General features: G+C 41.7%; 55 protein-coding genes and 1 pseudogene (1 of these 56 running past the window's edge). 28 read left to right on the top strand and 28 right to left on the bottom strand.

Features of this window, described 5'->3' with window-relative positions; all coding sequences use genetic code 11:
• Positions 1 to 64: the 3' portion of a transcriptional activator NhaR gene (gene nhaR / locus AAEZ00_RS14795; protein ID WP_124013891.1), read on the top strand. 845 nt of this gene lie to the left of the window's left edge; 64 of the gene's 909 nt are visible here — the last part of the coding sequence; the start codon falls outside the window, past its left edge; its stop codon occupies positions 62 to 64.
• Between the two features lie 813 nt (positions 65 to 877).
• Here nhaR and AAEZ00_RS14790 read toward each other — a convergent pair.
• Positions 878 to 2,131, bottom strand: coding sequence for an acyltransferase family protein (locus AAEZ00_RS14790; RefSeq protein ID WP_124013892.1), 1,254 nt, complete (start codon positions 2,129 to 2,131; stop codon positions 878 to 880).
• Between the two features lie 137 nt (positions 2,132 to 2,268).
• On the opposite strand from AAEZ00_RS14790, the gene AAEZ00_RS14785 reads away from it, so the two are divergent.
• Both AAEZ00_RS14785 and AAEZ00_RS14780 read left to right on the top strand, forming a co-directional pair.
• Positions 2,269 to 3,147, top strand: coding sequence for a LytTR family DNA-binding domain-containing protein (locus tag AAEZ00_RS14785; protein WP_124013893.1), 879 nt, complete (start codon positions 2,269 to 2,271; stop codon positions 3,145 to 3,147).
• A 423-nt stretch (positions 3,148 to 3,570) separates the two neighbouring features.
• Positions 3,571 to 3,975 (top strand): NUDIX hydrolase, encoded by a 405-nt coding sequence (locus tag AAEZ00_RS14780; protein WP_124013894.1) that lies wholly within the window; start codon positions 3,571 to 3,573, stop codon positions 3,973 to 3,975.
• Here the strand turns inward: AAEZ00_RS14780 and AAEZ00_RS14775 are convergent.
• A complete protein-coding gene (locus tag AAEZ00_RS14775; protein WP_351074469.1) occupies positions 3,937 to 4,959 on the bottom strand; it encodes a Gfo/Idh/MocA family protein in 1,023 nt (340 codons plus the stop codon). The genes AAEZ00_RS14780 and AAEZ00_RS14775 overlap by 39 nt on opposite strands.
• A 3-nt stretch (positions 4,960 to 4,962) precedes the next feature.
• A complete protein-coding gene (locus AAEZ00_RS14770) occupies positions 4,963 to 5,277 on the bottom strand; it encodes a putative quinol monooxygenase (protein ID WP_351074471.1) in 315 nt (104 codons plus the stop codon).
• Positions 5,278 to 5,406: 129 nt separating this feature from the next.
• On the opposite strand from AAEZ00_RS14770, the gene AAEZ00_RS14765 reads away from it, so the two are divergent.
• Entirely contained in the window at positions 5,407 to 6,276 is an 870-nt protein-coding gene (locus AAEZ00_RS14765) for a LysR family transcriptional regulator (RefSeq protein ID WP_351074473.1), read from the top strand.
• Between the two features lie 29 nt (positions 6,277 to 6,305).
• Here the strand turns inward: AAEZ00_RS14765 and AAEZ00_RS14760 are convergent, their stop codons facing one another.
• Genes AAEZ00_RS14760 through AAEZ00_RS14745 form a run of 4 tightly spaced genes read right to left on the bottom strand, consistent with a single transcriptional unit; the run spans position 6,306 to position 8,596 of the window.
• Positions 6,306 to 6,710, bottom strand: a complete 405-nt coding sequence (locus tag AAEZ00_RS14760) for a CBS domain-containing protein (RefSeq protein WP_335688912.1) — start codon at positions 6,708 to 6,710, stop codon at positions 6,306 to 6,308.
• Entirely contained in the window at positions 6,707 to 7,057 is a 351-nt protein-coding gene (locus AAEZ00_RS14755; protein ID WP_101030943.1) for a P-II family nitrogen regulator, read from the bottom strand. The genes AAEZ00_RS14760 and AAEZ00_RS14755 overlap by 4 nt, the downstream gene beginning before the upstream one ends.
• Positions 7,058 to 7,060: 3 nt before the next feature.
• On the bottom strand, positions 7,061 to 7,813 hold the full coding sequence (locus AAEZ00_RS14750; protein WP_101034653.1) for a DUF1538 domain-containing protein: 753 nt from the start codon (positions 7,811 to 7,813) through the stop codon (positions 7,061 to 7,063).
• 45 nt (positions 7,814 to 7,858) lie between these two features.
• Positions 7,859 to 8,596, bottom strand: a complete 738-nt coding sequence (locus AAEZ00_RS14745; RefSeq protein ID WP_124013897.1) for a DUF1538 domain-containing protein — start codon at positions 8,594 to 8,596, stop codon at positions 7,859 to 7,861.
• Between the two features lie 243 nt (positions 8,597 to 8,839).
• On the opposite strand from AAEZ00_RS14745, the gene AAEZ00_RS14740 reads away from it, so the two are divergent.
• A complete protein-coding gene (locus tag AAEZ00_RS14740) occupies positions 8,840 to 9,946 on the top strand; it encodes an energy transducer TonB (RefSeq protein WP_351088933.1) in 1,107 nt (368 codons plus the stop codon).
• Between the two features lie 21 nt (positions 9,947 to 9,967).
• Here AAEZ00_RS14740 and AAEZ00_RS14735 read toward each other — a convergent pair whose 3' ends face one another.
• The 5 genes from AAEZ00_RS14735 to AAEZ00_RS14715 all read right to left on the bottom strand — a co-directional run bounded on the left by AAEZ00_RS14735 (position 9,968) and on the right by AAEZ00_RS14715 (position 15,161).
• Entirely contained in the window at positions 9,968 to 10,312 is a 345-nt protein-coding gene (locus tag AAEZ00_RS14735) for a hypothetical protein (RefSeq protein ID WP_124013898.1), read from the bottom strand.
• Between the two features lie 363 nt (positions 10,313 to 10,675).
• Positions 10,676 to 11,134, bottom strand: a complete 459-nt coding sequence (locus tag AAEZ00_RS14730) for a CBS domain-containing protein (protein ID WP_335688908.1) — start codon at positions 11,132 to 11,134, stop codon at positions 10,676 to 10,678.
• A gap of 106 nt (positions 11,135 to 11,240) precedes the next feature.
• On the bottom strand, positions 11,241 to 12,980 hold the full coding sequence (gene olsF, locus AAEZ00_RS14725) for a bifunctional ornithine lipid synthase OlsF (RefSeq protein ID WP_124013900.1): 1,740 nt from the start codon (positions 12,978 to 12,980) through the stop codon (positions 11,241 to 11,243).
• 13 nt (positions 12,981 to 12,993) lie between these two features.
• Positions 12,994 to 13,896, bottom strand: coding sequence for a UDP-2,3-diacylglucosamine diphosphatase (locus tag AAEZ00_RS14720; RefSeq protein WP_351088931.1), 903 nt, complete (start codon positions 13,894 to 13,896; stop codon positions 12,994 to 12,996).
• Between the two features lie 233 nt (positions 13,897 to 14,129).
• Positions 14,130 to 15,161: a Glu/Leu/Phe/Val dehydrogenase dimerization domain-containing protein gene (locus AAEZ00_RS14715; RefSeq protein ID WP_101030955.1), complete on the bottom strand. Its 1,032-nt coding sequence runs from the start codon at positions 15,159 to 15,161 to the stop codon at positions 14,130 to 14,132.
• Between the two features lie 296 nt (positions 15,162 to 15,457).
• Between AAEZ00_RS14715 and AAEZ00_RS14710 the strand changes: the two genes are divergently transcribed.
• Complete coding sequence (locus tag AAEZ00_RS14710) at positions 15,458 to 15,898, top strand: DUF4826 family protein (RefSeq protein WP_124013902.1); 441 nt, start codon at positions 15,458 to 15,460, stop codon at positions 15,896 to 15,898.
• Between the two features lie 117 nt (positions 15,899 to 16,015).
• Here AAEZ00_RS14710 and AAEZ00_RS14705 read toward each other — a convergent pair whose 3' ends face one another.
• The 6 genes from AAEZ00_RS14705 to AAEZ00_RS14680 form a co-directional block, all read right to left on the bottom strand.
• Positions 16,016 to 17,158, bottom strand: coding sequence for a ribosomal protein uL16 3-hydroxylase (locus tag AAEZ00_RS14705; protein ID WP_351088940.1), 1,143 nt, complete (start codon positions 17,156 to 17,158; stop codon positions 16,016 to 16,018).
• 92 nt (positions 17,159 to 17,250) lie between these two features.
• Positions 17,251 to 18,621 carry an adenylosuccinate lyase gene (gene purB, locus AAEZ00_RS14700; protein ID WP_124013903.1) on the bottom strand — a complete coding sequence of 457 codons (1,371 nt, stop codon included), beginning with the start codon at positions 18,619 to 18,621 and terminating at the stop codon, positions 17,251 to 17,253.
• A 39-nt stretch (positions 18,622 to 18,660) separates the two neighbouring features.
• Positions 18,661 to 19,293, bottom strand: a complete 633-nt coding sequence (hflD, locus tag AAEZ00_RS14695) for a high frequency lysogenization protein HflD (RefSeq protein ID WP_267898624.1) — start codon at positions 19,291 to 19,293, stop codon at positions 18,661 to 18,663.
• 3 nt (positions 19,294 to 19,296) lie between these two features.
• Positions 19,297 to 20,415 (bottom strand): tRNA 2-thiouridine(34) synthase MnmA, encoded by a 1,119-nt coding sequence (gene mnmA / locus AAEZ00_RS14690; RefSeq protein ID WP_124013904.1) that lies wholly within the window; start codon positions 20,413 to 20,415, stop codon positions 19,297 to 19,299.
• Positions 20,416 to 20,942: 527 nt separating this feature from the next.
• On the bottom strand, positions 20,943 to 21,416 hold the full coding sequence (locus AAEZ00_RS14685) for an NUDIX hydrolase (protein ID WP_124013905.1): 474 nt from the start codon (positions 21,414 to 21,416) through the stop codon (positions 20,943 to 20,945).
• Between the two features lie 34 nt (positions 21,417 to 21,450).
• Positions 21,451 to 22,167 (bottom strand): pseudouridine synthase, encoded by a 717-nt coding sequence (locus tag AAEZ00_RS14680; RefSeq protein ID WP_351088929.1) that lies wholly within the window; start codon positions 22,165 to 22,167, stop codon positions 21,451 to 21,453.
• Positions 22,168 to 22,549: 382 nt separating this feature from the next.
• Between AAEZ00_RS14680 and AAEZ00_RS14675 the strand changes: the two genes are divergently transcribed.
• Entirely contained in the window at positions 22,550 to 24,775 is a 2,226-nt protein-coding gene (locus AAEZ00_RS14675) for an NADP-dependent isocitrate dehydrogenase (RefSeq protein WP_124013907.1), read from the top strand.
• A 226-nt stretch (positions 24,776 to 25,001) separates the two neighbouring features.
• Here AAEZ00_RS14675 and cspD read toward each other — a convergent pair whose 3' ends face one another.
• On the bottom strand, positions 25,002 to 25,208 hold the full coding sequence (cspD, locus tag AAEZ00_RS14670) for a cold shock domain-containing protein CspD (RefSeq protein ID WP_101030973.1): 207 nt from the start codon (positions 25,206 to 25,208) through the stop codon (positions 25,002 to 25,004).
• Positions 25,209 to 25,404: 196 nt separating this feature from the next.
• On the opposite strand from cspD, the gene clpS reads away from it, so the two are divergent.
• Both clpS and clpA read left to right on the top strand, forming a co-directional pair.
• Positions 25,405 to 25,713: an ATP-dependent Clp protease adapter ClpS gene (gene clpS / locus AAEZ00_RS14665; RefSeq protein WP_124013908.1), complete on the top strand. Its 309-nt coding sequence runs from the start codon at positions 25,405 to 25,407 to the stop codon at positions 25,711 to 25,713.
• A gap of 42 nt (positions 25,714 to 25,755) precedes the next feature.
• Entirely contained in the window at positions 25,756 to 28,014 is a 2,259-nt protein-coding gene (gene clpA, locus AAEZ00_RS14660; RefSeq protein WP_124013909.1) for an ATP-dependent Clp protease ATP-binding subunit ClpA, read from the top strand.
• A gap of 384 nt (positions 28,015 to 28,398) precedes the next feature.
• Here the strand turns inward: clpA and infA are convergent, their stop codons facing one another.
• From infA to aat, 3 genes are all read right to left on the bottom strand, one after another.
• The gene (infA, locus tag AAEZ00_RS14655; protein WP_011496276.1) at positions 28,399 to 28,617 is read right to left on the bottom strand and encodes a translation initiation factor IF-1; all 219 of its coding nucleotides are present in this window, start codon (positions 28,615 to 28,617) and stop codon (positions 28,399 to 28,401) included.
• A 79-nt stretch (positions 28,618 to 28,696) separates the two neighbouring features.
• Positions 28,697 to 29,416, bottom strand: coding sequence for an arginyltransferase (locus AAEZ00_RS14650; RefSeq protein WP_124013910.1), 720 nt, complete (start codon positions 29,414 to 29,416; stop codon positions 28,697 to 28,699).
• Entirely contained in the window at positions 29,406 to 30,113 is a 708-nt protein-coding gene (aat, locus tag AAEZ00_RS14645; protein WP_124013911.1) for a leucyl/phenylalanyl-tRNA--protein transferase, read from the bottom strand. Before aat ends, AAEZ00_RS14650 begins: the two co-directional genes overlap by 11 nt.
• A 51-nt stretch (positions 30,114 to 30,164) precedes the next feature.
• Between aat and AAEZ00_RS14640 the strand changes: the two genes are divergently transcribed.
• A complete protein-coding gene (locus tag AAEZ00_RS14640) occupies positions 30,165 to 30,653 on the top strand; it encodes an outer membrane lipoprotein (protein ID WP_372491477.1) in 489 nt (162 codons plus the stop codon).
• A 101-nt stretch (positions 30,654 to 30,754) separates the two neighbouring features.
• On the opposite strand, the gene AAEZ00_RS14635 is transcribed toward AAEZ00_RS14640, so the two are convergent.
• The gene (locus tag AAEZ00_RS14635) at positions 30,755 to 31,123 is read right to left on the bottom strand and encodes a hypothetical protein (RefSeq protein ID WP_351088927.1); all 369 of its coding nucleotides are present in this window, start codon (positions 31,121 to 31,123) and stop codon (positions 30,755 to 30,757) included.
• A 432-nt stretch (positions 31,124 to 31,555) separates the two neighbouring features.
• On the opposite strand from AAEZ00_RS14635, the gene AAEZ00_RS14630 reads away from it, so the two are divergent.
• Positions 31,556 to 32,308, top strand: a complete 753-nt coding sequence (locus AAEZ00_RS14630; RefSeq protein WP_351088938.1) for a Nif3-like dinuclear metal center hexameric protein — start codon at positions 31,556 to 31,558, stop codon at positions 32,306 to 32,308.
• Positions 32,309 to 32,510: 202 nt separating this feature from the next.
• On the top strand, positions 32,511 to 34,433 hold the full coding sequence (locus AAEZ00_RS14625) for a monovalent cation:proton antiporter-2 (CPA2) family protein (protein WP_124013913.1): 1,923 nt from the start codon (positions 32,511 to 32,513) through the stop codon (positions 34,431 to 34,433).
• A gap of 61 nt (positions 34,434 to 34,494) precedes the next feature.
• On the opposite strand, the gene metG is transcribed toward AAEZ00_RS14625, so the two are convergent.
• Positions 34,495 to 36,546 (bottom strand): methionine--tRNA ligase, encoded by a 2,052-nt coding sequence (metG, locus tag AAEZ00_RS14620; protein WP_351088925.1) that lies wholly within the window; start codon positions 36,544 to 36,546, stop codon positions 34,495 to 34,497.
• A 156-nt stretch (positions 36,547 to 36,702) separates the two neighbouring features.
• Between metG and apbC the strand changes: the two genes are divergently transcribed.
• The 10 genes from apbC (at position 36,703) to AAEZ00_RS14570 (ending at position 45,566) form a co-directional block, all read left to right on the top strand.
• Entirely contained in the window at positions 36,703 to 37,818 is a 1,116-nt protein-coding gene (gene apbC, locus AAEZ00_RS14615) for an iron-sulfur cluster carrier protein ApbC (RefSeq protein ID WP_124013915.1), read from the top strand.
• Positions 37,819 to 37,826: 8 nt separating this feature from the next.
• Positions 37,827 to 38,465: a uridine kinase gene (gene udk, locus AAEZ00_RS14610; protein WP_101030991.1), complete on the top strand. Its 639-nt coding sequence runs from the start codon at positions 37,827 to 37,829 to the stop codon at positions 38,463 to 38,465.
• A 23-nt stretch (positions 38,466 to 38,488) separates the two neighbouring features.
• Positions 38,489 to 39,073 (top strand): dCTP deaminase, encoded by a 585-nt coding sequence (gene dcd / locus AAEZ00_RS14605; RefSeq protein WP_124013916.1) that lies wholly within the window; start codon positions 38,489 to 38,491, stop codon positions 39,071 to 39,073.
• A 5-nt stretch (positions 39,074 to 39,078) separates the two neighbouring features.
• Positions 39,079 to 39,906: an aminodeoxychorismate lyase gene (gene pabC, locus AAEZ00_RS14600; RefSeq protein WP_372491480.1), complete on the top strand. Its 828-nt coding sequence runs from the start codon at positions 39,079 to 39,081 to the stop codon at positions 39,904 to 39,906.
• Positions 39,903 to 40,916, top strand: coding sequence for an endolytic transglycosylase MltG (mltG, locus tag AAEZ00_RS14595; protein WP_124013918.1), 1,014 nt, complete (start codon positions 39,903 to 39,905; stop codon positions 40,914 to 40,916). The genes pabC and mltG overlap by 4 nt, the downstream gene beginning before the upstream one ends.
• Complete coding sequence (gene tmk / locus AAEZ00_RS14590) at positions 40,913 to 41,560, top strand: dTMP kinase (RefSeq protein WP_124013919.1); 648 nt, start codon at positions 40,913 to 40,915, stop codon at positions 41,558 to 41,560. The genes mltG and tmk overlap by 4 nt, the downstream gene beginning before the upstream one ends.
• A 28-nt stretch (positions 41,561 to 41,588) precedes the next feature.
• Positions 41,589 to 42,572, top strand: coding sequence for a DNA polymerase III subunit delta' (gene holB, locus AAEZ00_RS14585; protein ID WP_124013920.1), 984 nt, complete (start codon positions 41,589 to 41,591; stop codon positions 42,570 to 42,572).
• Positions 42,573 to 42,626: 54 nt separating this feature from the next.
• On the top strand, positions 42,627 to 42,953 hold the full coding sequence (locus AAEZ00_RS14580; RefSeq protein WP_101031003.1) for a PilZ domain-containing protein: 327 nt from the start codon (positions 42,627 to 42,629) through the stop codon (positions 42,951 to 42,953).
• Positions 42,954 to 42,996: 43 nt separating this feature from the next.
• Positions 42,997 to 43,785 (top strand): TatD family hydrolase, encoded by a 789-nt coding sequence (locus tag AAEZ00_RS14575; protein WP_101031005.1) that lies wholly within the window; start codon positions 42,997 to 42,999, stop codon positions 43,783 to 43,785.
• Between the two features lie 767 nt (positions 43,786 to 44,552).
• Positions 44,553 to 45,566: an IS110 family RNA-guided transposase gene (locus tag AAEZ00_RS14570; protein WP_124693490.1), complete on the top strand. Its 1,014-nt coding sequence runs from the start codon at positions 44,553 to 44,555 to the stop codon at positions 45,564 to 45,566.
• A gap of 258 nt (positions 45,567 to 45,824) precedes the next feature.
• Here the strand turns inward: AAEZ00_RS14570 and rsmF are convergent, their stop codons facing one another.
• Positions 45,825 to 47,279, bottom strand: coding sequence for a 16S rRNA (cytosine(1407)-C(5))-methyltransferase RsmF (gene rsmF / locus AAEZ00_RS14565; RefSeq protein WP_124013019.1), 1,455 nt, complete (start codon positions 47,277 to 47,279; stop codon positions 45,825 to 45,827).
• Positions 47,280 to 47,403: 124 nt separating this feature from the next.
• Here rsmF and AAEZ00_RS14560 point away from each other — a divergent pair, with 124 nt between their 5' ends.
• A complete protein-coding gene (locus AAEZ00_RS14560; protein WP_101031009.1) occupies positions 47,404 to 48,630 on the top strand; it encodes a spore maturation protein in 1,227 nt (408 codons plus the stop codon).
• Between the two features lie 141 nt (positions 48,631 to 48,771).
• Here the strand turns inward: AAEZ00_RS14560 and AAEZ00_RS14555 are convergent, their stop codons facing one another.
• From AAEZ00_RS14555 to AAEZ00_RS14545, 3 genes are all read right to left on the bottom strand, one after another.
• A complete protein-coding gene (locus AAEZ00_RS14555; protein WP_124013020.1) occupies positions 48,772 to 51,417 on the bottom strand; it encodes an MlaD family protein in 2,646 nt (881 codons plus the stop codon).
• Positions 51,404 to 52,000 (bottom strand): paraquat-inducible protein A, encoded by a 597-nt coding sequence (locus AAEZ00_RS14550; RefSeq protein ID WP_101034658.1) that lies wholly within the window; start codon positions 51,998 to 52,000, stop codon positions 51,404 to 51,406. Before AAEZ00_RS14550 ends, AAEZ00_RS14555 begins: the two co-directional genes overlap by 14 nt.
• A 109-nt stretch (positions 52,001 to 52,109) precedes the next feature.
• The gene (locus AAEZ00_RS14545; protein ID WP_101031014.1) at positions 52,110 to 52,736 is read right to left on the bottom strand and encodes a paraquat-inducible protein A; all 627 of its coding nucleotides are present in this window, start codon (positions 52,734 to 52,736) and stop codon (positions 52,110 to 52,112) included.
• A 212-nt stretch (positions 52,737 to 52,948) separates the two neighbouring features.
• Here AAEZ00_RS14545 and AAEZ00_RS14540 point away from each other — a divergent pair, with 212 nt between their 5' ends.
• From AAEZ00_RS14540 to pepN, 5 genes and pseudogenes are all read left to right on the top strand, one after another.
• Positions 52,949 to 53,242, top strand: coding sequence for a YebG family protein (locus AAEZ00_RS14540; RefSeq protein ID WP_101031017.1), 294 nt, complete (start codon positions 52,949 to 52,951; stop codon positions 53,240 to 53,242).
• Between the two features lie 49 nt (positions 53,243 to 53,291).
• Positions 53,292 to 53,750 carry a free L-methionine (R)-S-oxide reductase MsrC gene (gene msrC, locus AAEZ00_RS14535; protein WP_101031020.1) on the top strand — a complete coding sequence of 153 codons (459 nt, stop codon included), beginning with the start codon at positions 53,292 to 53,294 and terminating at the stop codon, positions 53,748 to 53,750.
• A gap of 277 nt (positions 53,751 to 54,027) precedes the next feature.
• Positions 54,028 to 54,639: an RNA chaperone ProQ gene (proQ, locus tag AAEZ00_RS14530; RefSeq protein ID WP_101031021.1), complete on the top strand. Its 612-nt coding sequence runs from the start codon at positions 54,028 to 54,030 to the stop codon at positions 54,637 to 54,639.
• A gap of 22 nt (positions 54,640 to 54,661) precedes the next feature.
• Positions 54,662 to 56,713, top strand: coding sequence for a carboxy terminal-processing peptidase (gene prc, locus AAEZ00_RS14525; protein ID WP_101031025.1), 2,052 nt, complete (start codon positions 54,662 to 54,664; stop codon positions 56,711 to 56,713).
• Positions 56,714 to 56,848: 135 nt separating this feature from the next.
• A pseudogene (gene pepN, locus AAEZ00_RS14520) lies at positions 56,849 to 57,610 on the top strand (aminopeptidase N); the annotation flags it as partial.
• Positions 57,611 to 57,671 lie beyond the last annotated feature (61 nt).

Here is a 57,671-nt window from a genome sequence, read left to right as displayed (position 1 = left end):
ACATCCCGCCGTTCAGCATTTATTAACTGAAGGAAAAAAACTGTTTAATCAGCCTATAGTTTAAGATCTTTAGTGAGAACCCTGACATCGTCGTTGCTACCGATTAAATTGGCTATAGGAAATATCGTTTTATTATCATTTCTTTTGTAATAATGATCGGCCAGTGGTTTCAATATGATTGAGAAACTTAGTCGCGAGCCAGGTTTACCGTTTTGATTTAGACTAAACAAACCAATAAGAATTCATCGACAATTATTTTATCGGTAAACGTACAAGCCAAGTTCTCCACCATACATCAAGGTATGTGCCGACAATATTGATACACCTAGCCTTGACATAACCAAGTGTTTAATCGCTTCATTTATTATTAGCTCAACTCGTTACAGGGGAAAAGTGTGTTTGAGGTATTGATTAATTCAGCTTACTTGGTATTGGTTTAGCTTGATTTATAACGTAGCTTCATTTGAACTTATTGCCTGCAGCAGGTGAGCTACAGTACGTAGTAAATGTCGCGATCACAGGGATGTGAAAGAGTGACCTTAGTGCAGATGATTAAGCGAGACGCCAGCTCTTGATTTTACAATCAGCATCCTTGTGGGCTTAACCAAAACATCCCTGTTTTGGATACTCGCTGACTCATCTACACCTGTAATTTAACTCTCTTCGATTTAGCCGCATAGTTGTCTATAGATGAAAGCTAAAGAGGAAAAGCTCAAATCTAATTAGCGGACTTACTTTTGTCGGATAGACGACAATTGTTGCCAAGTGCCGCCCTCCTATGAACCCAGCGTGCAACTTTCACTAATTGCAATACTATTTCGAATGATTAGTTGGATTCACTTAACTTAACATTGTAATATTCTATCCTCTGCTAAAATTAGTGAATAAGCTCTAATGCAAGCGGAATACAACATATCGTGATGATCGCTCGCCACAAGTATGATGTGTGATACAGACTTGTGGCTGCTGGTTTAACACCAAAACTCATTTTCAGTAAAGTCGAGCGTTTTACAATCAGCATCCCTAACCAACAAAGAGTAATTGTTAGTATTAATACAGCAACCCCCTCCAAAGCTATTGGTATTCGAAAACCTGATAACGTGTATGCCATTACAATAATGATGGTTTGATGAACGATGTAAACTGGAAATACCCATCGATTAAGTTCGCTAACAATGCGGGATTTTCGATTTAGATAACGACTAGCAATAGCGAGTATCGCAAGCACAGGCATTGTTTTCGCGCTAGCATAGACAATACCGAACATCATCGCTGCAACATCATCGTTTTCATAAAGTCCGGTTTGCCAAATATAACTGAACCCAAATTGAAGTGCCATAAGTGATATGAATGCGAATAGTGTTATTTCTATCCACGATGCGCTCAATTTACTCCAGAATGAACCAATACTTCCCAGACAAAAGCCCACTAAGAGTAATAGTAAACCGTACATTTCACGAACGGCATCCCCAGTTAGCAGAGTGTCGATTAACAATGTCGAAGCGATTAGCATAATTGAAAGCGCTAACAGTTTGTTACTGGCAAAAACTACAGCCTTTTGAACCCACTTTTTTATAAGTAATGGAGAATGTTTGCATAAAAGCGTGATCAGCAATAACGCCATACTGTTCTTCCACAACGAACGTAAAAACCAAAGATGGTTTACATCAACATGAGGCCAAATACCGCTTTGATAATCGTCAAAGTAATTGAGGGGGGCAACATAGAAGGCGTAAACGAACGGCCAGAAGTCTAAAGGCATTTTGCCAGCTTGTTTCATTTCAATATAAAGCTGTGGAGGTACAACAATCAGTACACCAATTAATAATGGGAAAAGCAGTTGAAGGCTTCTGCTCCACAGTAATTTTCCGCTGGTTTCTTTGAGTAGCATAAATCTCAATGCGACACCTGATATGAACCATAACAGCCCCATTCTCCACGGTGACAACGTAAGCATTAAATGCTGCAACAAAGTAGATTGCGATTCATGTTTGAAATGAAATCCCCATTCCGGCACATACACCATGCCAGTGTGGAATAGAACCAACAATCCGATGGCTATAACTCTCAACCAATCTAAATGATGCAATCTATTTGATTGATTTGACTCTTTTTCATTTAATAAATCCATAAGTAATCTCTTGTATATGGTCTAAACCTTCTGCACACTATATCTCTATTGGATGTATGGATTTACCGCTATTCCATTGAAAAGAAATGAATAAGTGATAAGCGGTGGAATCTAGGGATAAGAGGAAGCGCTTTAAGATGTTATTTACCAAGCTGCATTATCAAAATAATAAAATCAGTTATGAAGCATTCATTTTATCTGTGTATTTCTTTATTAATGCAGGAATAAATTCGACATCAGTCCTGATGGAATCCAAGCGCGATGGCATTGCAAACTTAGCTAATTGGGAACCGTTTGTTTGGGAGTATTCAAGCGCTTTATCATCGTTATTGCTATTGCCCCTTGTCGCTATTTTTATGACCAAGTATCCGTGGCAATGGAAGCAACCTAAATGGTCATCGTTGCAATATTTAACCGCTGCTGTTGTTTTCTCAATGGCTCATGTCGTTGTTATGCTCGTTTTGAGAGAGATAAGTTACCAATTTTCTTCGCTTGAATATGATTTTGCAAAATCAATATCTGAATTCAGTTACGAACTTATTTATGAGCTTCGAAAGGATGTTTGGAGTTTTTGTTCATTCGTCATTTTGATCTCTTTTTACCGACAAATCATTCAGCAATGGTTGGGTGATGCGAGCTGTATAGACATCACTACAAACGCCAGTAGCAAGCTGACAAAGCACTTACTGGTGAAAAAGTTAGGCAAAGAGTTCTTGATTAAAACTGAGCAAATCGAGTGGATGCAATCAGCGGGTAATTACGTCAATCTGCATATTGGTGATCAAGTCTATCCAACCAGAAGTACACTGGTTGAATTTGTGGCCAGTGATCCGACAAACTCGCTATGCCAAATACACAGATCATTAGCAATAAATTTAAACTTTGTACATTGTATTGAGCCGCTTGCTAGTGGCGACGCTGAAATCACCATGCAGTCTGGACAAACACTTCGTTTATCTCGGAGATATAAAAACTCATTTAAACAGCTAAAACAGTCGAATAATTTTGTAGAATAATTGAATATAGGGAAGCATAAACATCGGTAATTTTAGAGAATAAAAATTTTAATATTATTAGGTTTAGGAAGTATTTTTTCTAATAAAAACCGTCGGCGGCTAAACTTCACTCTAACTTGAAATTGTCCAGAAACGAGCTAGTCGTGATCTGCCTTTATCACTACGAGCAAACATTGATGTAGTTGAATTGACTTTGTCTGCCAAACATATCGATGAAAGGCTTATGCTTATTGTCTCTGAACAGAAAGCATTAATCATCGCAAGTGGTGCTAATCTATTTAAGCTACTATTGATTAAAACCACAGCCTGATCAAAATCACAGCCGGACTTAAACCACAGCAGGCTATAATAGTTAGTTTAAATGTTAGTATTATTTTTACTCAGTAGCGTTAGCTGTTCACTCTTTTTAGCAGGAACACCGTCATGGCATTTAATGATTTATTTAGGCTCAGTTCTCATGCGGTGATCACCAATGATGATGGGCAAGTTCTATTATTAAAAGCCAATTACGGCGATAAGCATTGGGGCTTACCGGGCGGTGGACTTGACCCTAATGAAACCATCCATCAAGCATTACAGCGGGAATGCCAAGAAGAATTGGGTTGTTCAGTTACGGTCAATTATCTGTCTGGGGTCTATTTTCACCGTGCGTATCAATCACAAGCATTTATTTTTCGCTGCGAGCTACCACAAGGATCGGAAATACACTTAAGTGATGAACACAGTGAGTACGCTTACGTTGCTGTTACTGAATTATCGACGATTCAGCAACAGCGAGTAAACCAATGTTTAGCGTTCAGTGGTGTGGTTTGCAGTGCGGCTTTCTAACGCGGCTTTATGCCATGTTGTTAGCATTTGCATAATATCAACAGAGTCGCTGAGCTGTACCAAAGGTCTAGGTACTGTGTATTGTTTAGTTTCTAATGCGTTAAGCACAGCTTCTACTTGATAGTAAAAGCCATTGCCTTTGGCTTCAACGTTTACTAGTTCAGCTTGTTGCTCATATAACCTAACGGTAAAGTGATTGTCTTGAGATTCTGGTAACCAAGGGTTTGAGGTGAACTCAATACTTCCTAAGCTGCCCAAGATAGTAAAGCCTGCGTGCAGACCATAGTCTTCAGCGGTGTGAAGATGACATTGCACCCCATTGCTGTAACTGACGATGGCAGTCGATTCGCAAATATTACCGTCTTGACCACGTCTTCCAGTCGCTTCAATGTGGTATTGCTGGCTCTGCTCTGTGCCAAATTGCTGTTGCATCACTAACTGTATTAATGATGCTGGGTAACAACCTAGGTTAAACAATGCACCAAGGCTAGCGGGGTTAACAAACTGGCTAATGGCAGCGCAATATTGGCCGCGGATACTTTTTACTTCACCTATCACACCAGTGGCTAATGTTTTGCTTAGCTGTTGCATAAATGGATGAGCTAAGTACATTAAGCCTTCAAGGAAAAACACTTTGTTTTGTTTTACAGCATCCAGACTTTTTGCAGTTTTTGTCATGTCTACTGACAATGATTTTTCACATAAAATCGCTTTGCCAGCATTAGCCGCTTTTACCACGTATTCATGATGTAAGTGATTTGGCAGGGCAATGTATATAACATCGACTTCAGGGTTGTTGATTAACGCATCAAAATCAGTAAATTGATGTGGAATTTGATACTGGGTCGCAAACTCTGCCAATGTTGTGGTGTTGCGTCCTGCCACGCCATAAATTGTACTTTGACCTTGTGCTTTAATCGCATCGGCCATTACCCCAGAGATAAAACTGGTGCCTAATATTGCCCACTTAATTGATTCAGACATTGATTATCCCTCAGTCGTTAATAGTTGATAGTCAAATGCTTGCTTTAAATCGGTTAACGCCGATTTGATAAATGCCTGAGTATGTTCAGCTGCAAAGTGGGCATCAAATGCTGCTTGGTCATCATAACGTTCCCAAAACACAAATTGCTTAGGGTTGGTTTTATTTTGCAGAGCCATTGCAAGTGAGCAGCCTGGTTCGTTGTTCATATCTGCACAAAATTGACGGACAGCTGCGATTCCTTGTGCCAATGGCACTTGGTCTTTAATGTGAATTTCGGCCGTGATAAACACGCCTTGTTGATCCAGTTTGTTATCCATATCGACCCCTTAATAATAATGGGGCATCGTAAACCAGTTCTGCGTAAGGCAAAATGGCTTGGTGGTGTTTACAGAAAACACTATAGGTTTATAATTAAGGCTGGTTTAATGAAGTATTAAGGACATTCGGTGGATAAATTAACCGCAATGCAGGTGTTTAGTCATGTGGCTGAGCAGGGCAACTATGGCACAGCTGCGCATAAATTTAATATCAGCCGGACTATGGTCAGTAAACACATTAATCAGTTAGAGGCCTACCTTGGGGTTAAGCTGATTAACCGTACTACTCGTCAACAAGAATTAACGGAATCGGGCCACGTTTATTACCAAGAATGCCAGACAATCTTGATGGCTATTGAGCAAGCTGAAAATACCCTGCAGTCGATGAATTCGACGCCCAAAGGCACCATTAGAATTAATGCGCCAGTTAGTTTTGGCAATATTGTGCTGGCACCGATAGTGAATCAATTTTTGCTGCAATATCCGCAAATTGATGTGGAGCTACGGCTTGATAATAATCTAATCGATCCCATGGTAGATCATGCTGATGTGGTGGTAAGGATTGGCACTCTTGATGACTCCGCGCTAATTGGCAGGCATATTATGAATTATGAAATGGTATTTTGTGCTTCACCTCACTACTTAGCTCAACACCCGCCAATAGCGTCAATTGACGATTTACCTCATCATGATTGTTTAGGCTTTAGCTATTCAAAAAGTGCTTCATTAGCGGGTGCCCATAGCCAGTTGTTTGGTAAACGCAGCTTTAGATTGTTGTCCAATAGTGGCTTGGTATTAATCCAAGCCGCGATAGATGGATTGGGTATTATTTTACAGCCACAGATAGTGGTGAAAGAGGCAATTCAAGCTGGATTGTTGACAAATGTCAGCGTATTAATACCTCCAGATGCGATGCCAATACACTTATTATATAAAGACAAAAATCTGCCGTTAAAAACCCGGACCTTAATTGAATTTATTATTCACCAACTCGAATGATGAGATTTGTGCATTATGGACATCGCGCATTATGACTCGGCAATCATGCCTTTTAAGACGATATTGTCATAAGTGACAAAACCTAAAATTTCACCCGCTTCAATCACAGGTGCTTTGTTAATATTAAAGCGTTCAAATAGCCGTGCGGTATAGCGAACATCCATGTCAGCAGACAATGACAGCACTGGCTTTATCATAATTTCGTAAATATTGGTGCGTGCAGGAGACTTGTCTTTGGCTAACACTTTTCGGGCAATATCGCTCATCAGTACCATGCCATATTCGTCATGTTCATTGCGTTTATTCACCACTAAAATATTGACCTTTTTACTGATGGCCACTTGTATTGCTTCTGCTACTGTGTGCATTCCGTCAATCATAGCGTAATGGTTATTCATCACATCGCGATTGCGAATAGGGAGTTTGTTGCTCATATTTGATCCTCAATATCTTTACTCAATTTTTCAACTTGATGGGCAACACCAACCGCATCTTCGACATCAATTTGAATCGCAATACCTTTGCCCGAATTGGTGTCAAATTCGCCGACTTGAGCAATCGTTTCTAAAATATGGCGGCTCATGTGTTCTTCTACCAGCCATAAAATAACATCACGTTGGACATCGAGTGTTAAGCCCATAAAGGTTTTCTTCTTTTCTAGACCTTCGCCGCGGGCATGATTAATGACAGTTGCACCTGTGGCTCCGGCAATACGCGCTGCATCGAGCACTTTGTCGGTGCAGTCGTCGTCGACAAAGGCAACAATTAATTTAAAGCGCATAGGTTACTCCTTAGTGGCTTTTCGTTTTGATAAATAATCAACCACTTGGGCGTAACCCATAACAGTGATCATTGGAAATAAGCTGGCAAAGGCAATTAAACCAAAACCATCAATTAATGGATTACGACCTTCGACATTGGTGGCGAGTCCAAGCCCTAACGCGGCCACAAGTGGTACCGTGACGGTAGAGGTGGTTACGCCTCCTGAGTCATAGGCCAATGGCACAATCATTTTAGGGGCGTAAAAGGTTTGGATCACCACCACCACGTAACCGGCCATAATGTAATAGTGGATGGGATCGCCTACCACAATACGAAAACAGCCTAAAGTAATACCGATAGACACCCCAAATGCCACCGACATTCGTAAGCCTTGAATTCCTATGGTGCCACCAGAGACTTGGTTGGCTTTGATTGCCACCGCAATTAATGACGGTTCTGCAATAGTGGTGCTAAAACCAATAGCTGCGGCAAATACATATACCCAAAAATAGTCTTGCCATATAAACGGTGCATTGCCGCCATCGGGATGCAAAAATTCGCTGGTGGTTAATTGATTTGCCATGCTTTCCCCAATGGGGAATAAAGCAAGTTGTAAACCAACTAAGAAAAAAGTAAGTCCAATAATGACATACACAAAACCGAGTAATACTTTACGCCATTGGCTAATAGGGCGTTTAAGCACGCCAAGTTGAAAGCCAAATAAAATCACCGCAATAGGGATGACATCACGGGCGGTCAGTAATAGGGTGGTCATCAATTCATTCAGCAAAAGAACTCCTTGTTCTATTAGCTATATCGATCACTGCAAAAACACCATGCCGTACAGCAACACAAAAATCATTGGACTCAGGCTTGCAAAAGCAATTAACCCAAAACCATCGATCATTGGGTTGCGGCCCTTGATGACACTGGCTAGACCCACACCTAGTGCGGTAACCAATGGCACGGTAATGGTTGATGTGGTGACGCCGCCAGAATCATAAGCTATGCCGATAATGTTGGCGGGCGCAAAGCTGGTGAGGATCATCACTAACACGTAACCACCAATAATAAGATAATGAATTGGCCATCCCTTAAGGATGCGGATCACGCCAAGCAGAATGGCCAAACCAACCGAAATGGCGACGGTTAATCGTAAGCCCATGGCATAAGAACTCATGGCTTGTTCATTTGACTCTATCGCGCCAGCGTTAGCGGCAACTTGTGCGGCTTCGTTTGCCACTGCCGTGAGGGCTGGCTCTGCTAATGTGGTGCCAAAACCTAAGGAGAAAGAGAATATGACTAACCAAAACACACTGCCTTTTCGCGCTAACGCTTGAGCTAGAGATTCGCCAATAGGAAATAAACCCATTTCTAAACCAAAGACAAAAAAAGTCAGTCCCAACACAATAAACACCACACCAACAAGAATAGAGCCCAGTTCTGCTGGCGCTTGATGCAGTACAAATATCTCAAAAAAACTGACGACTAAAATAATGGGAATAAGATCTTTAAAACTGCTGAGCATAGCATGGAGCAATTTTGCGATGGCTGACATCTTGTCTCCTGTATTGACCCTCACTGGGATAAAAGATAAATGAGTCATATATTCAGTTTGCCTAATGATAGATATTTCACAACGTATTGTTTACAATAATGTTCATTAAGTTGATGTGGGTCATAAAATTGATTCAGACTGGCTTGAAAATTGTTAAAATAGACTGAGACCAATGCGCTGCTTAGCGGTAAATGGTTAGAGAGAAAGACTTAGGGATAAAAAATAAAAAGGATTTAGATGACGATGAAGACAATTTTACGCTTATCAATTGCAGCGGCTTTTATGACCCATGTTGCCTACGCTGTACCAACCGATATCGATGGTTTTTCACAAGCTTATCAACAGTACAATCTGTCTGTTAACAGCAATAACAACCAAGATACGCTGAAATATGCACAACAAACCTATGCATTAGGCCAAGTTAAATTTGGCAAGGACAGCCTTGACAGTGGCAAGTTAGCCATTAATTGGGCCAATGCCCTAGTGAATGAGTCAAAGAGAAATCATAACGGTCGTATTATTGAAGATGCCGCGACGCTCCAGGCACAAAAGTTATTTGAGTCAGCGTTGAGGGTATATCGCAATAATGTTGCTGATAATGATATCGCTCTGATTGATCCGTTAGTGGGGTTAGCTCAAACGACTGCAAATGACAAATATGCTAAAGATCTTTTATTTGAAGCTATCAGCGCCGCTGAAAAAGCGGATAATTTATTAACGGTTGCTGAAGTTAAACTCATTGCGTTCCATCGCTTATCGGGTACCGAGTATTATACGCGTACCGTGAGAAGTTTTGTCATGGATGCCAATGATATCTATGTCAATAAACTACCTGAAAATGCGATTAAACGCGTCAATTCAACCTATCTAGTTGGGGCACTTTATGCGGCAATGAACCGCCCAAATGATGCAACGCCGCTTTTACTTGAAGTGATTAAACAATATCAAGCATTGCCTTATAGTCATCCATATGAACTTCATGCCCATGCATTGTTAGTGACACTTTACGAACAACAAGGCAAAAGCAATAAAGCCACTGAGCATTGTGTTGCCATTGGTAAAATGACCCCATGGGATGACCAACAAGAACAAACGCCGTTATTTAGAAAACCACCTAATTACCCTCGGTCATATGCCGAAAGAGGTAAAGATGGTTGGGTGCAAGTTGAGTTTACGGTTGATGAACATGGCTTTGTTAAATCGCCTGAAATTATTGACTCCAAAGGCGGGTACCAGTTTGAAAGAGAATCGATAGAAGCATTAACGCAATGGCGTTATGCGCCTAAGTTTGTTGATGGCAAACCTACATCCGCAAAGTCGAAGGTACAGCTTGAGTTTACCCTAGGTTAATCATTTATCAGTTTGTATTGGTTAACCTAACCAATACAAACTGAGCATGCCTATAAACACAATAACTAAGGTCGTCTCAATCAGTAACTGGCTTTGTTGTAGCTGTTTTTTACCCTGTTTTAAAATAGTCACCAACTGGTTTTGTTTATAGATCCGGCATGATACTAATTCTGTTTGTGGATCGACAACTAATTGAAAACGGCATTTCTTACCATTATTCAGCAAGACATCATGCATGCTTTGCAAACCAAAGTTGAACTTGCGTGACACCATCTTGCCATTAATAAATACCCGTTCTAGCCCGCACCAATTACTCGCTTGTAACTCAATATTGTCTTGATTGAGATGGTAAGTAAACTTAGTCATAATGCCGTCCTTATCGCATGATAGTTGCGAGCCCGGTGTGTAATCTAAGCAGAGCAATGTGACATTTTCCAGTATAGAAATATGAACAATTTACTAAATCAAGCTATCTAGTTGGCAAGCTTAATAATTTTTATTTTTTTAGGATTTGTTGCAAAAAAGGTTTCTGTCTACATTTCAACATTAGGTGTTTATGATAAATGATGCAGAGTATGGCAGAGTATACCGGCTAATATTTGGGCTAAAATGGCTAAAACTTGGGTGAAAATGGCTAAAAACACGGCCACATATACAGTCAAAAGTGTGACGTTAGCAGCCAGCGTATTTTTAGGTTAGATAAGGTTTAGCAGATAAAATCGTGATCACTTACCTAAGGCAATAGGCATTCAATAGATCTTTCCAAGTAATAATGCCCACAATGGTGTTGTTGTCTAATACGGGTAAACAACCGATATCGTGGTCTAAAATCAGTTTGCTGGCTTGGTGGATGTCGCAATGGGGGGCAATGGTGAATGGATTGTGGGTCATGACTTGATGAACCCTTTTTTGCAGGGTTTCTGTGTCTCGAATTAACTCGGCTGCGGTCCCTATATTGGGACTGAGTGCACGTAAAAAGTCTCGATAAGACAATATGCCACTCAGTTGCTTATTATCAACCACCAGTAAGTGATGGAAGCTAACATTATCAAAAATTTCTTTGGCAAGTGTCAGTCTGTCATCCATATCTATGGTAACCACTCGAGTGGTCATGATGTCCGCGATGCAGATATGTTTGGCCGCATTATTCGTTAATGTCTCTGTCGACATTTCGGTAGACGTTGTCATAAGCGATCCTCCACGTATTTATTCTTTTATATCAGACAAATATAAATTTAACAATCATTTAACGCCTAATGACAACCACTTATTCAGGTTCGCAGCTTGTATTTGGTCAAGATGCAATTTTGTTTTCGGGTAAATGCCCCGCTAAGTATTTTTGATATTTAATCGGCTTTAATTGATGAATATCGACTAAGACTAAACCATCGATACAGTCACCAAATTCAGCATCAATACCAAAGTCGAGAAATTGCACGCCGTGGTTGTTACATAGCTCGCCATATTGCTTAAATAACGTCGGTACTGATACACCCATATTCGATAGCGTCCGTTTGAGTATTTTAAAATTCTCAGCATAGTCATCGCCATTAAATAGCTGGTGTAATTGATGCTGACGTTCGGTGGTGAATTGATATGAATTAAATGAAGTCGCTAAAACGTGTTTAGTGGCGAAATGATGTTGGTAAAAAAATACCAGCATCTCTTTGGCCGGTACCGGCAAGCTATCGCTTAGGGATACAGGGCCAAAGAGGTAACGATACTGCGGATTTTTAATTAAAAACGCACCAATACCTTGCCACAAATATTCTAAGCTACGGCGGCCCCAATATTTAGGCTGGACAAAACTGCGTCCAAGTTCGAGTCCTTGGTCAAAATAGGGTGCAAACGCATCGTGGTATTCAAATAGTGATTGGCTATACAGGGCATTTTTACCAATGGTTTCATGGAGTATTTTGGCACTGGCAAAACGGTATGCCCCGACAATCTCTAATTGGTCTTTATCCCATAACACTATGTGAAAATAGTGATTATCATACTTGTCGGTATCACGACGTTTACCGGTACCTTCGCCAACGGCTCTGAATGCGATTTCACGAAGCCGACCAATCTCACGCATAACTGCACTGCTTTGAGTATGCTTATACAAATAGATTTGTTTGTTGTCTTGGGTTTTGCCTAATAGTTCGCATTGTTGTAAAGCTTGTTGTAATTCACAGCGTTTTTCTGGATGGGCAATGGCATTTTGGGTGATAAATAATGGACTGCGATTTTTACCTATGCGGTATAAATGATTTTTAAGCAAATTCACTTTGGTTTTAAGCGGAAAATCTTGAGTGCTGACCACTTCTTTAGCGATCAGTTGGCCAATTCGCACCGGCATCACATGATCCATTTGTTTGAACATTTCTTTAATCAGTAATAGCGTTGCCAATGGCTTGTAAATCATTGAGGCGCCATAAAACGTAGCAGAGTTTTTTGCGTCAACGAACATCGGTAAAAGGGGGGCATTACAGGCGCGAGCCATTTTTAAAAAGCCGCTGTGCCAATGTAAGTCAGTAACCCCTGTTGGGCGTAAACGTGACACTTCACCCGATGGGAAAATCAATATCGCGCCTTCATTTTTAAGATGATGATGGATTTCATTTAAATGTTGTTTAGGTGTACCGCCAGTCATGTTACGTACTGGCAATAAAATGGAATGTAACGGTTTAATAGCCATTAACAGCTCGTTGGCGACCACCTTAATATCCGGACGAACTTGGCTAATTAATTTAATCAATGCTAATGCATCAAGTGACCCAATAGGGTGGTTAGCGTAAATCACCACTCGACCTTCAATCGGAATATTTTCAACTTCGTTATTGGGAACGCTGTAACTGAAATTTAAGCACGCTAAAATTTGCTCAACAAAATCGACACCGGATAAATGCGCGTGTTCGTTAGCTATGTCATTACACTGCTTTTCATGAAGCAAGTAACGTAACATGGCTTTAGTCGGCACGGCTAACCACGGCTTGTTATGCACATTTGGCAGGTTTTTTTCTACCACATTATCGACAGTAAATATCATATTTAAGCCTTATTTATGCAACGTGCTGTGTTTGGGGCGTGATGATTGATTTAGCCTCTGAACTGCAAAAATCAATCGTGTTTACTGCTGTAGCTTGTAACGTTTGTTGATCCCACTTGAGTAACTGCACATCACCGATTCCTGTTTCTGCAATGAGAGTACAATTTTCAACCCAATCACCATCATTAGCGTAAGTGATGATGCTGTCATTAATCGTATGTTGTGATAACTCTGGCTGGTGGATATGACCACAGATAACCATGTCGACCTGTTGTTTGGCGCAATAGCGTAATACCGCATCACGGTACTGATTAACGGCTTGCTGGGCTTTGTTGACGCGGAGTTTGATGTAGCTGGCTAATGACCAATAGGGATACCCTAGGCGACTTCTTACCCTATGTAATTGGCGATTAAGCCAAAGCAACACATCATATAAATGGTCACCTAGTTTGGCATAGGCTCTGCTGACACAGACTTGTGAGTCAAATTGATCGCCATGAAGCATTAAAAAGCGTTTGCCGCTAATCGACTCATGAATATGCTGTTTGGCGAGGGTAATGCCCCTAAAGTGACTGTTTGCATAAGCTTTAAAAGCCTCATCATGATTACCAGGGATATAGATCACTTGTGTGCCGTTACTGGCCAGCTCGAGGATTTTCTTGATGACGTTATTGTGGCTATTGGGCCAATAGAAGCGTTTTTTTAATGCCCAAATATCGACAATATCGCCAACTAAATACAAGTAGTTACTTTGACTATGGTTTAAAAAATATAATAAAAACTCAGCTTTACAATCAATGCTGCCTAAATGGACATCCGATATCCACAGAGCATGAAACTGCTGGATTTTCCCCTGCTGAGTTAAGTGAGCTAAAGGTTGGCGGTGCTGATGTTTTTTTTTGCTGTGCGAGATCATCGGTCATTCACCCTAATACACAGATTGCGTCAGTGTTGATTTAGGGTAGGGCAGTTAGTTGACGCTAAGGTGAACGATTTGTTGCAACTTGATGAATCAGTCATTAAGTAAAAATGTAATGGGCAGACAATAAAAAAGGAAATGCATAGGCATTTCCTTTTAGCTTTGTTTATAAATTCATGTCTATAAAGTCATGTTAAGGCATTAAAAAGCCCTAATATAAAGCTGATTAACTATCTCGCGGCATCAATAATAGCTTTAGCCATTTCATCGGCAACAGAACCCGTAGTGCGGTTCTCGCTATCAGCACGTTCAAAAATAGTCAGTAGGGTATTGTAAATCTGCTCAACCTTGGCAGTAGAGGCGGCTACGTCATAGTGTTTCTCAAATGACACATTGATAATGCCGCCAGCATTAATCACGTAATCTGGGGCGTACAAAATACCCATTTGTTTGAGTTTTTCGCCGTGGCGCACTTCTGCTAATTGGTTATTGGCACAACCGGCAACGATGGTGGCTTTTAATAGTGGTAAGGTGGTGTCATTAAGGGTGGCACCTAATGCACATGGCGCATACACATCAACATCTTGGGTGTAGATATCTTGCGGAGCAACAAGAGTTGCGCCAAATTCATCGGCGACTCGGTCTAATGAGGCTTGATGAATATCGGTGACCACCAGCTCAGCGCCGGCATCATGTAAGTGTTTACACAAGTAATAGCCGACATGACCGACGCCTTGCACTGAGACTTTAATCCCTTTTAGGCTATCAATACCACGTTGATGTTTTACGGCGGCTTTTATGCCCAGATAAGTGCCTAATGCCGTCTGCGGTGAAGGATCACCTGATTTGCCTTCAAGACCGGCTACGAATTCAGTTTCACGGCTGGCTATCATAATATCCGCTGTGGAAACGCCAACGTCTTCAGCAGAATAATATTTACCACCTAAACTGTTCACAAAGCGTCCGAATGCAAGAAATAACGCTTCACGGTCGGTTGTTTTGGGATCGGCGATGATCACCGCTTTACCGCCGCCCATGGCAAGACCCGCTAATGCATTTTTATAGGTCATTCCACGAGATAAGCGTAGTACATCGGTTAAGGCTTCATCATCCGATTGATAGTTCCACATACGACAACCACCCACGGCAGGACCTAGGTTAGTATTATGGATGGCAATAATGCCTTTCAGACCACTTTGCTTATCATGACAAAAGACCACTTGTTCGTGTTCATCGAACGAAACATGATTAAAAACTGCCACGTGACATCTCCGCTTGAAAAAATGAGTTTTTCGCCCCTTATGTTACTTGATGACATAAGGCGCCAACGACTGCTTGTTATATTTATTGCAGCACGATAGCATTTAGGGATACTCTGAACAAAGCTTGATTGAGTTATTTTTGTGATTAGTGTGGCAATTTAGCTTGCCACCTTACGTAAACGTAAGGTAATTTGTGTTACGTGATTGTTTTGAAGCTATATTAAGATTGTTTTGTGATTAACGAGCAGGTGAGTTTTCGTTCTAATCTGCATTATAACAATAAGATAGGAAGTATTATGACTGAAGAAGTTGCAGAAAAGGTGGCACAGCCAACGCCAGATCCAGAAGCTCAAAGACAAGAGTGGGTGCGCACTCAATTCCAAAAGGCGAATCGGTTTTTGGCTGAAAAGGGCGTGATCCCAAACAAAGTGCTTACTGATGAAAGCCGTTATCTTGCGCCCTATTTAGCCATTTGGAAGATGGAATCGAAACAACCTAAAAAACAAACTTTTTGGGTTATGTCAGGTGATTTGCCATCCGATTATGTTGATGTGAAAGTGGCGGAAACGGCTCGTGATGCGATTAGACATTTTTCGATGATGTGGCAGCTCAAAGCAGAAAACTTGCATAAATCGGGCGTAACAAAAGACCCAACTCAACTGAAGTTTGCGCAATTGCTTATCTCGCGAGCAGAAAGTTTATATAAAATGAACCAAGATGAAAAACTGTGGGCTTAATAAACTGAAGCAACAGAGATAAAAAAGGCACTATTAGTGCCTTTTTTGTTATCTCCAGCTAAGCATGATGATCCATCTTGCTTGCCATCATAAGATCAGTGGCTTATATGCTACTCATTATTCGCTTTCGTCTTCGGCTAAGTAGAATAACCCTTGATTAAGTAATCCGGTCAGAACCTCAAGAGCTGCTGCGTTGGCGGTGAATAAATTAGCCTCTTGTGGCGTAAGCCTCACCTTGTTAGCCAAGAGTTGCAGCATTTCATTGCTAGCATCATCAAAGACGTAAACGTCGCCATTGATAAATAAACGTGGTTCGCTGTCCTGCTCTAATTGTAATACTTTCAGGCCGCCGATACGTTGAATGATTGCGCCTTGCTCAACAGCTTCTAATAAATCCGCTGCGGTTAATGGCTCTTCACCTTCACAAACATCAAGCTCGAAACGACTTTGACTGAGTAATTTACCTAACATGGTTTGGTAGCTGGCGGGATCTTGTGCCAATTGCGCCAACAAATCCATGATCCCTTGTTGGTGTGTCTGGCTGATAAGACCCGGTTGTGCCGGTTCATCTGAAGAGGTGAAACGCTTCTGACCTTGGTTGCTATCAATCAAGGTATCGGCTAATTCGGTTAACAGTTCTTGCTGACTCGGGGCTCTAAAACCGATTGAGTATGATAAGGCTAGCGATAAGGTTTCGCCGCAATGTGGATATCCTGGTGGAATGTATAATACATCGCCTTTTTGCAATATCACATCGATAATGGGTTCGAAATCGTCAACCAAAGGCGAGTTAGGATTATCGCCGCGACGCTTGTGCTGGCCTTTATCACCCACTTTCCAGCGACGTTCGCCATCACCTTGAATGATAAATACATCGTAGTTATCGATATGCGGTCCAACCCCACCACCGGGAGTGGCAAATGATGCCATTAAGTCATCAAAGCGCCAGTCGGGTAAAAATCGAAAGGCTTCGACTAAAGGTTGTGAGTCTGGATACCAATGGTTTACGGCTTGAACTAATAGCTGCCAGTTGTCTTCACCAAATTGGTCATAGTCTTCAAATGGACCTTGGACCACATCCCAGTCATTGCCTTTGGTGATCACCACTCGTGAAGATATTTCTTCTTCACAGGCAAGACCTGCAAGTTCATCTGCTGCAATAGGATCTTCAAAGTTGATAAAAGCCTGTTTGATCACCAGCGGTTTTTGTTGCCAATGCTGCTTAATAAAGGCTTGGGTATCAATATTTAATGTGTACATCATTGACCTCAGTCGAGATATTTGTCAGTGGTTAATGCAATAAAAAAGCGGTCACATATGCGACCGCTAATGATATGCATAAGCTTATAAAACTATTTTAGCTCATCAACAAAGGCTTCTGCGCGGCCAATGTAGTTTGCAGGGGTCATTTTTTTTAGGTCGGTTTTGACTTGTTCAGGTAGCTCAAGGCCATCAATAAACACGGCAAGTTGTGCAGCATCAATACGCTTACCACGAGTCAGTTCTTTTAACTTCTCATACGGCTTTTCAATGCCGTAACGACGCATAACGGTTTGCACCGGCTCAGCCAATACTTCCCAGTTTTTATCTAATTCAGCTAAAAGCTGTGCTTGATTCACTTCTAACTTACTAATGCCTTTTAAGGTCGCTTGATAAGCAATTAACGAGTGCGCCATACCCACGCCTAGATTACGTAATACGGTTGAGTCCGTTAAGTCACGTTGCCATCTTGATACCGGTAATTTGGCGGATAAATGTTGCATCAGCGCGTTAGCGATACCTAGGTTACCTTCAGAGTTTTCAAAATCAATTGGATTGACTTTGTGCGGCATAGTTGATGAACCAATTTCGCCAGCAATAGTGCGTTGCTTAAAGTGGCCTAATGCAACATAACCCCAAATATCACGATCAAAATCGATTAAAATAGTGTTAAAACGAGCAATAGCATCGAATAATTCTGCGATGTAATCATGTGGCTCAATTTGGGTGGTATACGCGTTCCAGTTAATGCCAAGACTGGTCACAAAACGTTGTGAAAGTTCGTGCCAGTTGACTTCAGGGTAAGCAGAAATATGTGCGTTATAGTTACCCACGGCACCGTTAATTTTACCCATAATCTCAACAGCGTTGATTTGGTTTAGTTGACGATCTAAACGCACTGCAACGTTAGCCATCTCTTTACCGAGAGTCGATGGTGATGCAGGTTGCCCATGGGTGCGAGACATTAACGGCACGCTTTTATTGTCATGAGCTAATTTTTTGATGGCATCAATAATCTGCTGGCATTGCGGCACTAACACTTGTTCGCGCGCTTCTTTTAACATTAAGCCATGAGATAAGTTGTTGATGTCTTCGGAGGTACAGGCGAAATGAACAAATTCATCAATGGCGACTAACTCGGCATTGTTGGCAATTTGTTCTTTAATAAAGTACTCAACCGCCTTCACGTCGTGATTGGTGGTGCTTTCAATTGCTTTAACACGCAGAGCGTCTTGTTCGCTAAAGTTGTCCTTGATGCTGTCTAACAAGGCTAATGCGGTTTCGCTAAAAGGGGGAACTTCTTCAATCTCTGGGCAGCTAGACAATAGCTTTAACCAGTTGATTTCAACTTGAACACGGTACTTAGTAAGACCGAACTCGCTGAAAATCCCTCGTAATGAGGCGGTTTTACTACCATAACGACCGTCTACCGGAGAGATAGCAGTTAGTGCGGAAAGATCCATTTTAAGCTCCTTGATGAACTTTGTTGTAGGGTGATTCGATTAATTGTTATTTTGGCTTTGTTTTGCTGTATCAAATATGGATTTACGGGCAAACACTAAATGGCGGCGTTTGCCACCTAATTGGCGCCATAATACTGCGCTGCGCATGGCTGCAAGCAGTAACGCGCGAATTTTTTGTTGTACCAGAGATTGCTTTAAGCAATCGGGATTACCCGATATTTGTAATTTAGGCCCTAATTCACTGATGATGTCGCTGTAAATACTGGCCAAATTGGCAATAACTTGTTCATCAGTAATCGCAAAATGGGTTAATTGGCGATGCACTTGATTGATGCGTTCCGCTAGCATGCCTAAACCATTAGGTGAATGGGCTAGCTTGCGTTCAAGGGCTAACACGCCGACTAAGTAACGAGTGGTTTCAACATCTTTGTTACCGCCATCACCGAGTTGATTTTGGATCAGTTGATAACCGTTATCTAAAATGGCTTTATCTTGATAAACATCAGCCGTTGATTCTGGCTCTGTCACTAAAATAGTATTAAGCGTAGCAGCTAGGGCGTCTTTATCGCTTTCACCGTGACGAGCTAAATACTGGACCTGGCCAATCGCCTGTAAAATACCAGCGAAGGCCATGGTGCGTTCAAACAAGATGTTGTCTGGAGTTTGGCTCACGGCTTATCCTCGGATTAAGGTATCGATTATGCCGCCACCTAAACAGATGTCACCATCAAAAAATACTGCTGATTGCCCAGGGGTCACTGCGGCAACCGGTTCATCAAACATAACGGTAATATTGTCTGAGTCATTATAGACGAGTGTGCAAGCTACATCTCGTTGACGATAACGGGTTTTTACCGTTATGTGACAGTTATTTTCAGGTCCTTTGCGATCAACCCAATGCAATTGATTGACTGTCATGCCGCTTGACATTAAACGAGGGTGATTGCCCCCTTGTGCGACAATTAGCACATTGCGTAATAAATCTTTTTCAACCACATACCATGGATCTTCATTACTATTTTTCAGACCACCAATACCCAAACCTTTACGTTGTCCAAGCGTGTGGTACATCAATCCTTGATGTGTCCCAATCACTTCACCTTCAGCGTTTTCGATATCGCCCGGTTGAGCCGGTAAATAGGTCGCTAAGAAGTCGGTGAATTTACGTTCACCGATAAAGCAAATACCGGTGCTGTCTTTTTTGTCGTGGGTAATTAATCCCAGTTTTTGGGCTATTTCACGCACTTGATGTTTTTCAAGTTCACCGACAGGGAACAAGCTGCGGGCAACTTGTTCGTGGCTTAACGTGTATAAAAAGTAGCTCTGATCTTTATTACCATCAACTCCGCGAAGCATTTCTACGCTGCCATCGCTATTATCACGTCGGCGGACATAATGGCCCATGGCGATATAATCGGCATCTAAAATATCGTCCGCAAATTCAAGAAAGGCTTTAAATTTAATTTCTTTATTGCACATGATATCGGGGTTGGGGGTGCGGCCGGCTTTGTATTCTGCTAAAAAATATTCGAATACGTTATCCCAGTATTCGGCAGCAAAATTGACGGTATGCATTTTAATGCCTAGCTTGTCGCAAACTGATTGTGCATCTTTTAAATCATCAGCAGCCGCGCAATATTCATCGGTATCGTCTTCTTCCCAGTTCTTCATAAACAGACCTTCAACTTGATAGCCTTGCTGCATTAACAAGTAAGCTGATACTGAAGAGTCCACACCGCCGGACATGCCGACAATGACTTTTTTACCATTTGAAGTAGGGCTAAGTGATGTCATAAATCCTAAAAACCTTGAAGATAGATAATATGTATATTGTGCCGCAATGCCAATGTTTCAAGGCGATTGAGCTAGATTTTTGTTCGTTGTGAGCCTGAATGTTGTTGCATGCACATTTCGACGAGATTAATTAGTTGACCGTCAAGTGCCGGCTGAATTTTATGGTCAAAATCTATTCGATCTAAACGGTTTTCTGTTTAAATAAGAATGCGCTGCAAGTCTTAAAGCAAACTGTCTACGTAAACTAATATCTTACAACAAAGACCTTCGCTTACCAATAAGTGCACCTGTTTAGCCGATCCCTATGAGTAGCATTTTGGGCTTCTTTCTACTAGGTTAACGCTTATTTATGAACAACAACGACATGTCATAAGCTCTGCCTAGTATAAATAGCCGAAACAGCTGCAAAATTCACCTTTAAAGATCCTCGAGTCCTAATAAACATGACATTTGTGCGGCGCATATTCTATCACGCATTCGCTGAATGGGCTATCTTGAGGCGTATGCAAATAGCCCAAGACAAGGCTCTAAAAATAATCGACATTGAACAGTGATAAAGGGGTGTGCTGTGGTAAAAGGTTTTTATCAGCTTGTTGTAAGAAATCTTCAATACTTTTTACCACTAATGGGCTGCGAAGTTGGCTACCAAGGGCGATGATTTCAGCAAGACTGAGCCAGTGAGTATCTGTAATGGCATTATCGCGAGGTTTAGCGTGTTGTTGCTTGGTCAGTTCAATACAAAAGGTATAACGAACGAACGCTAAGTTTGCAGATGCTCTAAATTGATAAATGCCCACTAAGGCTTGTGGTGTTAACTCAAGACCGGTTTCTTCAACAATTTCACGGGCGCACCCATTGATAATCGATTCATTCGCCTCTAGATGTCCAGCTGGTTGGTTAAATTTAACCGCACCATCAATGCATTCTTCCACTAATAAAAATTTGCCTTGGCTATAAATAACGCAAGCTACAGTGGTATTCGGTTTATAACGTTCGGTCATAATTCCCTCTGATCCTAAGATGCTCAACTTGTGGTTATTTAGCGGTGCTCATCACTTTGTATTCGCCATTAGGTAAATCATCTAGACACCATTGACCTATTTTATAACGGATTAGTCTTAAGGTTGGATGACCGACATGGGCTGTCATACGCCTAACTTGGCGATTTCGACCTTCGCAAATTTGTACTTCAAGCCAAGTGGTAGGAATGGCTTTTCGCTCTCTCACTGGCGGGTTTCTAGGCCAAATATCAGGCGAGCCCATTACGTGGACTTTTGCAGGCAAAGTCATTCCGTCTTTCAACTTCACGCCTTGGCAAAGTGCATTTAACGCCTCATCTGACGGTTGCCCTTCAACTTGAACCCAATAGGTTTTAAAGGTTTTTTGAGTCGGCTGAGTCAACTTTGCTTGCAGCTGTCCATCATTGGTAAGCAATAGTAAACCTTCACTATCACGGTCTAAACGTCCTGCTGCATATACATCGGGAACCGGAATAAAGTCTTTTAGTGTTTGGCGGCCCGCTTCATCGGTAAATTGGCACAACACATTAAAAGGTTTATTAAATAGCACTATGACGGGATTTTCAGTCCGAGGTTTTTGTGGCAGCCGCGATTTTATCCTGTTGCGATTGGCTGCATTATTGGCTGCATTACTGGCCGCACTTCTGGGCACAACATTGACTGATTTAGTTGACGCGTTAACGCTGTTTGTAGCTGTTTTTTTGAATGGACTGAATTTACCGATTTTTGACATAAAGGTATGGTTAACATCCCTAGGTTATAAGAGTGAGTGATAAGTGAGCGAATATAAATCAATTTATGATAGTTTACTGCGTATTCGTCCTTAGTGGAATTTGAAAATGATTAAGAATGATCTATGATGTCCGCCTAAAAAGTGTGATCTATAGCTAATTTATCATTCTGGGGCATCTGGTTTACCTGCCAAAGCTCAGTGGTTTGAGAACAAAATATAATAATAAATGGGATCGGCGATTTCACATACTTGGCAGACTAAAAAGATGCGCCAAGGTTGCAAGTCAAGGTTTACTTGCGCGTGTGTTGTCAACGAAAATCCATTAAATGCTTACACAATTTATTCTAATAAATTGATAATTTACAATAATGTAGGAAATAAAATGAAAGATAACACTCCAACGATTATATACACAGAAACCGACGAAGCGCCGGCACTGGCTACGCTGTCTTTCTTGCCTATTATCCGTACCTTCACTAATGCAGCAGGCGTAAAAGTTGAAACCCGTGATATTTCTTTGTCAGCTCGTGTTATTGCTCACTTCCCTGAAAAATTAACCCCAGAGCAAAAAATTGCTGATGCGCTAACAGAATTAGGCGAATTGGCTAACCAGCCAGAAGCCAACATTATTAAATTACCTAACATCAGTGCCTCAGTTCCGCAGTTAAAAGCCTGTATTGTTGAACTTCAAGCAAAAGGCTATGACATTCCTAACTACCCTGATGAGCCTAAAAATGACGCTGAAGTTGAAGCTCAATCCCGCTATGACAAAATTAAAGGCAGTGCCGTAAACCCGGTATTACGTGAAGGTAACTCAGATCGTCGTGCACCGACGTCAGTGAAAAACTACGCCAAGAAAAACCCCCATTCAATGGGCAAATGGTCGAGCGCGTCTAAGTCTCACGTTGCTCATATGAACGAAGGTGACTTCTACGGAAGCGAACAGTCTGTAACCTTAGCAGCAGCAGATAAAGTCAATATCGTGTTGACCCAACAAGACGGTAAAGATGTTGTGCTTAAGAGTGGTTTAGCGCTATTGGCTGACGAAGTTATTGATTCTTCAGTGATGAGCAAAAAAGCGTTAGTCGATTTTTATGCTCGTGAAATCGAAGCGGCAAAATCAGAAGATGTTTTATTATCTTTGCACCTTAAAGCCACCATGATGAAAGTGTCTGACCCAATATTATTTGGTCTTGCCGTGAAAGTGTTCTTTAAAGACGTCTTCGATAAGCACGGCGCGTTATTTGCTGAACTCGGTGTTGATGTAAATAACGGCTTTGGTGATGTGTATGCCAAAATAAGTACCTTACCAGAAGCTAAACGTAGTGAAATTGAAGCTGACATTGCCGCTGTTTATGCTGCTCGTCCAGCACTTGCTATGGTTGATTCAGATAAAGGCATCACTAACTTACACGTACCAAGTGACATCATTATTGATGCATCAATGCCAGCCGCAATCCGTTCGTCAGGGAAAATGTGGGGCCCAGATGGCCAGTTACAAGACACCAAAGCGATGATCCCAGATCGTAGCTACGCGGGTGTTTACCAAGAAACGATTGCGTTCTGCAAAAAGCACGGTGCATTTGACCCAACCACAATGGGCAGTGTGCCTAACGTGGGCTTAATGGCTCAAAAAGCAGAAGAATACGGTAGCCACGACAAAACCTTTGAAATTATTGCGCCCGGTACGGTTAATGTGATTAACCAAGCAGGCGATGTATTAATGAGCCATAACGTTGAAGCTGGCGACATTTACCGTATGTGCCAAGTGAAAGATGCGCCTATTCGCGACTGGGTTAAACTGGCCGTTAAGCGTGCACGTTTAAGCAATACACCAGCGGTATTTTGGTTAGACAGTCATCGTGCTCACGATGCTGAGTTAATTAAAAAAGTGACTCAATATTTATCAGAGCAAGAAACTGCTGGTTTAGATATTCAGGTGATGTCACCAGAAGATGCAACACGTTTCACCTTAGAGCGGATCATCAAAGGTGAAGACACTATTTCGGTAACGGGTAATGTATTACGTGATTACTTAACCGATTTGTTCCCAATTCTTGAATTGGGCACGAGTGCGAAAATGTTGTCTATTGTGCCGTTAATGAGTGGCGGTGGTTTATTTGAAACAGGTGCGGGTGGTTCTGCGCCTAAGCACGTACAACAAGTGGAAAAAGAAGGTCATTTACGTTGGGATTCATTAGGTGAGTTCTTGGCATTAGCGGCTTCTTTAGAGCACTTAAGTCAAACGACCAACAACCCTAAAGCACAAGTGCTAGCAGACACGTTAGACGTGGCTATTGGTAAGTTCCTTGACACCAATAAATCACCCTCTCGTCGTGTAGGTGAACTTGATAATCGCGGTAGCCACTTCTACCTAGCGATGTATTGGGCACAAGCATTAACTGAGCAAACAGAGGATTCAGCGCTGGCTGCGTATTTTGTACCATTGGCTAAATCATTGGCTGCAAATGAAACGGTTATCCTTGCGGAGTTGAATGGTTCACAAGGTCCTGCCGTAGATTTAGGCGGTTATTACCGTTTAGATGCTGCGAAAGCTGAACAAGCGATGCGCCCAAGTGCCACATTAAACCAATTTTTTAAGGGCTAATGTCTGCGGGTAACGCCTTCGAGGTGATTGCGTGGTGATGACATCAACAGCGATAGCGTCAACTGAAGTTGTCATCTTGACTAAATTGAGACTAAAAACCTCAACGCTGGCTAACAAACGGTTAAATAATTATTTATTTTTGTTCATTGAGGTTATTTAAGTCAATAAAAAAAGACAGGGATTAAAATCCCTGTCTTTTTGTCTTTTTGTCTTATAGTCTCACCAATTATTTTGTTGGCGAGATGGCTGAAGCATGCATTCCTTTGGGACCAGCTTCAACTTCGAAGCATACAGGTTGACCTGCTTTTAAGGTACGATAACCTTCCATTTCGATAGTTGAATAGTGCGCAAATACATCTTCGCCACCCTGATCAGGGCAAATAAACCCGAATCCTTTGGCGTTGTTGAACCATTTTACAGTTCCGTTTGCCATACTTCCACTTCCTTCTATTGTCTACTTACCAGTAAGATAGTAAAACTTATTATCCAGCGGTCTATTATTCGCCGCCTAACAAATAGAATGAAATTTGTACGAAAAGATGTCAAGCAGTAATTAACAAAAAGGCAACATTTAATTAATTTAATAATATCAAGTGGTCGGGAACCAAACGAGAGGCTAGTATTAAACAATGGCTAAAATAGGCAGTGTAGAACATATTGAAGAAAAGGTTGAATCTAAGCTACAACCACCCCATATGTATAACGTGGTGCTAAACAATGATGATTACACCCCGATGGATTTTGTGGTAGAAGTATTACAACGTTTCTTTGAGAAAAATGAACAGCAAGCTGTTGATATTATGTTAGCAATCCATAACCAAGGCAAAGGATTGTGTGGTGTGTTTCCATTTGGAATTGCAGAAACAAAAGTTTTTCAAGTAAATCAGTTTGCAAGAGAAAACCAACATCCGTTACTGTGTACGTTAGAGAAAGCATAATATCGATTTCTCACAGTCTGTGGTTAAATTTAGGGGGTGCTTATGCTGAACAAAGACCTGGAAGTCACCTTGAACCTAGCGTTTCAGCAAGCTAGAGATTCACGTCATGAATACATGACAGTAGAACATTTATTATTAGCGCTGATTGATAATCCCTCTGCTTATGAAGCATTAGTTGCTTGTGGGGCGGATGTTAATCGTTTACGAGAAGAAGTGGCTAATTTCATTCAACAAACCACACCGATTATTGCCGAATCAACTGAAGAGCGTGAAACACAGCCTACCTTAGGATTTCAACGTGTTCTGCAACGTGCGGTTTTCCATGTGCAATCATCTGGTCGTAATGAAGTTTCTGGCGCCAATGTGCTGGTTGCTATTTTTAGTGAGCAAGAATCCCAAGCGGTTTATTTACTGCGTCGTTGTGAGATTACCCGCTTAGATGTGGTTAATTTTATTTCTCATGGCATGGGAAAAGAAGACGATTCTGGCGAACCACAAGATCAAGAACGCATTGATGATCAATCTGAAAATGCCGAAGACCGTAGCATGTTGGCGCAATTTGCGGCTAATTTAAACCAATTAGCGCAAGACGGTACTATCGATCCATTAATTGGTCGTGATGCTGAAATTGAACGTGCGATTCAGACACTCTGTCGTCGTCGCAAAAACAACCCCTTACTCGTGGGTGAAGCTGGCGTGGGTAAAACGGCTATAGCAGAAGGTTTGGCTTATCGCATCGTCAACAAACAAGTGCCTGAAGTGATGGCCAATGCGACCGTGTATTCGTTAGATTTGGGCGCATTATTAGCGGGCACTAAATACCGTGGTGATTTTGAAAAGCGCTTTAAAAGCTTATTAAAAGAATTAGCTGCGGATGAGCATGCTATTTTATTTATTGACGAAATTCATACCATTATTGGTGCTGGCGCCGCTTCTGGTGGTGTGATGGATGCGTCTAACTTACTCAAACCATTGTTATCAAGTGGTAAGTTACGTTGCATGGGGTCAACGACGTTCCAAGAATATCAAAGCATTTTTGAAAAAGACCGTGCTTTAGCACGTCGCTTCCAAAAAATTGATATCAATGAGCCTTCTGTCGCTGAAACCACCAAAATATTGATGGGGCTTAAATCTAAGTACGAACAATACCATGGTGTACGCTATACCCAAGCGGCCATCAGCAGTGCAGCTATCTTATCGGCAAAGCACATTAATGACCGTCATTTACCCGACAAAGCGATTGATGTGATTGACGAAGCGGGTGCGCGTATGGTGATGATGCCGCAAAGCAAACGTAAGAAGACCATTGGTCAAGCTGAAATAGAGGCTATCATTGCCAAGTTGGCGCGTATTCCTGAGAAGTCGGTATCGTCGACTGACAAAGATATGCTGCGTAACCTAGAACGCAACCTTAAGATGGTGGTATTTGGGCAGGACAAGGCTATTGAGAGCCTCAGTTCCGCTATTCGCTTGTCGCGCAGTGGTTTAGGCTCAGAGAAAAAGCCAGTGGGTAGCTTTATGTTTGCCGGCCCGACAGGGGTAGGTAAAACCGAAGTCACCAACCAATTGGCTAATTGTCTCAATCTTAAACTCATTCGGTTTGATATGTCTGAGTATATGGAACGCCACACTGTGTCGCGTTTAATCGGTGCTCCTCCAGGTTATGTTGGTTACGATCAAGGTGGCATGTTAACCGATGCTGTGATTAAAAACCCACATTGTGTGGTGCTACTTGACGAGATTGAAAAGGCGCACCCTGATGTATTCAACTTGCTATTACAAGTGATGGATCACGGTACGTTAACTGACAATAACGGTCGTAAAGCTGATTTCAGAAATGTGACGTTAGTGATGACAACCAATGCTGGCGTGCAAGAAACTATTCGTAAATCGATTGGCTTTAGACAGCAAGATCATACTCAAGATGCCTTAGCTGAAATCAATAAAATCTTTTCACCTGAGTTTCGTAATCGATTAGATTCAATCGTATGGTTTAATCATTTGGATATGACAGTAATCGCCAAAGTGGTTGATAAGTTCTTAGTTGAGTTACAGGCACAACTTGATGATAAACATGTCACCTTGGATGTCAGTGACGAGGCTCGAACCTTGCTTGCGGAGAAGGGATACGACAAATCGATGGGCGCGCGTCCTATGTCGCGTGTGGTGACCGAATTGATTAAACGCCCACTAGCCGATGAAATTCTATTTGGCGTGCTTGAAAGGGGCGGTGTTGCGCACATTGACGTGAAAGACGGTGAGATCAATATCAATTGTGAGTCGTTAGAAAAAGTGTCGTAGTCATTAACGATACAATTGAAAAAGATGACCCATGGGTCATCTTTTTTATGTGTGTTAATTGCGCCTAATACCGTTTCTTGATAAATAAGTCATCAACTCAGAGCGTTACTCACTGTTCAATTCAATGGGTATTGATGGCAAAATGGGTATTCCCTTTTTAAATCAATACAACATAGCAGTGGAGCGTATGAGGTGCTTCTGCAAAACGGATTACAACCATCGCTATGCTTGGTTGAATGCTCTGATAAAGGGATACCCATTACGTTGAACATTCGTTTTGTTTGATGCGTGTTGCTTTGCGCTGAGTACACTTTACTTATGCAGTTTGGTATAACAACAAAAAAACCGACAGGCAGTCGGTTTTTACATTGTTGAGGCTAGCGATTAACGTGCGCGGAAGACGATACGACCTTTTGATAAGTCATAAGGAGTCAACTGAACCGTGACTTTGTCACCGGTTAAAATACGGATGTAGTTTTTGCGCATTTTGCCAGAGATGTGGGCTATCACCACATGTCCATTTTCAAGCTCTACGCGGAACATTGTATTTGGCAAGGTCTCAAGGATAGTGCCCTGCATTTCAATGTTGTCTTCTTTCGCCATTAATTAGTTATCCCATTAGCCTTCAAATATGAAAAAATCGGGCGTATCATGCCCCAAAAACCCTGAACTGTAAAGGGCGTTAACGAGAAAGAGGTGTAAGATTTTCGCCAACTTGCCAACCAAGTGCTGTTAAAATTTGATATGGACGGTATTGGCGTTTATAACTCATTTTCCTATTTTGATCAATTTGATAGCCCAAATACAAAAATCGCTTACCCAATGACTTTGCCAATTGGCATTGAATTAAAATCATCAGTGAACCCAAGGATCGTTCAGCATAGTCCGGGTCGAAGTAACTGTAAATCGCCGAATAACTCTGTGCCATATCATCGGTGACCGCGACTGCAATTAACTTCTCATGATCAAATACTTCGATATACATTGGCGGCAACCAATCAGATAATAAAAAATCATCATATTGGCTTTGTGATGCCGGGAACATGGGTCCATCGCTGTGCCGTTCATTAATGTAACGCTGGTACAAAATATAATGTTCAGGCCGTGATGTATGGCTGACTTTCCAATGTAAATCTCGGTTGTTCTTTAACGTGCGTTTCTGACGTTTTGATAACACAAAATCGTTCACATTCAATCGAATAGACTGACAGGCTTGGCAGTTTGGGCAACGTGGTTTATAAATGGCATTTCCATTACGACGAAACCCCATAGCCAGAAGTTGTTCAAATAATGCTGCGTCAACTTGTGGTTCCTGGATGACCAACAATTGTTCTTTATTGCCTTCAATATAGTTGCAATCAAAAGGTTGGCTTATGCCGACGCTGACCGATTTAGAATTCAATTAACACCTCTTGTTTGTGCCATATTGACGCTGAAATGGCTTGATCTCGATATTGATGAAGTATCGACAAAAATTTGCGTCTTGGTAGGGCGTTAGCGCCAAGGCTGAGCAAATGTGGGTTTATTATTTGGGCATCAATTAACTGGAAATTATTTTTCACCAAGTGTTGATTCAGTATAGCAAACGCAGCTTTTGATGCATTAGTTTGGCGATGGAACATCGATTCACCGCAAAAAACACCTCCTACCGGAATACCATACAGACCACCGACAAGGTGTTCGCCATCCCACACTTCAATAGAGTGAGCGCGCCCTTGAAGATGAAGTTCATAATAGGCCATTTGAATTTCTGCCGATATCCACGTGCCACTTTGGCTATCGCGAGGCTGTGCACATCCCGCGACTACGTCCAAAAATGCATGATTAATGGTATAGCGCCACGTTGATTTTTTAAGAAACTTAATCAAGCTTTTACTGCCAAAAGGTTGAGTCGGCGTGAACACAGCTCTAGGGTCGGGCGACCACCATAAAATCGGGTCATTGGCATTAAACCAAGGAAAAATACCTTGATAATAGGCTTGTATTAAGCGGGTGGGCTGCAAGTCTCCTCCAATGGCTAATAAGCCATTAGGATTAATGAGGGCTTGTTCCGGCGAAGGAAACTCGATGGATTGATTTAAATAACACAGTGAGTTCAAATTGAGTATATTATTTGTAATATCGTATCGTTAACTTAGCGGAAATTAGCCATGTTTAAAATCATAACTGTGAGTATGAAGAGTATTTTTGCAGTATTGCTGACAATTTGCCTTTTTTTTGGCCAAAGCCAAGCTGCTTATGAGCGAAATCAAGCGGTCCCCGTTGAGAAAGTACTGTATGGACAAATTGAATCGGTAAAGCAGGTGAGTGAAAAACAGCTGGTTGAAGACAGTCACAGTGGTTGGAAAACCTTTGGTGGAGCCTTAATCGGTGGTGTTATTGGCCATCAATTTGGTGGTGGTTCCGGTCAAGATGTTGCCACTGTCTTGGGGGCATTGATCGGTGGGGGGATCGGAAGTCAGCATGGTAACCAACAATATTATTTTGAAACTAAATTAGTTGAACTAATGATAAAGCAAGAAGATGGCAGCCAAGTTATGGTGATCCAAGATGCGGATCCTGGAATGAGTTTTGCTGCCGGAGATGAGGTTAGGGTGGTTTACTTAACCGGTTATGTCAGAGTCGACCTTGCAATGTGATAATGCGAGTAAAATAACAGGAGCCTAGGCTTCTGTTATTTTACCCGCAGTCGTCAATACCTGTTTTGCAATACAGTATTATCTGTTATTGCCACGTTTTATTAAAAACCTTGAGGCAATGTTTGCTTACCGATTGTATTTTCGAGTTTTTGACGCCACAACTGCTTAGGGGTTAATCCACCTGAGGTTGATTGAACCTTTTTAGTCGGTGTTTTTTTCGCTGCAGTTTTTGCCGATTCTTTTCGCCTAGGTTCAGCGACTAATCCGTTCGTGGTTGTCAGTGGTACTTTTTTTACTGAAGATGCCGTTAAATTAGCATGCATAGCGTCGAGTTCGCTAAAACGCACTGATTTTGCGCCGTCGATTTTATACCAACTGCCCGCTTGCTCAATTGAAACGGGTTTGCCAGATTGATTTTCAAGTGCCGTTTGTAATTGGCTGATGACCTCTTCTTTAGTCAATGTTGTCATAGTTAATAACCTACTTGTTATCACGTTAAATTAAGGTTGTAACTAATTTTAAAGTGTTAAGTTATCAAAAGTCCAATTCATGCCAAAATTGTCGAATTATCAGTCAAAAAGTCGTTTTTATCGACAGTTTATTGGGACGTTATTGCAATAAATAACTTTAGGCTATACGAATATAACCTGTCTCAGAGGCTTGTGTTTCTCATTGATTTAGATCCTAAAATATCTGTATTTCAAACCGTTTTTAGGTTGCATAAGCTTCGCGAGTTCGACCATATTCGGGTAAACTGGTGGTATCGCCATTCAGTATTATATGAATGAATATCGTGTGAGTCCGTATGGTCAATATCATTATCAATAACCTTATATTGTCTACTGGCTGAGGTTAGTTAAATTTTTAGGGGTTTTATGTCCAAAAATCATCAAACATCAGTTATTTCACGTCAAGAATTGGCGTCCTATCTTGATACTTTTTTAAACGTGAGTGCGTTTAAAGATTATGCGCCAAATGGGCTGCAAGTCGAAGGTAAGTCGAACATTCACACCATAGTCACCGGAGTTACAGCTTGTCAGGCACTAATTGATGCTGCGGTAAAGGTCAACGCTGATGCAATTTTGGTTCATCATGGTTTTTTTTGGAAAAATGAGCCTGACGTCATCACTGGCATGAAATATCGTCGGATCAAAGCATTAATGGATAATGACATTAGTTTATATGGCTATCATTTACCGTTAGATGCACACCATGGTGTGGGTAATAATGCCCAATTAGCCCAACAATTAGGCATTATTAGCCCAAGAGTCTACGAGCCTGTGGCTCAGGATTTATTATGGCATGGTCATTTAGAACACCCATTAACGGTTGCCGAATTTAGCGAGTTACTCAGCAGTGTATTAAAACGTAAACCATTGCACATAGGTGATGAAACCAAAATGATCTCGACCTTGGCTTGGTGTACCGGAGGTGCACAAGACTATATTGATGATGCGGCGCAAATGGAGGTTGATGCATTTATTAGTGGTGAAGTATCAGAGCGGACTTTCCATGCAGCAATCGAGCAAGGGTTACATTACTTTGCCGCTGGGCATCATGCGACAGAACAATTTGGCATCCAAGCTTTGGGTGAGCATTTAGCGGAAAAATTCAATATTGAGCATCATTTTATTGATATTGTAAATCCCGTGTAATTTGACAATATCGTAATGCTTGGTTGCGCCGGCGCTGATGTTCATTGCGTTATCGGCTTTAGTTTTAGGTGGAAAACCGATGTTTGGTGTTGTTTTTTGACAACATTGACTTAGCTATTGGCATTAAACGAAGTCTACATAATGGGTGATGGACAAGACCATGGATGTATTATATTGCCTTTTATTTGTTAAGGATCCGTAAATGACCGAGTATTTCCTACAAGCTTTTATTTATTTAACCGCTGCGGTAATCGCTGTTCCCTTAGCCAATAAATTAGGATTAGGTTCAATACTCGGCTACCTCATTGCTGGGGTTGTTATTGGGCCAATTATCGGTTTAGTCGGCAGTGAAACCAACACGATTCAACACTTCGCTGAATTTGGCGTGGTGATGATGTTGTTTTTAGTTGGCTTAGAGCTTGAGCCTAAAATGTTATGGGCGATGCGCAACCGTTTATTGGGGTTAGGTGGTTTACAAGTTGTGGGGACTATTTTGGCCGTGATGGCCTGTGCGACTTATGCTGGATATGGGCTCAGTACAGCGTTAACCATAGGGTTAATTTTTTCCCTTTCATCTACCGCAATTGTGTTGCAAACCTTATCTGAAAAACGCCTCAATAAAACCCATGCCGGGAAGAACGCATTTTCGGTCTTGCTGTTTCAAGACATAGCCGTCATTCCCATGTTGGCCTTTATTCCGTTATTAGCCTTACCTGAGTTAGTTGAGAAAGCCCAAGCTGCTGTTAGTAGTATGAGTGAACAACACGAGCAGTTAAGTCTCGTGGCTTCATTACCAGGTTGGGCATATGCCATTGTACTGGTATTAGCTATTGGGGCTGTGGTGTTAGGTGGGCATTATCTCAGTAGGCCATTATTTAGGATGGTAGCGGACTCGGGAGTACGCGAAATATCTACTGCCGCAGCGCTTATGTTGGTGATTGGTATTGCAGCGTTAATGAGTTTGGTTGGTATTTCACCCGCATTAGGCACCTTTTTGGCGGGCGTGGTACTGGCTAATAGTGAGTTTAAACATGAACTAGAGTCCAATATTGGGCCTTTTAAAGGATTGTTATTAGGACTGTTTTTTATCACCGTGGGTGCTGGGATTGATTTTTCGGTGTTATTTGCCGATTTTAGCGAGATTATCTTAATGACCTCTGGGGTGATGCTAATTAAAGGGATTGTACTTTATTTATTGGCATTAATTTTTCGAATTAAAGGCAGCGATCGTTGGTTATTTGCCTTAAGTCTTGCTCAAGCGGGTGAGTTTGGCTTTGTATTATTAAGTTTCAGCGTGCAACAGCATGTGTTGCCTGCAGAGCTGGCACAAACCTTGTCGATAGTGGTCGCGTTATCGATGTTTTTAACCCCAGGGTTGTTCATTTTGTTCGAAAAGGTGATCTTTCCTCGTTTTCAGAAAAAAACCAATCAACGCGCCCAAGATAATATTGACGAGGTTGGCTGTGTGGTGATTGCTGGTATTGGTCGTTTTGGCCAAGTTGTTAATCGATTATTGATTTCCAATGGCATTAAAACGGTGGTGCTTGACCATCAAGCCTCACAAGTTGACTCGATTAGAAAAATCAATACTAAAGCCTATTATGGCGATGCTACCCGTCCAGCTTTATTAACAACAGCGGGTATTGCCCAGGCTTCCTTGTTTGTTGTCGCCATCGATAATCGTGAAAGCAGTGTTGCGTTAGTGAAATATTTACATCATACCTACCCCAAACTTAACATCGTTGCGAGGGCATTCGATCGCGGCCACGGGCATTTATTAAAAGAAGCGGGCGCCGATATTGTTGAGTCAGAAACCCATCATTCTGCACTTGAAGTGGGCGCGGCGTCATTGCGCTTATTGGGCTATTCTGACGATTTTGTCAGTAAGCGAAAGTCGACGTATAAACGGGTTGAAAAAGAAGCATCTAAACGTCTATATGCACAATGGTTAACGGAATCAGAGGGTGAGCGGTTCAGCAATGACTTTTTAAACCTGTTTATGCGATACGAAGAACGATTAAAGCAGGCAATGGCAGAAGATTTTGAAGTGCAAACAGCGAATGAGGCTTATAAATCAGAGACCGAATCAACCTCTAGTAGTGAATACAATAAACATAACAAATGAACTATCAAGCCAAACAAAAAAGACCGCCAAAGCGGTCTTTTTTTGTTTGGCTAGTTGAGTGCTACTTCACTCGCATCCCCGGCTGTGCGCCTTCATGGGGTTCTAGAATAAACAAATCTTTACCACCAGGACCTGCAGCTAACACCATGGCTTCAGAGTCACCAAACTTCATCGTGCGCGGCGCAAGGTTCGCCACCATCACGGTCAGTTTACCGACTAAGTCTTCAGGTGCATAAGCCGACTTAATACCGGCAAATACTTGCTTAGTTTCACCGCCTAAGTCTAATTCAAGTCGGAGTAACTTATTGGCTTTCTCGATATGTTCCGCTTTGCTGATCCGCGCAATACGTAAATCGATTTTAGCGAAATCATCAAAGCTAATTTCTGGGCTAATAGGATCGAGTTCTAATTGATTAACCGCTTGCTTAGGCGCGTCTGTTTTAGGCGCGTCGGTATTGGTTGCTTGCAAGTTTTCTTTAGACTCATCGATGATAGCTTCAATGCTCTTAGGTTCAATACGCTGCATTAAGGGTTTAAATGGCGCGATTTCATGACCCGCTAGATCTTGGCCTAAATTATCCCATGTTAAGGTTAACTGTAAAAAGTCTTCAACATTTCCGGCCAGTTTAGGCAATACAGGCTTAAGGTAGGTAACCAAAATTCTGAACAGGTTTAATGCATTGCTGCATACCTGATGGGCTTCTGCTTGTTTATCTTCTAGCTTGACTAATTGCCAAGGCGCCGCATCAGCAACGTAGGCATTAGCCATATCGGCCAAGGCCATGATTTCGCGCATCGCTTTACCAAATTCACGGTTTTCATAGCATTGAGCAATGGTTTCGCTTTTGGCTAAAAATATGTCGCTTAAGCTGCTGTCTGCAACCTTGGCTAATTTGCCTTCAAAACGTTTACCGATAAAACCGGCCGTGCGTGAGGCTAGGTTAACCAATTTGCCGACTAAATCTGAGTTAACTCGCTGGGCAAAGTCTTCTAAATTCAAATCCAAATCATCAATACGGCTAGTTAATTTAGCGGCGTAGTAATAACGCAGGTATTCAGGATCTAAATTGTCTAAATAGGTACGCGCTTTAATAAACGTGCCTTTTGATTTAGACATTTTTGAACCGTTGACCGTGACGTAACCGTGAGCATAAACACTGGTGGGTTTACGGAACCCAGCACCTTCTAACATTGCAGGCCAGAATAAACTGTGGAAATAAACAATGTCTTTACCGATAAAGTGATACACCTCGGCGCTTGAGTCTAGGCTCCAAAAATCGTCAAAATTTACATCATCACGCTTGTTACATAAGTTTTTAAACGAACTCATGTAACCAATGGGAGCGTCTAACCAGACATAGAAAAATTTACCGGGTGCGTCTGGGATTTCAAAACCAAAGTAGGGCGCATCACGTGAAATATCCCATTGCTTTAGGCCTTGCTCAAACCATTCGTTAAGTTTATTCGCCATTTCTTGTTGCAATGAACCCGAATGGATCCATTCTTTTAGCATGCCTTCAAATGCAGGCAGGTCAAAAAAGAAATGTTCGCTGTCTTTCATAATGGGCGTTGCACCCGACACGGCTGATTTTGGATTGATCAAATCAGTGGTGTTATATGTCGCACCGCAGTTTTCACAGTTATCACCGTATTGATCTTCAGACTTACATTTAGGGCAGGTGCCTTTGACAAAACGGTCTGGTAAGAACATTAACTTTTCAGGGTCAAATAATTGTGAAATAGTTTTGGTTTTGATGTAACCGCTGTCGCGTAATTTTAGATAAATCTCACTGGCTAGGGCACGATTTTCGTCACTGTGAGTCGTGTGGAAATTATCAAATTGAATGTTGAAATCGGCGAAATCTTGTTGATGCTCTTTTTGAACTTGAGCAATCATTTCTTCTGGTGTAATCCCCATTTGCTGTGATTTCAGCATAATAGGTGTGCCATGAGCATCGTCGGCACAAATGTAATAGCATTCATGACCACGTAATTTTTGAAAACGTGACCAAATATCCGTTTGGATATATTCAAGCATGTGGCCTAGATGGATTGGGCCATTGGCATAAGGGAGGGCACTTGTGACCAGTATTTTACGCTGCGATTTTGTCATTTTGTCTCGATATCAAATTACACCAATAATATTGCCTGATACTAACTGATTAGCAGACTTTTTTCAGCAAAACATGACGTAAAAAAGCTTATTAGTCGCTATTTTTTTACCAAGTTCTGATACACTTGTACAAATTTCTCGTTCGGAGTCGCCGTTTTGGTCAATACGCATACAAATTATCAATTAAGTGATGAATTATTGTCACCAGTGTTGGATATTTTAGAAGCATTTGAAGATCCTTATTTACACAAAGGCTTAGTCAGTGCAGGGTGTGTGACAGCATTGTCTATAGAAGGAAAACGCCTACAATTGGGCTTAGTTTATCCTTACCCGTGTATGACACAATACCGCGACATCGTGATGGCTGTGACTAATAAATTAGCTGTACTTGATGCGATTGATGAAGTGGAATGTGAAATCGATTTTCAGCCGCGGGTATATTCAGCACTCCCTGCTATTCCTCCGCTTCCTAATGTAAAGCAAGTGATTGCGGTAGCTTCTGGTAAAGGCGGTGTGGGTAAATCAACCACCGCAGTTAATCTCGCATTAGCCTTAAAAGCTGAAGGCGCCGAAGTGGGCATTTTAGATGCCGATATTTATGGCCCGTCTATCCCACTGATGTTGGGTATCCCTAATTTTCGTCCAGAATCGCCAGATGGCATACATATGACCCCGGCGTTGGTGCATGGCATTTCTGCTCAATCAATCGGTTTTATGCTTAGTGGTGATGAAGCTGCAGTATGGCGTGGTCCAATGGCGGCAGGGGCGCTAGCGCAACTGTTAAATGAAACACAATGGCCTGAACTGGATTATTTAATCATCGATATGCCGCCTGGAACCGGTGACATTCAATTAACGCTATCGCAAAAAGTGCCAGTGAGCGGTGCTGTCATTGTGACGACGCCACAAGATATTGCTTTAGCGGATGCCAAAAAAGGCATTACCATGTTTAATAAAGTTAATATTCCTGTATTGGGAATTGTTGAAAACATGAGTTTTCATCTTTGCCCTGAATGTGGTCATAAAGAACACCCCTTTGGCACTCATGGTGGCAGTCAAATAGCTGAGCGTTATAACGTGCCACTATTGGGCTCACTGCCATTACACATCAATATTCGTGAAGCCATGGATAATGGTACACCGAGTGTGATGAGCGAACCAGAAAGTGAAGTGTCTGGGATATATCGCGAAATTGCTCGTAAGCTTGGAGCTGAATTAGCGCTTCAACAAGTACAATCAGTCGTAAACATTAGCATATCAGAAGACGAATAAGGTAAGAGATGAATTCTCAGCAGTGTGTCATTATTGCGATTGCCGGTGCGTCGGCTTCAGGTAAAAGTTTAATTGCTAAAACAATTTTTGAAGAATTGTGCCGTGATTTAGGAACCAATCAGATTGGTGTGATCAACGAAGATGCCTATTATCATGACCAAAGTCATTTGACGATGGAAGATCGTGTCAAAACCAATTACGATCACCCCAAAGCGTTAGATCATCAGTTGTTAGCGACTCACTTAACTCAGCTAAAACAGGGTGAAGCAGTAAGTATTCCTTGTTATAGCTATACTGAGCATACTCGTACCAGCGAGACGCTCACCATGCAGCCTAAAAGAGTGATTATCGTAGAAGGCATTCTATTATTAACCGCTCCTAAATTACGTGAGTTAATCGATGCCAGTGTGTTTATGGATACGCCATTGGACATTTGTTTTTTACGTCGGTTAACCCGTGATGTTGCTGAACGTGGTAGAACAATGGAAACGGTTATTTCACAGTACAAACGCACTGTGCGGCCAATGTTTTTGCAATTCATTGAGCCGTCAAAGCAATATGCCGATATTATCGTTCCACGGGGTGGTAAAAATCGTATCGCAACTGATATTTTAAAAGCTAGAATTCAGCATTTATTGGCTAAATAGCCTTATCTAGGAGAGAGTGCAGTATGCGTTTAACCGATATTGAAATTGAGCAATGTTTAGATAATGGCACCATTAGCATCGATCCGCGTCCTGGTGTGGAAGCGATTTCGGGGGTGAGTGTGGATGTGCGTTTAGGCAGCCAATTTCGGGTATTTAAAGACCATACCGCACCTTATATTGATTTAAGTGGCCCAAGTGCAGAAATGCAAATAGCACTTGATCGGGTTATGAGCGACAAAATTGAAATTGCCGAGAATGAGGCCTTTTTCCTTCATCCTGGTCAATTAGCCTTAGCGGTAACCTATGAAAGTGTAACATTACCAGCAGATATTGTGGGTTGGTTAGATGGTCGCTCTTCACTTGCGCGCTTAGGCTTGATGGTGCATGCGACTGCGCATCGTATTGATCCCGGTTGGCAAGGCAAAATAGTCTTAGAATTCTTTAACAGTGGTAAATTACCGTTGGCGCTTCGTCCTGGGATGACGATAGGAGCGCTCAATTTTGAACGCTTAAGTTCAGCGGTTGCTCGCCCTTATAACACACGTAAGAGTGCCAAATATAAAGATCAGCAAGAAGCCGTAGCCAGCCGGATCAGCCAGGATACATAATGGCGCTGGTTTGGGTTAATCACGTTGAAGACGGCACGATCAATCCATTTGATCGTGGTGTAGCTTATGGCGATGGTGTGTTTGCGTCTATGCGTACCGCGTCGGCTGATATGCCTGCAGGAATTTTATTTCTTGACGAGCACTTGTCTCGTTTGCAACAAAGCTGTGAGCGTTTAGGTATTGAGTGGTGTGTCAGCGACTTACTCATCCAACAGCTGACCCAACTCGCTCAGCAATATCCTCAACATTGCATCAAGTTAATATTGACGCGCGGAGTGGGTGGACGTGGCTATCAAGCACCTTTGAGAGCCAATGTGACTGAAGTCGTGTCAGTTCATGCCATTCCTGATCATTACCATCATTGGCAGCAAAGCGGTATTACGCTAGCATCATCACCCATTCATCTTGGCAGGCAACCACTTTTAGCGGGAATGAAACACCTTAACCGATTGGAACAGGTGCTCATAAAGTCTCAACCTCTACCTAGCACACACCAAGATTGGTTAGTGTTTGACTGTGATTGTAATGTGATAGAGTCATCTGTTGCCAATATTTTTATCGTCAAAAATGATCAGATATTTACCCCAGCAATAACCCATGCAGGCGTAAGCGGAGTGATGCGAGAAATACTGATTGATACTTTGCTTTGCCATGGAATAGCAGTCATGGCAACGCAACTTAAGCTTAGTGATATTCAAGCCGCTGACAATGTATTGATAACGAACAGTTTATTTGGCGTTATTGATGTATCTGCCATTGACGATTTTCAATTTAGCCCTTGGACGCAGACATCGCGATTCAGGCACGTTCTGAGTGTGAATTTATCATCATGATTAAAACGTTAAAAATTTTTATATTAGCGAGTGTTATCCCTTTCTTTGTCGTGTTTTGCCTCGGTGGATATTGGCTCATATCCGGCTTAATTACTTATCAAAAGCAGCCATTACAGTTAACCGAAATTCAAACATTGACGGTAGAACCGGGTACCACTGTGATTAAGCTTGCGCAACAGCTTGAGCAACAATCATTGATTATTGATAGCTGGAAAGTCAAATACCTGGTTAAACTTGAACCTAAACTCGCCAATATTAAGACGGGATTATACCAAATGATCCCCGGCGATACGTTGGAAGCGTTATTAAGACGCTTATATTTAGGCCAACAAGTGGTTTTCAGCCTAACGCTAATCGAAGGTAAAACCATTGCTGAGTGGCAACAAACACTGGCCACCACTGAGCATTTAGCACAAGAGACCGATGCCTTTAATCAAGTCTTATTGAACCATGGTGATACTTCTGGTTTGCCCGAGGGTAAATTTTATCCCGAAACATTCCATTATCATGCTGATGATAGTTTACAGACAATTTTAAATCGCAGTTACACCATGATGCAGGAAAGCTTAGCGCAAGCATGGGAAGGGCGTGATCCTGATTTAGCCTTATCATCGCCGTATGAATTGCTGATTATTGCTTCTATTATTGAAAAAGAAACTGGCAACCCTGAAGAGCGCGATTGGGTGTCTGCAGTATTTAATAATCGACTTAAAAAAGGCATGCGCCTACAAACTGATCCCACGGTGATTTATGGTATGGGTGAACGTTATAAAGGCAATATCACTCGTAAAGATTTACGTGAAACTACCGCATTTAACACTTATAAAATTGATGGGTTGCCGCCAACGCCTATTGCGGCCCCTAGTCGGGCATCATTATTTGCAGCAGCAAGTCCAGCTAAAGTAAATTACTTGTATTTTGTGTCACGCAATGATGGCAGTCATGTGTTTTCATCAACGCTGAGAGCGCATAATAACGCCGTAAACGAATTTCAGAGAAACAGAAAATGAGTCAATACCAAGGCAAGTTTATTGTCATTGAAGGATTAGAAGGGGCAGGTAAATCTAGCGCAATAGCCCTAGTCAACGATATTATTAGCCAGCATATTGGTCAGGCCCCTGTGTGCACTCGTGAGCCGGGTGGCACTCCACTGGCAGAAAAAATGCGCGATTTAGTCAAAATTGTCGATGAAACCGATCCACTGTGTGACGAAGCGGAATGTTTGCTCATTTATGCTGCCAGAACGCAGCTAATTGCCAATGTGATCAAACCGGCTTTGTCTGCAGGCGAATGGGTGCTCGGTGACCGACACAATCTCTCTTCATTAGCTTATCAAGGTGGTGGACGAGGTTTGATGCCCTTAGTAAAAGCGGTGAGTGATGCGTGTTTACGTGGTTTTAAACCTGATCTCACTCTATATTTAGACATTGACCCTACACTTGGATTAAGCCGTGCAGCGAGTCGTGGCAAGCTTGATAGAATTGAACAACAAGCTATTGATTTTTTTGAGCGAGCAAGGCGAACTTATTTACAACTAGCCCATGACGATGACAGCATAGTAGTGATTGATGCCAGTCAATCAATGGAGCGGGTTCATGATGATATTCGTTTACAATTACAGCACTATTTGCCGGCGCTTATGGCTGAACAGTGATTAATATCGATAAGGATAATGTGGCGACATGAGTGATTATCACATTGACCAATTACCTTGGTTAGCCGAGTCGCATCAACGTTTTGTTGATCAGCATTACCGTGGTAGAAGCAGTCATGCTCATTTGTTCAAAATAGATAAAGCTTTAGGGGGCGATAAGCTCGCTAAGGCTTGTGCGCAAACAGTACTTTGCCAACAACTCACGCCCGTTGGCGCTTGTGGCCAATGTAAAAGTTGTTTGCTACTGGCTGCAGGTAACCATCCTGATTTATATGTTATAGAGCCTGATGGCACTCAAATTAAAGTCGATCAAATTCGTCAGTTATGCCAAGCGTTAACCCAAACGGCCCAGCAAGGTGGTGCGCGCGTCGCGATAATTGTCAATGCCGAGCGATTAAATTTAGCAGCAGCCAATGCACTACTGAAAACCCTTGAAGAACCCGGCGATGATGTTGTGCTCATTCTCCAAACGAATACATCAGCCCAGCTATTAGCGACCATTACGAGTCGTTGCCAAACGCTCAATTTTGTTGAACCCACTAAGCATGAGATCCACCAGTGGCTAGCTGCACAGCAGTTGTTACCCGCTGCCAATGCTGAGGGAAAAACCCATGATGTTACATGGTGTCTTAGTGTCGTTGGTGGACCTCTGGCGCTGGCAAACAGTTTAACCAGTCAGCATTATCAACAACTGCTGACATTTCGCCAAGATTGGGCTCAAAGTTTGAAAACGGGTCATCTAAGCAATAGTCTATTGAAGGTGTCTGAGCAACAGATTGTTGATGCACTTAATGTTTTGTATTTGTACTTACGCCAATATGTGTTAAAAAGTAGTAGCGTAAAAAATGATCCTGCGGGTTCTCAGTCGTTAAATCCGCTTGTTCAAGCCAAACTGATTGAGCTAGCCGGAAGAGTGATGAATATGTGTCACAAGCTTGAGACTATGCCGAGTGTCAACACTCAAGCCCTGTGTCAGCAATATGTACTCGCATTTAGGCAGCTAACCAATTAAAGACGTTTTGTTACACTGACTTTTATCCTATTTATGGAAATAAAATAATTATTTATGGTCGATCTTGTTGTTAACTACGATACATTACACAAACTTTATCGTGCTTACATGCCTTTTATTAAGCCTGCAGGTTTATTCATTGCGACTACAGAAAGTCATTTCTTAGGCCAAGAGCTTACTATTGCGTATCGATTACCTAATGCAACCCAAATAAACGAATTTAAAGGCTCTGTGGTATGGATTAATCCATTAGGCGCATCAGGCGGACGACCTGCGGGTATTGGGGTTAAAATTAAAACAGATGTTGAAAGTCATAAACATCATATTGAAAAATTATTATCGAGCGAACTTGCCTCTGGTGATTTGACCTGCACTATGTAGCTAGGTATTCTTGCGTATTAGTTTTATTTGCGAAAGAATTCCCATGCTAATTGATTCCCATTGTCACCTTGATCGCTTAAAAGCGGCCCCCGACTCAGCCAGTTTACAATCCATTATGGACAATGCCAAAGCCCAAGGCGTTGACTATCTATTGTGCGTCAACGTCCGTCAGCAAGGCTTTGAAGCCATGCGAGACAAAATGTCTGCCTTTGATAATGTATTTTTATCTTCTGGCGTACATCCTCTAGATGTGCAAGAAGGCTTGAATATTGAAGACATTAAACGTTTTGCAGAAGATCCTAGAGTGGTTGCCATTGGTGAGACTGGTTTGGATTATTTCTATGCAAATGACACAAAAACGTTGCAGCAACAGTGTTTCGAACAACAAATTGCCCTAGCCGTAGAGGTGGGTAAGCCGTTAATTGTCCATACACGTGATGCCCGTGAAGATACCATTAATATGCTAAAAGCAGGCCACGCCGACAAAGTAGGTGGCGTGCTACATTGCTTCACTGAAAACTGGGAAATGGCTAAAGCGGCGATTGATTTGGGCTTTTATATTTCTGTTTCAGGTATTGTGACCTTTAAAAATGCTGGTGAGCTTCGCAGTGTTATTCGCCAAGTGCCTAAAGACAGATTACTGGTAGAAACCGATTCACCTTATTTAGCGCCAGTGCCACATCGTGGCCGAGAGAATCAACCGGCTTATGTTCGTGATGTGGCAGAGTTTGTTGCACAATTACGCGGTGAAAAGTTTGATGAATTAGCTCAGTACACCACAGATAACTTTTTTAACTTATTTAAAGATGCCGCTAAGTTAATCGGACGCTAATTCGAGTCGTTCACTCATTAACTCATTCACTGGTTACTCGATGAGTATTCTGCGCTTTGTGAGCAATAACCTCATTATAGGCATCGTTTTTGTTGCATCCGCTCCGAGGTCGGCAATGGCGCTTGCGTTGCTCTACCTCCAGCATCTGACCTCCATGGCAGGAGACAATGGTCTATTTTGTTTGCAACAAAATAGACCATGCAGTCGTACTTCAACACGACCTAAGCCGTTAGATAGGGTTGAAACTTGCCTTTAATGAGCCATTCAAGTATGTCATATCTTAGTCGCTTGATCTTTGTTAAGGGAAGATCATTATTTCAACAACTTGTTTGAACTTAATAGCTTAAGCGCCCCAATGACATCGCGTCATTCATCATATGGGTATAAAAACACATAACTATACTGATGTATTTTTGTTTATTGATGTGATCTATTGATTAAAAAATAGATAAAAAAATGGCCCAAAACTATCCAGTTGTTTTGGGCCTAGGGAAAGGGCTCGATTAAGAGCCTTGCGCTACTGCTGAGGCATCATAAGAGTGCTTAAGATGCCAAAGACTGAATAAATCATTAATTAACTATAGTCAGACTTATTGAGTTTTGCATAAAAATTAATCAACAATGTTGGTTTTGGTCTGTTTTTTATCGCAAGATTTTGATTGTAAATGCTTTATTAACCCTAGCTGATGTGATGGTCTCCTCCCAATACGGCATCGATGTGCCATGATTGAAGTTGTTACACACAATCAAAATGGGAGGAGACCAAAATGAAGATTACAACAATAGGGCTTGATATTGCAAAAAGATTTTTTCATGTTGTTTGCTGTAATAAGCAGGGTCGGTTAATTAACAAGAAAATGTTAACAAGAGCGCAAGTATTAGCTTTCTTTCAAACACACCCATCCTGTTTAGTTGCTTTAGAAGCCTGTGCAACGTCTCATTATTGGGCAAGAGAAATACAACAGTGTGGGCACCAGGTAAAACTTATTCCACCTCAACATGTAAAAGCCTTTTTAATTGGCAACAAAAATGACTATAACGACGCCTTAGCCATTGCTGTCGCGGCTAACCAGCCACATATTAAAAGTGTGGGAATAAAGTCGATAGAGCAACAAGATAATCAAGCACAGCATAAAGCACGCGAGTTGGCGGTTAGGCAAAGAACGGCATTATGCAACCAAATAAGAGGATTAATCGCTGAATACGGTATTGCGTTAACCCAAGGTGTAAACAATATACGTAAAAGTATCCCTCTCATGCTAGATGATGAGGCCTCGCCATTATCAGGGGCGTTTAAAGCCATACTTAGGCAGCTACAAAGCCAATTAACTGCATTAGATACGTGTATCGAAGCCTATAGCCAATTGATTGTTGAAGCAGTAAAGCGCAATGATATTTGTCAGCGAGTTCAAACCATACCAGGATTTGGCCCTATGGTATCGAGTGCTTATTTTAATGAAGTGGGTAATGGCAGTCACTATCGACGAGGCAGGGATGTTTCTGCTTCCTTAGGTATCGTTCCCCGCCAGCACAGTAGTGGGGGTAAAGAGACGTTGCTAGGCATAAGTAAGCGAGGGAATAGTTACTTACGGTGTCTGTTAATCCAAGGAGCAAAGGCTGTGGTATCAAGAGCTGGAACGAAAAAGGATAAATTAAGTCAATGGATAAACCGGCTTGTTCAAACTCGGGGGCATAACCGAGCCTGCGTTGCTTATGCCAACAAAATGGCGAGAATGGCTTGGGCTATTACCGTCTCAGGAGAAGATTATTCAGCAGAATAAGTAAACCGCTCTTCAAAGAATTGCGTGGGTAGAGCAAAACGATGACATAACAGGTAAAACCTGCATATTGAAAACCTGATAACCTCAAAGAGCGAAAAGCCCGACGAGCTGATAAGGACGATATGCGCGTAATACATCGAGGTCAGAAGCCAATAGCTTCATTAAAAGACCGTATATATGACAGCAATCCTGTCCCTGTTATCGATGAGTTATACCTTGCAATACGGGAGGAGACCATATATGAGGTTAATTAGTGTGTCATAGACTTACGTTAACCTTGTCGCGGACTAATTCACGCGGTAAATTGTTTTTCAGCCTATGGCCTAAGTGTTTTACGACCCCAAGTACGACCTTGTGATAACTCACTAACATTTCACCTCGTGGCATTATGGCTAAATGTTGCTGTACCGATTCATCAAAAGTAGTTATGGCAATATCACGACCCATTAAATAATCTTGTGCTTGCGCGGCACTCAATTCCATAGTTTTTGTTGGGTTATGTGCTGCTGCTGATAAAGCAATAACGGCTTCATGTTTTGCTTTGTAGCCTTTTTTCATTGCATCAGCGAGCTTAATGCCAATACGTTGAAAGCGCATTTTGCCAATAAACGGTATAAATTGGGCTGGAAATAACCAATATTCATCATCACGTACCATGATCACGTCATCACTAGGTAACTCGAGACAGAAGTTGTTTTGAAAATATTGTATTAACTCCGTTTTTTGCTTTTCGTTTACGGGAGTAAATGGAAAGTTTTTTTGTAATTTTGGCTGTTTTTCTACTCGCTCGACTGAGGCTATTTTGCGGATTTTGGCGACAAAAAAACCTTCACTGTCGTAAATTTGTGGCCAAACATGTAGAAAACCTTCTTTAGTGCACGCTTGGTCTGCGCCATCAAATAAATCTGTCAATGAGATAAATTCAACCGCATCAGGATATATTTGTTTTAAGTGTAGACAGATATGTTGGTTTTCTAACTGGCTTAGGGTGCAAGTAGAATAGACTAAGGTCCCACCAGGTTTTAATGCCAAAAATGCAGATTCGATAAGATCTTTTTGGGTTTCGCCAATCGCAGTAACATCATCAATATCCCAATGTTTTAATGCCAATGGATCTTTACGAACCGTTCCTTCGCCGCCGCAAGGAGCATCCAATAAAATAGTATCAAACGATTCAAATAAATACTCACCAAATACTCTGCCATCAAAATGGGTCAGGGCAGTATGGCTTGCGCCCATTCGTAGCACGTTGGCATGCAATACTTTCACTCGACTGGCGGAGTATTCATTAGCAACTAATAAGCCACGGTTATTCATTAAGGCTGCTATTTGAGTGGTTTTAGAGCCAGGAGCTGAAGCAAGGTCTAAGACAATTTCAGGTGCGGTATCATTTGAAAAGAGTGCAGTTGGCGGCAGCATAGAGCTGGCTTCCTGGATGTAAAACAGCCCTTGAATATGTTCGATGGCATTGCCTAGCTGAATGTCATCTTTGCCTTCAATCCAAAATCCGTCCTCACACCAAGGTATCGGTGAGAGTTGCCAGCCTGCTTGCGTCATGATGTTGATAAACGCGACGGTACTTATTTTTAGTGTATTAACCCGAATGGATTGACGAAGCGGTTTATCACAATAAGCGATAAACTCTTCTAAAGATAAGTGGGCGGGTAACTCTTTCTCAATGTGCTTGATAAAGTTTGTATTTAATTGGGCCATAATAATAAACGATAAATTATTTTTGCAGTGATTGGGTCGATCATATCACGGAATTGTACGCCCTGATCGGCAATGATTACTGTATATTGAGGTTATTAAAACCGACTGGGTTATGGAGATATATGTGTTAAATAGAGTGTGGTTAGTATTTTTTATCATTGCCGCGTTGTCTATCGTGATCCAATTGGTAAATGGCAACGTCAATGTATTAAGCGAGTCGGTTACTGCTTTGTTTGCCAGTGCCAAATTAGCGGCAGACATCTCAATTGGCTTGATTGGTGTGCTAGCGTTATGGATGGGCCTTATGCAGGTGGGTGAAAAGGCCGGTGTAGTGGGTTTGTTTGCCCGTATATTCGAGCCTTTACTCTCCAAGTTGATGCCTGAGGTTCCTCGTGGCCATGTGGCGTATGGGAGTATTAGCATGAATCTGACTGCGAATATGCTGGGGTTAGATAATGCCGCAACCCCCTTAGGCTTAAAAGCAATGCATGATCTGCAAACGCTTAACCCGGTCAAAGCGGTTGCAACCAATGCCCAAATTTTATTTTTAGTGTTAAATACCTCCTCGGTAACGTTAGTCCCAGTGACAGTGTTTCTCTATCGCGCGCAACAAGGTGCTGCTAATCCTGCTGATATCTTTTTGCCTATCTTGTTGGCCACAAGTGTCTCGACCGTTGTGGGGCTGCTGGTTGTGGCTTTGGTGCAACGTATCTCGTTATTCAATAGTGTTATTTTGGCTTATGCTGCCATCATTATGAGTGTGTTCATGGCAGGTATGGCTTATTTAGTGACATTATCGGCCGATGCAATAGGCCAAGTGTCTATGATTTTGGGCAACGGCATATTGCTATTGCTCATTCTAAGTTTTATTTTAGTCGCCGGTTATCGCAAAATTGCTGTGTATGAAGAGTTTGTCGACGGTGCAAAGCAGGGGTTCAGTCAAGCAATCCAGCTTATTCCTTATTTGTTGGCGATGTTATTAGCGATTGGTTTTCTGAGGGCTTCTGGCGCATTAGATTATGCTTTGCAGCTCTTAGCTAGCGTCGTTAGCGCATTGGGAGCCGATACGCGCTTTATTGATGCGATGCCAACGGCATTGATGAAACCCTTTAGTGGTTCAGGCGCGCGGGCTATGATGCTAGAAACCATGAGTCACCATGGTGTTGACTCATTTGCTGGCCGATTAGCCGCAATCTTGCAAGGCAGTACCGAAACGACTTTTTATGTGTTGGCCGTTTACTTTGGTTCTGTCGGGATCCGTAATGGCCGTCATGCGTTGGCATGTGGTTTAACTGCTGATATTGCCGGTATTACTGCAGCCATAGGCGTGTGTTATTGGTTTTATGGTTAATAATAAAAAGTGTAAATGTATTTTAGTACGGGACAGTGATAAAAAAGGCCGATAAATTTATCGGCCTTTTTGTGTTTGAATCGTTATTTAACCTCAACGGAGAAAAGGCTGTTTGATAAGCGTTTATTATCCCGAGTGAATTTATTTAGCTTGTGTAGGTCGCCATTGTGTCCATTCATCTTGCGAATTTGCATGTAATGGGAAACGGCTTGTGGCATCGATACTATTACTGTCTGAGGTTGCATCACGTGTAGCAAATGCTATTCCGCCGGCAAGTATGGTCTCTAATGATCCCGTTTCTAACTTCGCGCCTGAAAATAATCCGACATCTAACTTAATCCCTGAAGCATCCCAAAACTGGCTGCTTTGGTTAATTAAATGAGCATATTCAGCATTGACATGGGCAAACAGCGTTATTTCAATACCTGAATCATCTAGCTGATAACCATCAATTTGGCCGACGTTAATGCCGCGAAAAAATAATGGCGTCCCCACTTTAATGGAACCCAGTTGATCATCAACTAATTGGAATACTACAGCATCTTTGGGCACATTGGCTGCAAAACTAGCGTGCGCTAAGGCGACAAACGTATCAACTAATTCCAGACTCTTGCCAGGGATAACCCCAATATACGGCCCCGTTAATAATGCATCTAGTGCATTAATCCCAGCTAAAGAAATCTGTGCATCAATAATGAAGTATTCACTGTCATTGGTGCTGAAGTGATGTGCATATTGGCCAAACAAATACGCTGTTGCACTAAGCGTGTTTAAATCTTGGTTTAGCTTAACGTGTGTCACCTCACCAATTTGATGACCTTGGAAACGAATGGCGGCATTGGCAGTGATGTTTGCACTGACGGGTAAGGTGAGATTAATGACCTTAGCCTGCATAAGCGCATATGATTTTTTGTCATACAAGCGCAGATTCGGCTCACTGTGTTGAATATCAGCTATGTCATCTATGTGGCCAAGAGTAATACTGCCGTTAATAGCGCCTTTAAGTGGGGCGACATTAATATCAACGCCCGCGAGACTGGCATTGATGGCGACAGCATCGTTGCGCCAAAACACTGTATTGGGTTTTATTAGTGGAGCAAATTTATTGTCGATATTAATATCGATGTTAAATTTATCTGTGTTTGCTAACCAGTTAATTTTACTTACCGAGCCGATTTGCATTTTTTTATAATAAATAGGTGATCCTTCAGCTAAATCTGCCCCATCAATACTGGTCAAGGTTAAATGGGTCATTTGCTGCTGAGCATATAATGCCTTGGCTGACTCAATTGATTCATGCAGTTTCAATTTACTATTGACCGCAAGTAGGGCGCTGTTATTACCTGGAATTAAGCTAATAGCCCCTTCAAGCATAGTGGTTACATCTCGAGTCTTAACACTTATGCCTTCTAATGAAGCATTTATGGATAATGCACTTTCAGGCACAAAGAAACTTCCCTTCGTGAGTAAATTTTTAAATTCAGGTAGAATTTCAATATGATACTCAACAGTTGAAAAATCTTGGCTTATGTTAGTACTGAGAATTTGGCCAATAGGTAATTGTTTATAACGCACTTGTGCACCATTACTGACACCAGTATGGGTATTGGCAACGACAGTTAGCTCAATTTTGTCTTCACTGAGTAAGTCTGGTGCACCTGAAGCCAGTTCAAATTGCATCGCCTCAGTTGATGCCTGGCTACCAGGCAAAACATTAATCACACTTCCTGTAACGAGTCGACTGACGTGTTTGACACCTTTTAATGATATTTCGGGACCACTTAACCAAAACTGACTATCTTTGGCAATTAACGCTTTGTACTGGTAGTTAACTCGAGCAATGAATTGAACCCCGGTTGGCGTTAAGGATTTTTTCTCAATTTGACCAATAGCAATACCACGGTAGATGATAGCTGTCCCTTCGCTGACATCCTCACCATTTGCCGCAGTTAGGCTAAAATCAATTCCACCGAGAGCCGTTTGTTGATCTTCATACAGGGTATATTCATCGCCATTTACCGCTTTTTCGGTATCAGTGCCACTATCAAAACTAATTCCGCCTGCTAAAATTGACGCAATACTTTCGGTACTGACTTTGATGCCAGCTAATGAGGCATCAATCTTTAACCCCGAGACATTCCAAAAGTGGGAATCTTTATTGACTAAATGAGCATATTGCTCTTGAACAAATGCGCTGATAATAATTTGCTTGTTGCCGTGTAGACGGTAGCTGACCACACTGCCGACAGGCGCTTGACGGAAAAATACTGGCGAGCCAACATCAATAGATCCCAGTCGAGGTGATTTTAGCTCGATCATGAGCCCTTCAATGCCGGGGAGGATTGCTGGCGCTTCTCGCTCAGCTTCGAATTCGGTTGCAGAGCGCCCATCTCCTGGCTGAATGGCAATATAATTGCCTGAAAATAAGGTGTCTAATCCTTCGACTCCAGTAATACTCGCTTTGGGTTTGACTAACCAAAAAAGAGTATTTTTGTTTAAAAATGGATCGGCGCGATAATCCATTACCACTTTGACGTTAACCCCTCTGAGATCATCATCAATACCAATGTCGGTGACTTTACCTACCGACAAACCTTGGTATTTTACCAAGGTTTTACCAATATCGATCCCGGCGGCACTGGGGAAGTGGATCAAAACGTCAATGCCGGACTCATTAATGCTTTTTACTCCTAACCAAGCACCTAATATTAAGGCGACAACAGGCAATAACCATATTGGCGAGAATAATTTTTTCTTCACAACTTTAGGCGATTCAATTTGTGTCATTAGTGTGTTCCAAGCGGTCCCAGAGTAAACGAGTATCTAACACTCTTGCCGCGAGTTGAGTCAGTAAGATTACTAACGCAAACGCGGTAGCGGCAGGTGCAGGTTTTGCGTCTAATAGTTGCCCCATATTGACTAGGGCAACTGTTAATGAAATCACGAATAAATCAAGCATTGACCAACGGCCAATCCATTCAATGATATGAAAACCCACCATCAATTTTCTTTTTGATACTGGAAGGTTAAAGCTGATAGCCGTTAAATAGGTGGCCAAACCAATAATTTTTAGCCAAGGCACTAATATACTGGCAGTAAACACAATAATAGCAATCGGGAACATGCCCGTTTTGACCAGATGGCTAATACCACTAAAAATAGTGTCATGGGTAACCTCTCCCCGATTTGTCAGGAGGGTTATTGGGTAGATATTGGCGACAACAAGTAAAATTGTTGCGGTAACCAGTAAAGCCCAACTTTGCTGAATGCTGGCATAATTTCGACTACTTAACTGGCTAAAACAGCGTCGACAATGACTACTCGTCGTCAGATTAACCTTGCGACAAACGGGACATAAACATAAGCCCATTTTTTTCCCCTGCAAATGCGTGGGAGTATTCGCGGTCGGCGCGTCTTTAAACTCATCAACCGATTCGGTAGGGAGCAAGGTCGGTTTATCTGGGGGTGCAATAGGAAGATTAGTCATCAACATAACCCCACATATGTTCTAGGTTATATTCACGTTGTAAAAATAAAATGATGATAAACAACATCGTAAAACAGAAGGTACCCATACCGAAATACACATCTGAAAAATCAGATAATTGGAATGCCGACACTAAAAAGCTAATCACATAAATTTCTAACATGGTCATTTGCGATATTAAGCCATGGTTTTTTAACAATGTGGTGTACGCTCTTTGCCAAAATGAACTGTGTAATTTTAGCTTTACAACGACAACCTGAGTCAGAATCGACAATATTAATAATCCAGGGGCGATAACAGCCGCAACCATGACGGCTAAGCCGACAACCCAATAACCTTCAGACCAAACTGTCACCGCGGCATGCATGACTGTTGTCGTGCGGACACTGCCAAGAAAGTGAATTTCTAATACAGGTAATAAATTGGCCGGAATAAAGATAACTAATGCTGCAATGCATAACGCCAGCATGCCATTAATAGAACAATAAGGAGAATCATAAAGAGCAGTATGACAACGAGGACAAAGCGCTCTAGCACTAGAGGGCAAGGCTCGTTTTCTCACCGCCAAATCACATGATTGGCATAACGTTATAGAATCATGATCATCAAATTCATGCATGAAGAATTAGTCTAATCCATTGTGAAACACATTATTGGGTAGCGAAGAGTTAAGCCTCTCTGCTTTGCCTTATATTGGCAGATAAATGAGTCTGTTGTTCAACAATCTCAATTTTCTGTGTTTGATAATATCAGAATAATCAGAACACTTGCATCATAAGTTAACTATGTGAGATTCTATGCACTGTATATAAAAACAGTGAGGATTACATCATGGCAGTGATAACCCAATTTGTCGTGGTCAGAGAAGGGGTGGAGAAGATGACATTTATATCGAAGAAAGAGGCTGATGCCTACGATAAGATGCTTGATATTTCCGATAACCTGGTGCCGTTTCTTATTAAGGCGGACCTCGGACTTGATGAAAATAAATGCGAACAACTGGCATTTTATCTAGCAAACAATAAAGATGAGCTTTCTAACTTGCTAAAAGGCATCGTACAGGTTAAAAACGCTCCTACAGCCAAAACCAAAAAGACTGCGGCTAAAAATACACCACTAGAATAGCGGCGTTAATCACTCTGTTTTCGAGTGAATGTCAGCTTAAGGAATGGAAATGAAAACCGAATTTTACCAAACATTAAATCGTCAAGCACAAGCTTTACTTGAAGGCGAAGATGATTTAATTGCGGCAATGGCAAATTTTTCAGCGTTGCTAAACGACAACTTAGCAGACCTCAACTGGGCTGGTTTTTATATCAAGCGTGGTGAGCAATTAGTACTAGGGCCTTTTCAAGGTAAAGTGGCTTGTACCCGTATCATTATGGGTAAAGGTGTATGTGGCACTGCTGCAGCGGAAAATAAAACCCAACGAGTGGCAGACGTGCATCAATTTGACGGCCATATAGCATGTGATTCTGCCAGTAACTCAGAAATAGTGATCCCTGTTAGACACGGCCATGAGGTTGTGGCAGTGTTAGATATCGACAGCCCATTATTGAATCGATTCGATCAAGATGATCAAATTGGTTTAGAATATATGGTAAAAAGCTTCGAAACTTGCCTATTTGGTTAAATAGCGAACAATTTTGATTAAATCATGGTCGCATTCGCTGTCGCGGGCTTTATAATATGCCGCTGTACGCATTTGTGCTGGATTTACTGATGATCGATGATTAAGCTGACAGTAAGTTTGGTTAAATTGTTAAGGTTTGTTTCTATGACTTTAGCAAACGAGCGGATAGTGATATTTTGTACGTTGAGCCTTAACAGTAAGGTTTAACGAAAGATGAACGACTGCATGGCAAATCTAATGCCGCATAATCAGTCCCTTTATTAACGTGGAAGTAAAAATGGAATCAACAGACAAGTTGACCGACACCAACGCAATTTTAGCGTATTTATATGAAACCTTTCCTTTATGCTTTATTGCTGAAGGCGAAACTAAACCATTAAAAATTGGTTTGTTTCAAGACTTGGCTGAACGGTTAGCTGATGATTCTAAAGTCAGTAAAACACAATTACGTGTAGCGCTTCGTCGTTACACAAGCAGCTGGCGCTACTTGAAAGGCGTTAAAGCGGGTGCCAAACGTATCGATCTTGAAGGTAATGAATGTGCTGAGTTAGAACAAGAACACATCGACCATGCTATTCTTACACTGAAAGAAAGCCAAGAGAAAGCCAAAGCCAAGCGTCAAGCGTTAGCGCCTAAAAAGCCTGCTAAGAAAGTTGCGCCTAAACGTGCTCCAGTGGTTAAGAAAGAACGTCCAGCTGCAGTAGTTGCGCCAGTCATTAAACTTGTGCCTGCAAAGCTTGAAGATTTGAAACAAAAGCAACGTGTGAATGTTAAATTAGGAGCCACACCAGTACCCGGTGTTGTGACTGATATTAATAAAGAAGATGTGCTTGTTCAGTTAGATACTGGCTTATCCATCAAAGTACGTGCAGAACACATACTATTATAGAAAATTTAAGGAGTACTTGTTGATGCGAAAACTTACCTTGGCCGCGTCAATTGCCTGTTTATTTGTCGGCTTTTCGGCATGGGCAATTTCACCAACGATTCAAATCAGCGAGTTACCTAAACTAGCACAAGAGCCACAGCATAAAGTGGCTAGCAAGCGAGTAACAACTTTGTTTACTCGCTCGCATTATCACCGTTTTAATCTCGATAATGCATTTTCTGAACAAATCTATTCTCGCTTTCTTGAGCAGCTTGATTATCGCCGTAATGTGCTGACTGCGGCAGACATTGCTAGCTTTAGTCAATATCAAAATCTGTTTGATAATATGCTCGAGTCAGGCAATATTAGCGCAGCATTTAAGATGTACGATGTGGTGCAAAAGCGTCGTTATGAACGTTTTTCTTACGCCTTGTCTTTGCTTGATAAAGAATTTGATTTTACCAAAGCAGGCGATTCGTATGAATTTGATCGCAAAGATGCTGCTTGGCCAAAAGATGAAGCCGAAGTTAATGACCTTTGGCGTCAGCGGGTTAAATACGATGCGTTAAACCTAAAGTTAACCGGAAAAAAATGGCCTGACATTGTTGAAGTGCTCGAGAAGCGTTATAACAATGCCATTAAGCGTTTAAGCCAAACCCAAAGTGAAGACGTATTTCAAACCGTGATGAACGCGTTTGCTCGCAGCGTTGAACCTCATACAAGTTATTTATCTCCCCGCAATGCAGAACGTTTCCAAATGGAAATGAACTTAAGCCTCGAAGGCATTGGTGCTGTGTTACAAATGGATGATGACTATACCGTTATCAAAAGTTTAGTAGCCGGAGGCCCGGCCGCAAACAGTGAAAAGTTATCACCTGAAGATCGAATTGTCGGTGTTGGCCAAAAAGATGGCGATGTAGTTGACGTTATCGGTTGGCGTTTAGATGATGTTGTTGACCTGATTAAAGGGCCAAAGGGCAGTGAAGTTGTTTTACAAATTTTACCGAAAAAAGGTGGTGCGAATGCTAAGCCTTTTGAACTGGTCATTACCCGAGATAAAATTCGCTTAGAAGATCGCGCTGCGACCTCAAAAGTGGTTGAGCCTAAAGAAGGTCAATATGCGGATCGTAAAATTGGGGTGATCCAGATCCCTGGTTTTTATATGAATTTATCTCAAGATGTAGCCAAAGAAATTACTCAACTTGAAAAAGACAATGTTGAAGGCATTATTATTGACCTTCGTGGTAATGGCGGCGGCGCGTTAACGGAAGCAACATTACTGACAGGCTTGTTTATTGATAAGGGTCCAGTGGTTCAAATCCGGGATGCCAATGGTGGTATTAATCAAAATAGTGATAACGATGGTGTCAGTGCATACAATGGCCCATTAACTGTGATGGTTGATCGTTATAGTGCATCAGCATCAGAGATTTTTGCAGCGGCTTTACAAGATTATGACCGTGCACTTATTGTGGGTGAATCGACCTTTGGTAAAGGAACCGTTCAGCAACATAAGAGTTTAGGTCGAATTTATGACATGTATGAAAAACCGATTGGTCACGTGCAATATACCATAGCTAAATTTTACCGTATTAATGGGGGCAGTACTCAGTTAAAAGGCGTCACTCCTGATGTGAGTTTTCCGACTGCATTAGCGCCTGGTGAATACGGCGAGTCAGAAGAGAAAAATGCCTTACCATGGGATAAAGTTCCAGTAGCTCAGTACAGCACGCTAGGAAATATTACCCCGATGTTGATCCAAAATCTTGATGCGAAGCATAAAGAACGGATCAGTAAAGATGTTGAGTTCAGTTATATTTATCAAGATATTAATGAGTTTAAAAAACATCATAAAGACAAAACGATATCGCTTGTTGAAAGCGAACGTATGGCCTCTCGTGAAGACGATGATAAGCGCGCTCTAGACCGGGCAAATGCTCGTAGAGTCCATGATGGTTTGGCTGCGGTAAAGTCTTTAGATGACATAGAAAAGAGCGATGACAGTAAGTTACCTGATGCCTTTTTAGATGAAACTGCTTATATTACACTCGATATGGCCGATGCTGAAAAAATGGCTAAAACAAGCCTAAAGTAATTTATGATAACTGTTAAAAAACGCGCTTAAGGCGCGTTTTTTATTAATCACAATAATTAATAATGATGCCAATTTTTTAAGTTTACACCCCAATATCATCAAACTGGCTTCAGTACTGTTCGACAAGGATCCTGTATGAATCAAGCTCAAGAAAAACACCTAAAAGATTATGCAAAGCCTGCCTTTACCATTTCCCATATTGATTTGAACGTTATTCTCGATGGTAAAAACACTAAAGCCACTGCTGTCAGCAAAGTGATCCGTAATGGCGATCATCAACATGATTTAGTGCTTGATGGTGAACAACTTTCACTTAGTTCGGTGAAGATTAACGGTGTGGCGGCAAATTATCGTCAACATGATAGCCAGTTGACGATCACCACAGAACAGACAGAATTTGAATTAGAGGTCATCACTTTACTCGATCCTGAGACTAACTCTAGTCTTGAAGGTCTTTACATGTCAGATGGTGCTTATTGCACCCAATGTGAAGCTGAAGGATTTCGCCGGATCACCTATTTCTTAGACAGACCCGATGTTCTGGCTATTTATACCGTGCGCATTGAAGCCGATAAACAAGCATGTCCTTTTTTGTTAAGTAACGGTAATTTAATTGATAAAGGCGAGATGCCACGTTCGGGTCGTCATTTTGTACAATGGCATGATCCATTTCCAAAACCAAGTTACTTATTTGCCCTCGTGGCAGGAGATTTTGATTTACTCAATGATACCTTTATCACGCTGTCTGGACGTGAGGTTAAACTGCAAGTATTTGTAGATAAAGGTAATCTACATAAAGCTAACCACGCAATGGCGTCATTGAAAAAAGCGATGAAATGGGATGAAACCCGTTTTGGTCTTGAGTACGACCTTGATATTTATACATGCCTATGCATCTGAGTCAGTTTTGGCTTATTCTTATAGTATAAATCAAGACTAGAAGTGAGATTTGCTATGA

Source organism: Shewanella sp. S1-49-MNA-CIBAN-0167 (assembly GCF_040310145.1).
Taxonomy (GTDB): Bacteria; Pseudomonadota; Gammaproteobacteria; order Enterobacterales; family Shewanellaceae; genus Shewanella; species Shewanella psychromarinicola.
Note: the sequence above shows the minus strand (reverse complement) of the source record. Positions and strands in the feature narration are given on the sequence as shown.

Bases quoted from the DNA above. Each gene is read 5' to 3' on its own strand.
- AAEZ00_RS14790 (WP_124013892.1), bottom strand. From the start codon at position 2,131: ATGGATTTATTAAATGAAAAAGAGTCAAATCAATCAAATAGATTGCAT.
- AAEZ00_RS14785 (WP_124013893.1), top strand. From the start codon at position 2,269: ATGTTATTTACCAAGCTGCATTATCAAAATAATAAAATCAGTTATGAA.
- AAEZ00_RS14780 (WP_124013894.1), top strand. From the start codon at position 3,571: ATGGCATTTAATGATTTATTTAGGCTCAGTTCTCATGCGGTGATCACC.
- AAEZ00_RS14775 (WP_351074469.1), bottom strand. From the start codon at position 4,959: ATGTCTGAATCAATTAAGTGGGCAATATTAGGCACCAGTTTTATCTCT.
- AAEZ00_RS14770 (WP_351074471.1), bottom strand. From the start codon at position 5,277: ATGGATAACAAACTGGATCAACAAGGCGTGTTTATCACGGCCGAAATT.
- AAEZ00_RS14760 (WP_335688912.1), bottom strand. From the start codon at position 6,710: ATGAGCAACAAACTCCCTATTCGCAATCGCGATGTGATGAATAACCAT.
- AAEZ00_RS14755 (WP_101030943.1), bottom strand. From the start codon at position 7,057: ATGCGCTTTAAATTAATTGTTGCCTTTGTCGACGACGACTGCACCGAC.
- AAEZ00_RS14750 (WP_101034653.1), bottom strand. From the start codon at position 7,813: ATGACCACCCTATTACTGACCGCCCGTGATGTCATCCCTATTGCGGTG.
- AAEZ00_RS14745 (WP_124013897.1), bottom strand. From the start codon at position 8,596: ATGTCAGCCATCGCAAAATTGCTCCATGCTATGCTCAGCAGTTTTAAA.
- AAEZ00_RS14740 (WP_351088933.1), top strand. From the start codon at position 8,840: ATGAAGACAATTTTACGCTTATCAATTGCAGCGGCTTTTATGACCCAT.
- AAEZ00_RS14735 (WP_124013898.1), bottom strand. From the start codon at position 10,312: ATGACTAAGTTTACTTACCATCTCAATCAAGACAATATTGAGTTACAA.
- AAEZ00_RS14730 (WP_335688908.1), bottom strand. From the start codon at position 11,134: ATGACAACGTCTACCGAAATGTCGACAGAGACATTAACGAATAATGCG.
- olsF (WP_124013900.1), bottom strand. From the start codon at position 12,980: ATGATATTTACTGTCGATAATGTGGTAGAAAAAAACCTGCCAAATGTG.
- AAEZ00_RS14720 (WP_351088931.1), bottom strand. From the start codon at position 13,896: ATGATCTCGCACAGCAAAAAAAAACATCAGCACCGCCAACCTTTAGCT.
- AAEZ00_RS14710 (WP_124013902.1), top strand. From the start codon at position 15,458: ATGACTGAAGAAGTTGCAGAAAAGGTGGCACAGCCAACGCCAGATCCA.
- AAEZ00_RS14705 (WP_351088940.1), bottom strand. From the start codon at position 17,158: ATGTACACATTAAATATTGATACCCAAGCCTTTATTAAGCAGCATTGG.
- purB (WP_124013903.1), bottom strand. From the start codon at position 18,621: ATGGATCTTTCCGCACTAACTGCTATCTCTCCGGTAGACGGTCGTTAT.
- mnmA (WP_124013904.1), bottom strand. From the start codon at position 20,415: ATGACATCACTTAGCCCTACTTCAAATGGTAAAAAAGTCATTGTCGGC.
- AAEZ00_RS14685 (WP_124013905.1), bottom strand. From the start codon at position 21,416: ATGACCGAACGTTATAAACCGAATACCACTGTAGCTTGCGTTATTTAT.
- AAEZ00_RS14680 (WP_351088929.1), bottom strand. From the start codon at position 22,167: ATGTCAAAAATCGGTAAATTCAGTCCATTCAAAAAAACAGCTACAAAC.
- AAEZ00_RS14675 (WP_124013907.1), top strand. From the start codon at position 22,550: ATGAAAGATAACACTCCAACGATTATATACACAGAAACCGACGAAGCG.
- cspD (WP_101030973.1), bottom strand. From the start codon at position 25,208: ATGGCAAACGGAACTGTAAAATGGTTCAACAACGCCAAAGGATTCGGG.
- clpS (WP_124013908.1), top strand. From the start codon at position 25,405: ATGGCTAAAATAGGCAGTGTAGAACATATTGAAGAAAAGGTTGAATCT.
- clpA (WP_124013909.1), top strand. From the start codon at position 25,756: ATGCTGAACAAAGACCTGGAAGTCACCTTGAACCTAGCGTTTCAGCAA.
- infA (WP_011496276.1), bottom strand. From the start codon at position 28,617: ATGGCGAAAGAAGACAACATTGAAATGCAGGGCACTATCCTTGAGACC.
- AAEZ00_RS14640 (WP_372491477.1), top strand. From the start codon at position 30,165: ATGTTTAAAATCATAACTGTGAGTATGAAGAGTATTTTTGCAGTATTG.
- AAEZ00_RS14635 (WP_351088927.1), bottom strand. From the start codon at position 31,123: ATGACAACATTGACTAAAGAAGAGGTCATCAGCCAATTACAAACGGCA.
- AAEZ00_RS14625 (WP_124013913.1), top strand. From the start codon at position 32,511: ATGACCGAGTATTTCCTACAAGCTTTTATTTATTTAACCGCTGCGGTA.
- metG (WP_351088925.1), bottom strand. From the start codon at position 36,546: ATGACAAAATCGCAGCGTAAAATACTGGTCACAAGTGCCCTCCCTTAT.
- udk (WP_101030991.1), top strand. From the start codon at position 37,827: ATGAATTCTCAGCAGTGTGTCATTATTGCGATTGCCGGTGCGTCGGCT.
- dcd (WP_124013916.1), top strand. From the start codon at position 38,489: ATGCGTTTAACCGATATTGAAATTGAGCAATGTTTAGATAATGGCACC.
- mltG (WP_124013918.1), top strand. From the start codon at position 39,903: ATGATTAAAACGTTAAAAATTTTTATATTAGCGAGTGTTATCCCTTTC.
- tmk (WP_124013919.1), top strand. From the start codon at position 40,913: ATGAGTCAATACCAAGGCAAGTTTATTGTCATTGAAGGATTAGAAGGG.
- holB (WP_124013920.1), top strand. From the start codon at position 41,589: ATGAGTGATTATCACATTGACCAATTACCTTGGTTAGCCGAGTCGCAT.
- AAEZ00_RS14580 (WP_101031003.1), top strand. From the start codon at position 42,627: ATGGTCGATCTTGTTGTTAACTACGATACATTACACAAACTTTATCGT.
- AAEZ00_RS14575 (WP_101031005.1), top strand. From the start codon at position 42,997: ATGCTAATTGATTCCCATTGTCACCTTGATCGCTTAAAAGCGGCCCCC.
- AAEZ00_RS14570 (WP_124693490.1), top strand. From the start codon at position 44,553: ATGAAGATTACAACAATAGGGCTTGATATTGCAAAAAGATTTTTTCAT.
- rsmF (WP_124013019.1), bottom strand. From the start codon at position 47,279: ATGGCCCAATTAAATACAAACTTTATCAAGCACATTGAGAAAGAGTTA.
- AAEZ00_RS14555 (WP_124013020.1), bottom strand. From the start codon at position 51,417: ATGACACAAATTGAATCGCCTAAAGTTGTGAAGAAAAAATTATTCTCG.
- AAEZ00_RS14550 (WP_101034658.1), bottom strand. From the start codon at position 52,000: ATGGGCTTATGTTTATGTCCCGTTTGTCGCAAGGTTAATCTGACGACG.
- AAEZ00_RS14545 (WP_101031014.1), bottom strand. From the start codon at position 52,736: ATGCATGAATTTGATGATCATGATTCTATAACGTTATGCCAATCATGT.
- AAEZ00_RS14540 (WP_101031017.1), top strand. From the start codon at position 52,949: ATGGCAGTGATAACCCAATTTGTCGTGGTCAGAGAAGGGGTGGAGAAG.
- msrC (WP_101031020.1), top strand. From the start codon at position 53,292: ATGAAAACCGAATTTTACCAAACATTAAATCGTCAAGCACAAGCTTTA.
- proQ (WP_101031021.1), top strand. From the start codon at position 54,028: ATGGAATCAACAGACAAGTTGACCGACACCAACGCAATTTTAGCGTAT.
- prc (WP_101031025.1), top strand. From the start codon at position 54,662: ATGCGAAAACTTACCTTGGCCGCGTCAATTGCCTGTTTATTTGTCGGC.